Below are 55743 nucleotides of genomic sequence, written 5' to 3'. Positions count from 1 at the left end.
CGGAGCGCATTACCATCGTTCAACCAGCCGTCAGGGGATAAGCCGTCACTGGGCAACGGCCTGGGGGTCGGAACCGGAAGCGGCGGCGGACGCCGCCTGCAGGCTTTCCTGCAGCAAGGCCAGTTCCTTGCGGATTTTCTCGTTGAAGCCGTGCTGGACCAGGTCCACCGCCACGCAGATGGCGTTGGCGAAGCCCAGCCCGTCGGTGCCGCCGTGGCTTTTCACGCACACGCCTTGCAGACCCAGGAACATCGCGCCGTTGTACCGGCGGGGATCCATGCGCTGGCGCAGCTTGTTGAAGGCGGTGCGGGCCAGCAGATAGCCCAGCTTGGCCAGCAGGGAGGATTGGAAGGTACGGCGCAGGAATTCGCCGAACAGCTTGCCGGTGCCCTCGGCCGTCTTCAGGGCGACGTTGCCGGTGAACCCATCGGTCACGACCACGTCCACCGTGCCGGCGGCGATGTCGGTGCCTTCCACGAAGCCGTGGAAGTTGCGGGCCAGCGGCGTGGCGCGCAGGGCGGAGGCGGCGGTGCGAATGGCCTCATGGCCCTTCTGCTCCTCCGATCCCACATTAAGCAGGCCGATGGTGGGTTCCAGCAGGCCCAGCACCGTCTGGGCGAACACGGTGCCCAGCACCGCGAACTGCACCAGGTTGTCGGCGTCGCATTCCAGGTTGGCGCCCAGATCCAGCATCACGCAGTCGCCCCGCATGGTGGGCAGCATGGACGCGATGGCCGGCCGGTCGATCCCCGGCAGAGTCTTCAGCACGAACTTGGCCATGGCCATCAGCGCGCCGGTGTTGCCGGCGGAAACGACGCTGGCCGCCTCCCCCGACGCCACGGCGTCGATCGCCAGGCGCATGCTGGAGCCGCGCCCAGAACGAAGGGCCACGGACGGTTTCGCGTCCATGGCCACAACGTCAGCTGTATGGCGAACCTGGGAGATCGCCTTCAGTGCCGGCCGGGCGTCAAGCAGCGCGTTGATGCGCTGCTCGTCACCAACGAACAGGAAGTCGACATTCGGGCAGCGTTCGCGCGCGATATCCGCGCCGTCCACCACCATGTCCGGGGCATGATCGCCGCCCATCGCATCCAGGGCGATTCGCAGGCGTGTGCTCACCGGACGGCGACCTCCTCAAGCACCGTGCGAACCGGATCAGGCGGCAGCGGTAGCAGTATCGACGACGACCTCACGGCCGTCGTAGTGGCCGCAGGAGCCACAGACGTGATGCGGGCGGGTCAGCTCACCGCAGTTGCTGCACTCGTGGTGCGCACCGGCGCTGATGGCGTGGTGCGAACGGCGCATGTTGCGGCGAGACTGGGAGGTCTTTTTCTTAGGAACGGCCATGATCGTCTACTCTCTACTCGATTAAGACGACCACTCATGTGCCGTCTTGCTAACCATCGTCAGGCCCCATGCTTTAGCGAAACCGTCATCCTTTTCCCACCCCCAATTTACTGGGGACGGGCTTGCGGAAAACGATATGGGGTCAAACGACAACGAACCCGGCCCAACCCTGGACCGGATCAAACAGGGCGCTTTAAGTACTCGAAATCCCCGGCAAGGGCAAGCGCCAAAGACCAAATTAAGTCTTGGGCCGCAGCTTCGCAAGGGCGGCAAAGGGATTCGGCTTCTCCTCACCGGCGTCCCGGGCCGGAGCCGCCGCGTCGTCGGCTGGCGACTCCACTTCATCCGCACCTTCCATATCCGGGGGCGGTTCATTGGGCGCGTCGGGGAATTCGCCCTCGCCTTCCCAATCCTCCACATGCACGAAGCGCTCGGCATCCGCCTTGCGGGGATAGGGGTCGAGGGCCAGCGACAGGTGCTGGGCGACCAGCTCGCCGATGTCGATGCGGCCGTTCTCGATGGGCTCGGGCGGGTCGGCCTCATCGTCCAGGCCCAAGTTATCCAGCTCGTCCTCGTCCTTGGGCACCAGATGGGCCGGGGCGAACAGGGCCTGGAAGGTGTCGCGCACATGGGCCGGCAGCGGCTCAAGCGTCACCACGCAGCTCTGCACCACCTCGGCCTCCAACTCGCCGGTGACACGCACCATCTGGCCGCCCCGGATACGGCGCAGGCGCACCAGAGCCGTCAGGCTGTCCAGCGTCACGAGATCCAGGCGCTTGGCCAGCGCGGCGCGCTCCGCCGGGGTGGCCGTGATCTTCTCCACGCTCTCGCGGGCGGACACCTTGTCGGCGATAACGGGTCGGGAAAATTCAGGGGCCATGTCGGCCATGACGCGCAACTCCACACTCTTAAGAAGTCAAAACACGGGCGCGGGGGCGAAGGTGGGCCCGCGCGCCAGCAGGTCGGCCGCCGGCAGGGCGCCCAACCGGTCGGCACAGGTTCGGACATATGCCGCCACGGCCGCCACCTCCGGCCCGTCCGGCAGGGTGGAGCCGAAGAGGTTGCGGTCCAGCGCCGCTTCCAGCTTCCCCGCCCCGCCCTTCAAGCCCGATTCGTAGGCGTCGGCCCGGCCATAGAAGTGCGTGCCCAGATCCTTGACCTTCTTGCCCACCACCATCTCGCTGGCGCCCAGCTCCCGCAGGCTGAAGTCCAGGTCGGTGAACATATGATCGAACAGGGCCTGGTTGAGGGCCGCCAGATCCGGCCCCTCGGCCGCCAGCCGGCGCATCACCAGCCAAGCGTGCAAGGCCACCACCTCGAACCGGCCCTCCACCGTGTCGGGCACCCCCCGGGCGTGGCCCGCCGCCGCCGTATAGAATTCCGGCCGGCGCGCCTGGTCGACGATGCCGGCATAGAGACGCAACACGGCCGCCTGGTGGCGGTTGCGGCTGAACAGGGACTTCAGCAAGGCGATCACGGCGCGGAACCCGGCTTTCGTTGACAGGACAAAGCGGCTGGTGCGATTGTCACCGGCCAGATGGGGGGTGGTCGTCCACCGGTCAAGCGTGACGAGGGACGTCACGCCGGACGGGGATGGCCTGGAACCCGGGCCGGTTGGTCCTCAATCTCCGGATTATCGCATCCCCCGCGACGGACGGGCGGTGCCTCAATCGTGGAACGGGGCCGACCCGCGATCAACGTTCTTGGGATTAACGTCTTAGACCATGCCGAACAAGACCCTTAAGTTGCTGTCTCCCGCCGGCCTGATTGGCGTGGGCCTGCTCGGGATCGGGCTGACGGCCTGCACCCCCACGGTGAACAACCGCGGCAATCTGGTGGAAGACCGCCGCTTGGCCGACGTCCATCCGGGGACCAGCACCAAGGAAGATGTGCAGAAGGCGCTGGGGTCGCCCAGCACCACCAGCACGCTGGACGCCAACGTCTGGTACTACATCGGCGCCATCACCGAGAACGAAGCCTTCTTCGATCCCGATGTCGTGCAGCAGCGGGTGTTGCAGGTCAGCTTCAACGACCAGGGTGTGGTCAGCACCGTCGGTGACGTCGACCTGGCCCAGCAGCAGGACATCAGCCCCGAGGACCGCGAGACCCCGACGGCCGGCCACGAGGTCACCTTCCTGGAGCAGTTGATGGGCAACCTCAACCGCGAGAAGAAGAAGGATGACAAGAAGAAGAAGGGTGGCGGCTAAAGCGCCCCCCGATATGGAATAAGGAAAACCCCGGAGCGTTCGCCCCGGGGTTTTTGTTTGGGACTCGAATGGTGCGCGTCAGCCGTGGGCCAGGATGGCCAGCAGCAGCAGCGCCACGATGTTGGTGATCTTGATCATGGGGTTCACGGCGGGGCCGGCCGTGTCCTTGTAGGGGTCGCCCACGGTGTCGCCGGTCACCGCCGCCTTGTGCGCGTCCGAGCCCTTGCCGCCATGGTGGCCCTCCTCGATGTACTTCTTGGCGTTGTCCCAGGCACCGCCGCCCGACGTCATGGAAATGGCGACGAACAGCCCGGTGACGATGACGCCCAGCAGCATGGCGCCCACCGCCGAGAACGCCGCCCCTTTGCCGGCGATGGCGTTGATGATGAAGTACAGCACCACCGGCGCCAGCACCGGCAGCAGCGAGGGGATGATCATCTCCTTGATGGCGGCGCGGGTCAGCAGGTCCACCGCCTGGCCGTAATCGGGCTTGGACGTGCCGGCCATGATGCCGGTGTTCTCGCGGAACTGGCGCCGCACCTCCTCCACCACCGAGCCGGCGGCGCGGCCCACCGCCGTCATGCCCATGGCGCCGAACAGGAAGGGCAGCAGCCCGCCCAGAATCAGGCCCACGACGACGAAGGGGTTGTCCAATCCGAAGTCCAGCTTCCCCGACAGGTCGGCGAAGTAGGGATAGTCGGTGGGATTGGCCATGAAATAATGCAGGTCTTCATTATAGGCGGCGAACAGCACCAGGGCGCCCAGGCCGGCGGAACCGATGGCGTAGCCCTTGGTCACCGCCTTGGTGGTGTTGCCCACGGCGTCCAGCGCGTCGGTGGTCACCCGCACGTCGCCGGGCAGGTCCGCCATCTCCGCGATGCCGCCGCCGTTGTCGGTGACGGGGCCATAGGCGTCCAGCGCCACGATCATGCCGGCGAGCGCCAGCATGCTGGTGACGGCAATGGCGATGCCCATCAGGCCGGCCATCAGGTGCGTCACCAGGATGGCGGCGCAGATGACGATGGCCGGCAGGGCCGTCGACTCCATGGAAATGGCTAGGCCCTGGATGACGTTGGTGCCGTGGCCGGTGGTGGAGCTCTGCGCCACCGACTTCACCGGGCGGTAGTTGGTGCCGGTGTAGTATTCGGTGATCCAGACGATCAGCGCCGTGACAATCAAGCCCACCACGGCGCAGCAGTACAGCGTCTGGCCGGTGAATTCCTTGCCGTTGACGGAGAAGGCGGTCTGCAGATGGTCGGGCAGCACCCAGTAGGTGACGGCCCAGATGCCGGCCAGCGACAGGACGCCGGTGGCGATCAGGCCTTTGTACAGCGCCCCCATGATGTTGCCGCTGGCGCCCAGCCGCACGAAGTAGGTGCCGATGATGGAGGTGATGATGCAGACGCCGCCGATGGCCAGCGGGTACAGCATCAAGGGCGCCAGCAGGTCGGTTCCGGCGAAGAAGATGGAGGCCAGCACCATGGTCGCCACCGTGGTGACAGCATAGGTCTCGAACAGGTCGGCCGCCATGCCGGCGCAGTCGCCCACGTTGTCGCCCACGTTATCGGCGATGACGGCGGGGTTGCGGGGATCATCCTCGGGGATGCCCGCCTCGACCTTGCCCACCAGGTCGGCGCCCACATCCGCCCCCTTGGTGAAGATGCCGCCGCCCAGGCGCGCGAAGATGGAGATGAGCGAGGCGCCGAAGCCCAGCGCCACCAGGGCGTCGATCAGCGGCCGCCCCGTGATCCCCAGTTGGGAAAGCAGTCCGAAATAGCCGGAGACGCCCAGGAGCGCCAGGCCCGCCACCAGCATGCCGGTGACGGCACCGGAGCGGAAGGCGATGGACAGGCCCGCCGCCAGGCCATGGCGCGACGCCTCCGCCGTACGCACATTGGCGCGGACGGAAACGTTCATGCCGATGTAGCCCGCCGCCGCCGACAGCACGGCGCCCAGGACGAAGCCCAGGGCCACGTACCATTTCAGGGTGACGTACAGCAGGATGGCGATGACGATGCCGACCACGGCGATGGTGCGGTATTGCCGGTTGAGATACGCCCCCGCCCCCTCCTGGATGGCCGCGGCGATTTCCAGCATGCGGGCGTTGCCCGGGCTGGCGGAAAGAACGGACCTGGCGGTGAAAAGACCATAGAGCACGGCCAAGGCGCCGCACCCCCACACGAAGGGAAGCACTCCTGTCATGTCGTTTCCTTTTCCCAGACTGGTTTCCCAGAGCCGGCGCCGCCCCAATTCTGAACGCTGGGTGTCGGTCGCCGTTTCAGCCTGAAAAAAGTGACATGGAAACAGGGCTTAAGCAATCGCCCCCGCAAGGTGGCGTCTAAAGGGTCAGAAAGTAAAACCGAGTGTCGACCGCCATGCGTGGAAAGGATGGAGGTAACTCGTCGGGGGTAATCTGGGAAAAACCACATTTCTCATAAAAGCGATGGGCCGCCAGGAACTTAGCGGTTGTGCCCAAATACACGGCCCGCAGCGCCCGATCCCTGGCATGTGCCAGCAAAGTCGCCAGCAGGCCGGCGGCCAGCCGGTGTGGCGCCCCCCGGTGACTGGCCGCCACGAACATCTTGCGCAAGGCGGCCGCGCCGTCGCCGATGTCCTTCAGCGCGATGGTGCCGACGATGCAGTTCCCCTCCACCGCCACCCAGAATTCCCCGGCATCCTGCCGGTAAAAGCCTGGAATATCGCGAAGATCCGGTTGTTCGGCATAGGTGATGGGAATGTCGAACTCTTCCCGCTGGATGGGGACGATGAGTTCGGCGATGCCCGACTCGTCACCGGGACGATAGGGGCGGATGACCACGTCCGCCATCGTCAGTAGGCCGGGTGCTGGTTGACGGCCTGGATCAGCACGTCATCGACCACGCCCTCGCCCATCACCTTGGGTGTGGCCTCGATCAGCCAGCGGCGCACCGCCACCACGTCGATGACCTGCCCGGCCTTGATCTGCTGCTGGCCCAACTTGCCGTACAGTGTCTCGATGTAGGCGTTCTGCAGGATGTAGCGCCGTTCCTTGACCTTGTCCTTGGCCTCGTCGCTGGCCACCTGGATCTGCACCTGCAGCAGCAGGTTCTGCTCGATCTGCTTGTCGCCCATGACGGGCAGGACGAAGGGGCCGATGTCCACGAACTGCGGCGGGCCCACGGGCTTCTTCTTTTCCTCCTCCACCTTGGGCTGACCGTCCTTGTGGACCAGGAAGATGTAGCCGCCCACGCCGGCGCCGATCAGGGCCAGCAGCGCCACCACCAGGAAAAGGATTTTCTTCATCGACAAGAATCCAGGGGACAAGAATCGAGCGGGATAAGCATTCAGAAAAAGGAACGCGACGGGGCGGAGTGCCACCCTCGGGCGCCATCCTGACGCCAGGGCGTTAAAAAACCGTGCCCAGCCAAGGGCAAGGCTCCCCAAAAAGGGCTCCCTCATTTGGCACAATAGACCAGGATCAGAAGTGCTGCCAGCCGGCGGCGCGGGGGGTGATGTCCCGGCCCATGGCGTCCACCAGCCGGGCGGGACCGGTGCCGTCGGTGAAGCCGCCGCCGGCCGCCAGGGGACGTAGGCTGCCGATCTCGGTGATGGTCAGCTTGGCCTTCGCCGCGGCGGCCATGACGGCGGCGCGCTTGGCCGGCGGGACGGTGAACACCACCTCGTAATCCTCGCCGCCCGTGGCCAGGTCGGTGATGGTGCACGCATGCCCGGACAGCATGCGGCGGGCGGGTGGCGACAGGGGAATGCGCCCGGCCTCCACCACCGCCACCAGGCCGCTTTCGCGGACGATGTGCCCCAGATCGGCCAGCAGGCCGTCCGACACGTCGGCTGACGCGGTGGCGCCGGCGCGCAGCACCGGCCCCACGCCCAGGCGCGGCCGGGGGCGATAGAAGCGGTCCAGCAGGAACTGGCGGTCATCCTCGGGCACGGGCCCCTTGCGCTGGCGGACCAGGGCCAGGCCCAGCGTGGCGTCGCCGATGGTGCCGGTGACGAAGACCAGGTCACCCGGCCCGGCGCCGACGCGGCGAACGGCCGTGCCGGCGTCGATCAGGCCCAGCGCGCTGATGGCCAAGGTGATGGGCCCGTCGGTGACGGTGCTGTCCCCGCCCAGCAGGTGGATGCCGAATTCCGCCTGGTCGGCCGCCAGGCCACCGGCGAATCCAGCCAGCCAATCCTCCGGCAGGGTGCGCGGCAGGCTGGTGACCAGGCTGTAGGCCAAGGGCTCCGCCCCCTTGGCCGCCAGGTCGGACAGGTTGGTGCGCAGCAGCTTGCTGGCCACCAGGCCGGGCGCGTCGTCGGGGAAGAAATGGACGCCGGCCACCATGGCGTCGGTGGTGACCACCAGTTCCTTGCCCGGCGGCACGGTGACATAGGCAGCGTCGTCGCGCAGGCCCTGCGCCCCGGGAAAGCCCTGGGCCAACGGACGGAAGTAGCGGGCGATGCGGTCGAATTCCCCCAGCGGCTGGTCGGCGGCCTTGTCCGGCTTGGCGACGGCGGCGAGCGCCGGCGTGCAGGGATCGGTACCCGTGTCCACCATCCGCTGGGTCAACCTCTCACGGTTGGGGCAGGCGTCAGCCCTGGGCGCCCTCAGTGCCGCTGGCGCGGGACGCCAGCTCATCCGGGCGGACGATACGGGCGACCTTGTCCAGAACGCCGTTGATCATGCCGGGTTCCCGGCCGGCGAAGAAGCCGTGGGCCACGTCGATGTAATCGTTGATGACGATGCGGGCGGCGGTGTCGCCGCCGGCCAGCAGTTCCCACGCGCCGGCGCGCAGGATGGCGCGCAGCAGTAGTTCCAGCCGGTCCAGGTGCTGGCGGTCCAGCGCCTGGCTGAGCACCGGGTCGATCTCATGCTGGCGCGAGGTGGCGCCGCGCACGATGGCGGCGAACAGTTCCCCATCCGCCGAGACGTAGCGGTCGCCGTCCAGTTCCTGGCCCAGGCGGAAATTGGCGTACTCGGTGATGATCACCTCGGGCGAGCTTTCCGTCAGCTCGATCTGGTACAGCGCCTGTACGGCGTTCAGACGGGCGGCGCTGCGCCGTGCCTTGGCGGAACCGGCCCGCTTGGGCGTGGGAAGCTTCACTTCCGGCGTGGGCGTGGGGGTGGTGACCTTTTTGCGGGGAGCCATGATGTCGGGAACGCTTTTCGCCAGGAAGGAAGGGGAATCGGAAAGTAGGGAAAGATGCGGCAGCCGGGCCCGCCGGCCAACCGAAAAATCATCCGGCATAGCCGGCCTGCCCGTAAAGCGGCCAATACTACAATTAAAACTAACGGCATTCATGCCGTTGTAGGACGCGACCGCATCCGCCGCAGCGAGCACCGCAGGGCGCAGCGAGGATAGCCAAGGCCGCGGAGGCGGCCGCCCGGCGCCTGAGGAAATCGCGCATCAGCGCGCATTCAATCTGAACTGCCGCTTCAGCTCGATCATGTCGAGGCAGGCGCGGGCCGCCTCCCCGCCCCGGTTCTTCTGCGCCACCGACGCGCGGGCCCAGGCCTGTTCCCGGTTCTCCACCGTCAACACGCCGTAGCCCAGCGCCAGGGTATGGCGCAGCACCAGCTCATTCAGGCCCCGGGCGCATTCGGCGGCCACGGTGTCATACTGCGTGGTCTCGCCCCGGATGAGGCAGCCCAGCGCCACATAGCCGTCGAAGCGGCGGCGGCCGGAGTAGAAGTCCATGGACTTCACGGCGTACTGCAGGGCCGCCGGCAGCTCGAACGTTCCCGGCACCTGGAAATGCTCATACGTGGCACCGGCCCGGCTGATCTCGGCCACGGCCCCGCGCACCAATTCTTCGCCGATGTCCTCATAGAACCGGGCCTCGACGATCATGATGTGGGGGGCTTCGGCCAAGCGGCGGCTCCTTTAGGCGACCGGCGGGCGCGGCGGGATGGCACGCTGGCTGAGGATGGTCAGGCCGTAGCCCTCGACCCCCACCAGGGTCTTGGGATTGTTGGTCAGCAGGTGCAGTTCCTTGACCCCCAGATCCAGCAGGATCTGCGCACCCACACCATAGTCACGCAGTTGACCGCCGTCGGGCGCGCCGGCACCGTCCAGCGCCCGCAGCCGGTCCAGCAGCGAGAAGGGCTGCGCGTCGCGGATGACGACGATGACGCCCCGGCCCTCACGCGCCACGGTGGACATGGCGATGTCCAGGTCGCCGGCGCCCTGGCGCCGCACATCGCCCAGCAGGTCGTGCACCACCTCCAGCGCGTGCATGCGGGCCAGCACCGGCCGGCCGTCAGCGACGTCGCCCATGACCAGGGCCAGATGCTCCGCCCCGGTGATGCGGTTCTTGTAGACATGCACGGTGAAGTGGCCGCCGTGGCGGCTTTCGATGGCGGTGGTGTAGGTGCGCTCCACCAGCGTTTCGGTGCGGCGACGATAGGCGATCAAGTCGGCGATGGTGCCGATCTTCAGGCCGTGTTCGGCGGCGAAGGGCAGCAGGTCCGGCAGGCGGGCCATGGTGCCGTCGTCCTTCATGATCTCGCAGATCACGCCGGCCGGCAGCTTGCCCGCCAGGCGGGCGAAGTCCACCGCCGCTTCCGTATGGCCGGCACGGACCAGCACGCCGCCATCGCGCGCCACCAGCGGGAAGATGTGGCCGGGGCTGGCGATGTCCTGCGGGCCGCTGTTGGGGTCGATGGCCACGGCGATGGTGCGGGCGCGGTCGGGGGCGGAAATACCGGTGGTGACCCCTTCCCGCGCCTCGATCGACACGGTGAAGGCCGTCTGATGGCGCGAGGCGTTGTCCCGCGACATCAGCGGCAGGTTCAGCCGGTTGATCTGGGCCGTGTCCATGGACAGGCAGATCAGGCCGCGGCCGTGGCGGGCCATGAAGTTCACGGCGGCCGCGTCGCAGCATTCCGCCGGGATGACCAGGTCGCCCTCGTTCTCTCGATCCTCGTCATCCACCAGGATGAACATGCGGCCGGCACGGGCCTCCTCGATCAATTCCTCAGGGGTGGACAGGGCCACGGAGACCGGCGTGTTGCTCATCATTTCGTTTCCGCGAGACGGGCGACGTAGCGCGCCAGCATGTCGACTTCCAGATTGATCACCCCGCCAGCCTTCAGGTGCTGGAAGGTGGTCTTTTCCTGGGTGTGGGGGATGATGTTGATGCCGAAGCGCGTGCCCTCGACCGAGTTCACGGTCAGCGACACGCCATCCAGGGCGACGGAGCCCTTGGCGGCGATGAAGCGCGCCAGGTGCGGCGGCGCGTCGAACCACCAGCGCTGGCTGTCGCCGTCCGGCTGCACGTCGACGATGTCGATCACGCCGTCGACATGGCCGTAGACCAGGTGGCCGCCCAACTCATCGCCCAGGCGCAAGGACCGCTCCAGGTTCACGGGCGTGCCGGCCTGCCAGGTGCCGGTGGTGGTCTTGGAATGGGTTTCGGCGGACACGTCCACCTTGAACCAGCCGCGGCCGCCCCCTGGGCCGCCGTCCTGGCCTTTCTCGACCACGGTGAGGCAGACGCCGTTGCAGGCGATGGAGGCGCCGATGGCGACCGTGTCCAGGTCGAACCCGGTGGCGATGGTGAAACGGGTATCGCCACGCCGTTCAACAGCGGTGACCTGCCCGACATCCGTGATGAGTCCAGTAAACATGGGCGACAAACTAGGCCCGGCCGCCCCGGCTGGCGAGTGGAAAATGGCGGCGTTTCTTGCGCAAAACCGCAAACCGGTCACCCGATGCGGCGATAGCTCTCGGCCTTGTCATCACCAGCGGGACGCACGTCCACCAGCGTGAAGCGCGGGGCCGCGTTCAGCCGCTCCAGCCCGAAGCCATGGGCCGCCGCCAGGCCATCGCCGCCGATGACCTTGGCGGCGCGATACCATTCCAGGCGGTCCACCAAGTCATCCTTGAAGAGGGAGGCGGCCAACTGCGCCCCGCCCTCCACCAGCACCCGGGTCAGGCCTCGCGTGCCCAGGGCCGCCAGCACGTCGGCCAGCGGCATGACGCCATCGGCGTCGGCCGGGATCTCGATGACGTCCACCCCGCAATCCTGATAGGCACGGCGGCGGGTGGCATCGCCGCCGGCCAGGGTCGCCACCCACACCGGCACGCGGCGGGCGTCGCACACCAGGCGGCTGGTCAGCGGCAAGCGCAGGCGCCTGTCCACCACGATGCGGATGGGGGATCGGTCCTCCAGCCCCGGCAGGCGGCAGGTCAGCTCCGGATCATCGGCCAGGGCCGTGCCGATGCCCACCATGATGGCGTCGTGGGTGCTGCGCAGGCCATGCCCCCAGGAGCGGGCGACGGGTCCCGTGATCCACTGGCTTTCATGCGCCTTGGTGGCGATGCGGCCGTCCAGCGTGGTGGCCAGCTTCAGGGTCACCATGGGCCGGCCCTCGGTGACGCGGCGCAGGAAGCCCTCCGTCACCAGCCGCGCCTCATCCTCCAGCAGGCCCAATTCCACGGTGATGCCGGCGTCGCGCAGGCGGGTGATGCCCCGGCCGGAGACGCGCGGATCGGGATCGCCGATGGCGACGACGACGCGCTTGATGCCGGCCGCCACCAGCGCGTCGGCGCAGGGCGGCGTCTTGCCGACATGGCTGCAGGGTTCCAGGGTGACGTAAGCGGTGGCCCCTTCCGCCGCGTTGCCGGCCTGGGCCAGGGCCACGGTCTCGGCATGCGGGCGCCCGCCGGGCTGGGTCCAGCCCCGACCCACCACGCGGCCGTCCTTGACGATGACGCAGCCCACCGCCGGGTTGGGCCAGCAGCGCCCCAAGCCGCGCGAGGCGAGCGACAGGGCCGCGCGCATGTGCGCGACGTCGTCAGCGGTAAAGTGGGTGTGGGTCATGCGGCCTCTCCTCAGTCCCGTAGGATGGGCCGGCAGGCGGGGCCTATTCAAGCCCCGCCTGTTATCGCCGTGAAGCCGTCAGACTTCAGGGTCAGTCTTAAGATGACCGACGAACTCATTGAAATCGGCCACTTCGCGGAAATCTTTGTAGACCGACGCATAGCGGATGTAGGCAATCTGGTCCAACTGGGCCAGCGTATCCATCACCATGCTGCCGATCTGCTTGGAAGGGATTTCCGTCTCACCGGACGATTCCAGCTGGCGAACGATGGAGTTCACCACCCGGTCGATGCGGTCGGCGTCCACCGGCCGTTTGCGCAAGGCGACCCGCATCGACCGCAAGACCTTCTCGCGGTCGAAGGGTTCGCGCTGCCCGGTCGCCTTCACCACGGTCAGCTCACGCAGCTGCACGCGCTCGAACGTCGTGAACCGCGCGCCGCAGGAGGGGCAGAAGCGGCGGCGGCGGATGGCGGAGTTATCCTCGGTGGGCCGAGAATCCTTCACCTGGGTGTCGTCGTTACCACAAAACGGGCAGCGCATTACTCCTGGTCCCCCTCCGTGTAAGGCCGTTCAACCAGCCCTGTTTCAGTAAATCGGGAAACGGCGGCAGAGCGCCTGAACCTTTTCCCGCACCCGCGCCTCGGCGGCCGAGTTGTCGCCGTTGGACTTGGCCAGCGCGTCCAGCACCTCGATGATCATCTCGCCGACCTGGCGGAATTCCTCGGTGCCGAAGCCGCGCGTGGTGGCGGCCGGGGTGCCCAGGCGGACGCCGGAGGTCACCATCGGCTTCTCCGGGTCGAAGGGCACGCCGTTCTTGTTGCAGGTCATGCCGGCGTGTTCCAGGCTGACCTCGGCGTCGCGGCCCGTCAGCTTCTTGGGACGCAGGTCGACCAGCACGATGTGGCTGTCGGTGCCGCCGGAGACGATGTCCAAGCCCCCCTTGATCAGCACGTCGGCCAGCACCTGGGCGTTGGCCTTCACCTGGGCGGCGTATTCCTTGAACTCGGGCTTCAGCGCCTCGCCAAAGGCCACGGCCTTGGCGGAGATGACGTGCATCAGCGGGCCGCCCTGCAGGCCGGGGAACACCGCCGAGTTGATCTTCTTGCCCAGGTCCAGGTCGTTGGACAGGATCATGCCGCCACGCGGGCCGCGCAGCGTCTTGTGCGTGGTGGTGGTGACGATGTGGGCGTGCGGCAGCGGGCTGGGATAGACGCCGGCGGCGATCAGGCCCGCGTAATGGGCCATGTCCACCATCAGGTAGGCGCCGATCTCGTCCGCGATGGCGCGGAAGCGGGCGAAGTCGATCTCACGCGGGTAGGCGGAGGCGCCGGCGATGATCAGCTTGGGCTTGTGCTCGCGGGCCTTGGCCTCCATCGCCTCGTAATCGATGCGGTGGTCTTCCGGGCGCACGCCATAGCTGACGACGTTGAACCACTTGCCGGACTGGTTGGCGGCGGACCCGTGGGTCAGGTGGCCGCCATGCGTCAGATCCATGCCCATGAAGGTGTCGCCCGGCTTCAGCAGGGCCATGAACACCGCCTGGTTGGCCTGGGCGCCGGAATGCGGCTGCACGTTGGCGTAGGCGCAGTTGAACAGGGCCTTGGCGCGGTCGATGGCCAGCTGCTCGGCCACGTCGACATACTCGCAGCCGCCGTAGTAGCGCTTGGACGGGTAGCCTTCGGCGTACTTGTTGGTCAGGACGGAGCCCTGGGCCTCGAGCACGGCGCGGGAGACGATGTTCTCCGACGCGATCAGCTCGATCTGATCCTGCTGGCGGCGCAGCTCGTCACCAATGACGCGGGCCAGTTCGGGATCGGCCGCCGCGAGCGTGTCGCTGAAGAAACCGGCGCTTTGAGTAAAAGCCATTCTGACAACCCTCTATGATGCGGATCCACGTCGTCTGGACCCGCGCCGGGGCGCCGGTCCCGGAAAGCGCCTCAGCCCAGCATGGCAACGCGCCGGGCGTGACGTCCCCCTTCATACGGCGTGGACAGGAAAGCCAAGGTGCAATCGCGCGCCACCTCCAGCCCGACGATGCGGGCGCCCAGCACCAGGACGTTGGCGTCGTTGTGCTGGCGGCAGAGGCGGGCGGTGGTGATGTCGTGGCACAGGGCCGCGCGGACATGGCGGTGCCGGTTGGCGGCGATGCTGATGCCGATGCCGGTGCCGCAGATCAACACACCCGCCTCGGCCCGGCCGTCAGCCAGGGCGGCCGCCACGGCATCGGCGTAATTGGGGTAGTCGACGCTGGCGGGGCCATCGGTGCCCAGGTCCAGGACGGTCACGCCCTGCTCTTCCAGCAGCGCCTTCAGTGCGGCCTTCAGCTCGGTGCCGGCGTGATCGGAAGCGATGGCGAACGTCTTGGCGGTCATGAGGCCCAACCCATTTCGTGAACGCGCGAACCGGGGGCGCGCCCGCATGGCCCGCCCCTCCGGCGCCGCCCCCGGGCCCGGGCGCCCGCGAATGGTGCGGCGCCACAAGAAGTGGGGGCTAAAAACCGTGTGGACACTACCAGATGCGCCCCGTCGGCACCAGTTCCGGGATCCGCTGGCGGCGCAGCCAGGATATGCCCGCCACGCCGATCTAAACCCGGCGCCGCGGCTGAACGCGGCGAAGCGCCGGGCCCGTACGCGCTGGTGGTTGTGGCGATCACCCAACAACGTCGAGTAGAACTGCCCGCGTCCTCAATAGCACCCCAATGCAGCAACTCAACGGTGAAGCCCGCAATCCGTCTAAAATTGTCCACATGTGATGGACATCACAATCAATGGGATCCGGCCCAACTATCCCCATTCAAGTCAACACGGCTAAACACTTGATGAAGGGCATGAAGACCAGCCCTACGTCGATAGGACAAGCCGAATTAACATTGACATAACATTATGACTGTGCGAGGTGTACACACACTTCGTTCCAATGTGTCAAGGCAGTTGAAATGATTGAACAACAGGACGGCGACCTGCGCGCGTCTCAACTTCTCCAGATGACGTCGGAAATCGTCTCTGCCTATGTTGGCAAAAATGCCCTGCCGGCCCAGCAGATTCCCGAGATCATCAGCACGGTCTACAGCTCTCTGGCCGGCCTCGACACGCCGCAGGTCGAAGCTCAGCCGGAGCCGCAGCGTCCCGCTGTGCCCGTGCGCAAGTCGGTCACCCCCGAATACATCGTCTGCTTGGAAGACGGCAAGAAGCTGAAGATGCTGAAGCGGCATCTGCGCTCGACCTATAACATGACCCCCGACGAATACCGCGCCAAGTGGGGCCTGCCGGCCGACTACCCCATGGTCGCCCCGAACTACGCCGCCCAGCGGTCGGAATTCGCGAAGAAGATCGGCCTGGGCAAGGCCCCGGCGGACCAGCCGCGCCGCCGCGCGTCCTGAGCCATCGAGTTACGGCCCAGCCCTTCCGGGGCCGGGCCAGCCCAAATGAAAACCGCCGCCCGATGAGGAGCGGCGGTTTTTCATTTATGGCTCAGGACAAAGACTTGGACAAAGACTTGGCTGGTGGTTCAGGCCAGTATCCCGCGCGGCTTGTTACGCCTTTTCGCCAGAACGTATCGCAGCTTGGCCACCACGACACGGCGCAAATGTTCCTGCGGCAGGTTGGCCGGCCCCTGAATCGAAACCTCGACGCCCGTGTTGGCGTCGATGGCGGTCGCCTTCACGATCTGACCGATCCGATGGTATTCGACATAGACTTCGTCGTTCCCGGCCATCATCCGGCACCCTGCTTGGAATAAACGCCGACGTTCAGGCGGCGGAACTGGCAGGATAGTTGGTGTAGTCCAGGGCAGAAGTCCAGAACCGCTCCAGCTTGCGCATCAATTCATTGGCCTTGTTCAGCTCATCCGCCGACAGGCCAGCCTCACCCAGCGCACCCACCTGGCGTTCGAACAGGGTGTTGATCTTGTCGCGCAGCGCGATGCCCTTTTCGGACAGGCGGACGCGCACGGACCGGCGGTCATGGGCCGACCGCTCCTGCGTCAGATAGCCGTTCTCATGCATCTTCTTGACGTTGTAGGAGACGTTCGACCCCAGGTAGTAGCCCCGCGCGGTCAACTCCCCCACCGTCAGTTCATCCTCACCGATATTATAGAGAATCAAGCTCTGGACGTTGTTGATGTCCTGCACACCTTGCCGGTCCAGTTCGACCTTCAGCACTTCCAGAAAGTGCCGATGCAGCCTTTCGATCAACAGGATGCTGTCGTAGTAAGGTTGCTTCAAAGCCCTCTCCTTCATACTGAACCGACGACATAGAGTGTTCGCCGGCAAGTAAACCGGCACGAACCATTTGGGATACGTAGATTCCATTGGACGGACAAGACTTTAACGCATCGTCCCCGGGTAATCGACCCGATAATGTAAGAAATGCTCAGAATCTGGCGGTTAAGGCGATGCTTCCCTACCCCTAAAGGGTAGGTCCGCTATCCGTTTATCCGGCATATCTCTTCCGGAGGGATAGCCGGGCCGATTCCCACCCGGACTACCGCTCCGGCGTACATCAATCGGTGAAGGTGAGATCCCCAGACGGCACCGGCTGGAAGTGCCGCGCCACCTCAGACTCGGATACCTCGGCCAGGGTCGCGGGCCGCCATTTCGGCTGGCGGTCCTTGTCCACCAGCTGCGCTCGAATTCCTTCGTAAAAGTCATGGCCGGCCATCACCGCCTGGGTCATACGGTATTCCATGACCAGCACGTCCTCGATCTCCAGCGCCACGCCTCGGCGCAGCTGGCTCAATGTCACCTTCAGGCTGGTGGGCGACATCTGCGACAGGGTCTTCACCGTGGCCGCCGCCCAGGAATCGTCGAAGCCCTGCGTTTCATCGCACAGGCAGGCCAGGATATCTTCCACGGTTTCGGCGTTGAAGCTGCGGTCGATCGAGGGCGTGTGGGCGGCCAGCGGCGCCTCGCCGGGGAAGGCGGCGTGGCGGGCCAGCACGGTATCGACGGTGGCGTGCGCCTGCGCGCCATAACTCACCGCCGCCAGTTCTTCCAGCAGCGCGCCCAGCTGGGCGGAGGGGACGTGGTGGGTGGCGATTCCGGCATAGGCGGCGTCGGCGGCGCCCAGGCGGGCGCCGGTCAACGCCAAGTAGGTGCCCAGCTCCCCCGGCAGGCGGGACAGGAAGTAGCCGCCGCCCACATCGGGGAACAGGCCGATGCCCGTCTCCGGCATGGCCAGCAGGGTCTTCTCCGTCGTCACCCGGTGACTGCCGTGCACCGACAGGCCCACGCCGCCGCCCATGGTAATGCCGTCCAGCAATGCGATGTAGGGCTTGGGGTAGCGTTTGATGCGGCGGTTCAGCCGGTATTCCTCACGGAAGAAGTCGCGGGCGATGGCGCCGTCCCCCTCCCCGGCCTGCCGGGCCTTGCCGCTGTCCCACACGGCGCGCACGTCGCCGCCGGCGCAGAAGGCGCGATCCCCGGCCCCCTGGATGACCACCGCCTTGATGGCCGGGTCCCGGGCCCAGGCGGCCAGCTGCGGATCGATGATGCGGATCATGTCCAAGGTCAGCGCGTTCAGCGCCTTGGGCCGGTTCAGCAGCACATGGCCGACGGCGCCGCGCACAGTGCAAATGACGTGGGGCTCCGCCGCACCCAGGTCCACGGTCTCGTTCATTCCCTCATCCCCTGAAGTTTGCCGAGGCCCCTCGGGGCCTTCGGATTTATCTGTGGGGCGGCGGCCAGGAGGCCCGCCCGTTGCCGGTGATCATTTGCCGGAGATCATAAGGAGCGGCACCGGGCAATGCCAGCCCAGCGGCCATCGCCGCCCCCGGCTCCTTCCCTGGCCCCGCCCCCGGCAGGGCAGCGTTGACCTGGGCGGGCGGCCCGCCCCCGTCCGCGCGCTTGAGGGGCGGGGATCCCAGGCGTAGCATTCCCGGCACCGGTTCCTTACCCAACGTCATTCCCAAACGTCTCAAGGACTTGGAGACCTTCCCATGGTTGATCATGCCTCCCTGCCCCGCCGTTTCGGCGGCGACCCCCGCCAGCGTCCGCGCCGCAACCGCGTCGATGCCTGGACGCGCCGGCTGGTGGCGGAAACCCGGCTGTCGGTCGACGACCTGATCTGGCCGGTCTTCGTGGTGGACGGTGAGAACCAGCGGGAGCCCGTGGCCTCCATGCCGGGGGTGGAGCGGCTCAGCATCGACCTGCTGGTGCCGGCCGTGGCCGAAGCGCGCGATCTGGGCATCCCCTGCGTGGCCCTGTTCCCCTGCCTGCCGGCGGACCAGAAGGATCCCATGGGCAGCGAGGCGACCAACCCCGACAACCTGATGTGCCGCGCGCTCCGCGCCATCAAGCGCGAGGTGCCGGATATCGGCACCCTGGGCGACGTGGCACTGGACCCCTATACCAGCCACGGCCACGACGGCATCGTTACCGACGGCCGCATCCTGAACGATGAGACGGTGGCCGTGCTGGTGCAGCAGTCGCTGGTGCAGGCGGCGGCGGGGTGCGACATCATCGCCCCGTCCGACATGATGGACGGGCGCGTCGGCGCCATCCGCGATGCGCTGGACGAGAGCGGGCATGAGCTGACCCGCATATGCGCCTATGCCGCCAAGTACGCCTCCGCCTTCTACGGCCCCTTCCGCGACGCGGTGAAGACCGGTGGCCTGCTGAAGGGCGACAAGCGCACCTACCAGATGGACTCGGCCAACACCAACGAGGCCCTGCGCGAGGTGCAGCTGGACCTGGAGGAAGGTGCCGATATGGTCATGGTGAAGCCGGGCCTGCCCTACCTGGACATCGTCCACCGGGTGAAGGCGGAGTTCGGCGTGCCCACCTTCGCCTACCAGGTCAGCGGCGAGTTTGCCATGATGAAGGCGGCCGCCCGGAACGGCTGGATGGATTACGAGAAGTCACTGCTGGAAACGCTGCTGGCCTTCCGGCGCGCCGGCGCCGACGCCATCCTGACCTATGGCGCCATCGACGCCGCCCGGCTGCTGCGGGCCGGCCACTGACCGGGCACGGCGCGGACCGGACGCGCATCCGGTCCGCGCCGCCCTTTCCGTCATTCGGGATCGTGGCAGACGGCTTCGATATTGTGGCCGTCGGGATCCAGCACGAAGGCCCCGTAGTAATTGGGATGGTAGTGCGGGCGCAGGCCCGGCGCGCCGTTATCCCGCCCGCCGGCAGCGAGGGCCGCGGCATGGAAGGCGTTGACCGTCTTGCGATCCGCCGCGGCGAAGCAGACGTGCAGGGCGCCACCCTGTAGGCGCCGCCCCGTGCCGATCCAGAAATAGGGCTTGCCGTCGCTGCCGTAGCCGGCATGGTCGCCCGCGCCCGTCATCTCCGCGGTGATGTTCATGAGGCGGGTGATGCCCAACGGGGCCAGGGCGTGATCGTAGAAGGCGGAGGAGGTCGCGAAGTCGGCGACCGAGAAGCCAATGTGATCCAGCACAGGAATGACCCTCCCATATGTTTATTATCGCGGCCCCATCATGCCAGCGTTTCCAGAAAACGCACCAGGCATCGATCGAGCCATTCACCACCTAAAATAGCGCCCTGCTCCCTGCGCGCGGCATGAAATCCGACATGCCCCCCTTTGGTCACGATCAGGGGCACCAGCGCCGGATGGGCCGCCCAGTCGAAGGCCAGATAGGGCTCCGGCGCGATCCAGGGATCGTCCAGCGCGTGGATGACCAGGGTGGGACGGGTGATGGCGGGCAGGAACTGGAGCGCGCTGTTGACGCGATAATAATCCTCCGCGTCCCGCCAGCCGTTGGCCGGCGCCACATAGCCGTCGTCGAAGTCGTAGATGGTGCGGGCGCGGCGTACCGCCGCCTGGCGCTCCGCCTCGGCCGTTCCAGGCTCGGCCGGCGTGGCCAGCGTCTCCGCCTTCATCTGGCGCAACAGCCACAGGTGGTAGGGGCGGTTGCGGGCCTTCAGGAAGCGGCGGGAGGTGGCGGACAGATCGATGGGCGCCGACACGGCCACGCCGCCGCGCACCATGGGGGGCAGCGCCCCCACCTCTCCCATCAGCTTCAGCACCATGTTGCCGGCGAGGGAATAGCCCACCACCACCACACCCGCCGCCGCCAGGTCCGGCAGGGTCGTGGCAAGGTGCGCCAGCACGGCGCGGGCATCCTGCGTGCGGCCGGCGTGATAGCGCTGGCGCGTCCGGCCGACGAAGGGACCGGCGCCGCGCAGGTTCAGGCGCAGGACGGCATGGCCGCGCGCCAGCACCGCCCCGGCGGCGGCGCGGATGTAGGGGCTGTCCTCCGACCCCGCCAGGCCATGAATCAGCACCACCAGTGGACGAGCGGCCGCCGGCACCGCCGGGTGATGCAGCGTGCCGGCCAGGCTGTCGCCGCTGCCATCATCCATGGGGAAGATAAGCGCCTCACCCGCCGGCAGGGAATGCCGGGGCCGGCGCAGGGTGTTGCGCAGGGTCTGCAGATCCGGCCCCAGCCATGGCAAGCGGCTCCGGAAGGGCGGATAGCCCGGGGGCAAGGGCGGGAGAGGCACCCTAGCGCAGGAAGTCCCGCACGGCCGCCAGCTGCGCCGGATCCATCAGCGCCGGGGCGTGGCCGGCGTCCGCCACCTCGAACAGCGTGGCCTTGGGTCCCCGCTCCGTCATCGCCTGCGCGATCTCTGCCGTCAGCAGGTCGGATTGCAGGCCGCGGATGGCCAGGACGGGGCAGCGAATCATGCCCCACACCGGCCATAGATCGACATCGGTAATGGGCTGGGTCTGGAAGGCGCGGGCGATGCCGGTGTCATAGGCCAGGCCCAGCGTGCCGTCGGGCCGCGTCCAATAGCCGTGCTCGGCCAGGTGGCGCCACTGCGCGTCCGTCAGGTCGCCGAAGGGGGCGTAGACCAGGCTGAGGTAGCGCTGCACCTCCTCCACCGTACCGAACACCGGGTTGGTGCCGACATAGGTGCCGATGCGTTCCAGCGCCGCCTTGGGCACCAGGGGGCCGACATCGTTCACCACCAGGCGGGTGATGGGGGTATCGCCCTGGGCCGCCAGGATCATGCCGATCAGACCGCCCATGGAGGTGCCGACCCAGTCCACGCTCTCCACATCCAAGCGCGCGATCAGCGCCGCCATGTCGGCCAGGTACTGCGGGTAGCCGTAGAGGTCGGGATTGGCCAGCGTGCCGCTCTTGCCGCGGCCCACCACATCGGGACAGACCACGCGGGCGCCCAGGCTGTCCGCCAGGTCCGCCGCCAGCACGTCGAAGTCGCGGCCGTTGCGGGTGAGGCCATGGCAGCAAACGATGGTGCGTCCGGGGAGCCCACCCTCTGGCATCCACTGCGTGTAGGCCAAGCGGTGGAAGCCCAGGGCGGAGAAACCCCGAAGGGTATGTTCGGTCATGGTCGCCATGGTCAAAGCGATACCATGGGCCCCGGCCCGGGGAAAGCCCGCCCTTGGCCAGCATCGGCGCCATGACCATATGCCGCCCGCGACCAATCGTTCCGGGTATGCCTGGGAGGGGTGTTCATCGCGGCCGGGCCATTTAGGATCTGTCGCGCCGCCCCCGCCCCCGGTTACACTGGTCGCCCACGGAAGGCATGGGGGATACCGGCTTGGCCAGCGCGGGGGGCGATGAGAAGGCGCCCATCATCATCAAGAAGGTGAACAAGGGCGGCGACGGGCACCACGGCGGCGCCTGGAAGGTGGCGTACGCCGACTTCGTCACCGCCATGATGGCCTTCTTCCTGCTGCTGTGGCTGCTGAGCGTGACAACGGCGGAGCAGAAGCTGGGCCTGGCCGACTATTTCAGCCCCGCCACCCCGTCCAAGCAGGAAAGCGGCGCCGGCGGCGTGCTGGGCGGCAAGACCATCACGGTCAACGGCGCGGCCATGAACAACAGCTCCCCCACCTCGGTGGCGGTGCCGCTGCCCTCCCGCCCCCAGGCCTCCAACGCCTTCCAGTCGGTGGAGGACGCCACGGACGAGGCCCAAGGCAAGCCCGACGGCAAGGATGAGAAGACCAGCGGCACCACCGACAGCAACGGCGGGCGCAGCGACGGCAGCAAGTCGGGCGACGGCCGGCTGGACATGGACCAGAACGGCGACGGCAAGGTGGACGAGCAGGAGCTGAAGCAGGCCCTGGCCCAGCACGAGGACCAGCAGTTCAAGGAAATCGAGAAAGAGGTCCGCCAGGCCATCCAGCAGGTGCCGGAACTGAAGGCCCTGCAGCAGAACGTCATCATGCAGCGCACCCCGGAAGGGGAGCGGCTGAACCTGGTGGACCAGGACGGCTACTCCATGTTCCCGTCCGGCAGCGCCAAGATGAACACGCAGACGGCCCAGCTCTTGTCGCTGGTGGCGCAGGCGGTGGCCAAGCTGCCCAACAAGGTGTCCATCACCGGCCACACCGACAACACGCCCTTCGCCAACAACGCCAGCGGCAACTACGGCAATTGGGAACTGTCGTCGGACCGCGCCAATGCCAGCCGACGCGCCCTGGCCGCCGCGGGCGTGGCCGAGGATCGCATCGCCTCCGTCGTGGGGCTGGCCGACCGCGACCCGCTCTTCCCCGAGGATCCCAAGTCGCCGCGCAACCGGCGCATCAGCATCACCGTGCTGCGCGAACATCCCCTGACGGAAACGGCCACGCCACGGGGCGCGGCCACCACGCCCACAGGCATCCCCACCACCCCGGCCGGCCAGCCCGTGCCGCCCCCGCCACCCTCGGTCACCAGCCGGCCGGAAGGCGGCGGGCGCTGAAGAACACGATTACCCCCAAAGGGAATGCCTCTGGTATGGCCCTACATCTCCCGGTAAAGTTCATCCAGTCTCCGACATCGGGTATCGTTCTGGCCGGCATGGTTCTTGAGTAGGCCTAAGTATTCGCTCGCTTGCTCCCGGGGCGGTGTCCCAGGGGCCCTGACCGTTCAAGAAAGGCGCGGATGTCCGTCATCCCCCCCCATTCCCGGCCGTTGCAGCAATTCTACCGCTCCGGCCCCATGCCCTGCCCCTATCTACCCGGGCGCATGGAGCGCAAGCTGTTCACCCGCCTGGTGGGGCAGCAGGCCAGCGGGGTCAATTCCGCCCTGTCCCGCGCGGGCTTCCGCCGCAGCCACGACATCGTCTACCGGCCCGTCTGCAGCGGCTGTGCCGCCTGTGTGCCCGTGCGCATCCCCGTTGCCACCTTCAGCCCCAACAAGACCATGCGCAAGGTCATGCGCGCCAATGCCGACCTGGTGGCGGGCGTACAGCCGGCCAGCGCCACGGCGGAACAGTTCCAGGTCTTCGCCAGCTATCAGGCCGCGCGCCACAGCGACAGCGACATGAGCCGCATGGGCATGACCGACTACGCCGCCATGATCGAGGAAGGCCAGGTCGACAGCCGGCTGTACACCCTGCGCGACGGCGGCGGCACCCTGATGGGGGCGATCCTGACCGACCGGCTGGATGACGGCTTTTCGGCCGTCTACAGCTTCTACAACCCCGACATGCCGGAACGCAGCCTGGGCACCCACCTGATCCTGACCCTGGTGGACCAAGCCCGCCGCGAGGGCCTGCCCCACGTCTATCTCGGCTATTGGATCGAGGGCAGCCGCAAGATGGATTACAAGCGGCGCTTCCAGCCGCTGGAGGCCCTGGGCCGGGACGGCTGGCTGCCGTTGGAGCCGGCGCCCTGACGCCGGCTTTCTGCCGTCACGCGCCGTCACATTTCCAAAATTCATTGCATAATGCAAAGAGCCTCTTTCATTGAGCAAGAGATGCCCGCCCGCGCACGAGTCGGCGCCGTCAAACGGCCGCTGAATTAACGGCATGTATATTGCTACGTTGCGATATGCCTGACAGCGGTACCCATAGGGGGTGTCGCGCCAGGATCTTGAGAAAAGGGTGCCTGCGTTCCATGCGTGCGGTCAGCGGTTTCATCCGCCCTGCGTTCCTGGCCTTGGTTCTGGCGTTGCCGGCGATGAAGCCGGCGATGGCGCTGAACATCGCCGTGAAGGGGGTGGTGGAGTCCAACTGTTTCGTGTCCGTTTCCACCGATGACACCAGCCTGTCGACGGACGGCGGCAGCGTCACGCTGGGCGACCTGGGCGAGCACTGCAACGAGTCCGCGGGCTACACCGTGGTGCTGTCGTCCAACAACGGCGGCGCCCTGGTCGATGCCAGCGGCAATAAAATCCCCTATACCATCTCCTACGATCAGGTGAACGGCAGCCCCCTGAACGAGCCGCAGGTGATCAACCGCCTGGATCCGCAGACGGAACTGCGCACCGGTAGCATCCTGCTGAGCCTGCCGCGCCAGACGGTGCGCCGGGGCGGCTTCTTCAGCGACACCCTCACCATCACGGTTCGCGCCCGTTAAGGCTGGCCAGGCCGCCGCCATTCCACCAGCCGGGGCAGCACCAGCAGGCCGACCCAGTCCGTGGCCAAATGCACGGCGATGGGAACCAGAAGGTTGCCCGCCGCCAGGTAGACCAGGGACAGGAACATCCCCGCGATCGTCGTGGCCGCGCCCCCGCGCCATCCGAGATACAGGTGCGCCAAGCCGAACACCAGGGCCGAGGCGGCCATGCCCAAGGGCGCGTCCCCCACAGCCAGGGTGATCAGCACGACTTTAAGGCGGCGAAGGCGCAGGCGTGCCACGGTGTCCCGACTGCCACCAGCGCCAGCGACACGAAAAGCAGGAAGACGGCCATGCGCAACCCCGGGTTCCACCGCCGGCCGCCCCTGGCCAGCGGATCGGTAACGCAAGTCCGGCCCGGGACGGATGTTCCAGCCCCCTCAGCCGATGGTCGTGGTCGCTTGGGGGTTGTGTCCGCGCCCGCTTTGCCGCACAGTGTCGGCAAAATGGTACCGTTAACATAAAAATGTTAACGCTAACGGGAGGGACATCCATGCGGGCAGTCTGGTTCGCCGCCGCCTTGGCTATTCAGCCATGGCTTATCCAATCATGCCTTGCCGCCACGCCGCCGGCCGTCGCCGGCTCGCCGAAAACGCCCGGGGGGGGACTGACCGTCAGCCCGAACGAGACCTTGGAAATGCAGGGCCTCAGCGTCATCGTCGACCAGATGCACTTCCATCCGGTGTTCCGCGACGAAAAGAACGCCGGCATCCAGATCGTGCTGCATGGTGAGCGCATCGCCACCGATGGCGCCGTGCGCCTGAATCCCACGCCGGAACAGTGGGACCCCGTCCCCGCCTTCGTGAAGCGCGAGCGCGGCCCCGGCCCCGACCAGCTGACGGTGTACAGCAACTTCCCCGAACAGGGCTTCAGCTATCGCCTGGTCATCACGCCGGAGGGCACGGGCTTCCGCGTGGCGGTGAACATGGATCAGCCGCTGCCGGCGGAGTATGTCGGCAAGGCCGCCTTCAGCCTGGACTTCCTGCCCACCAGCTATTTCGGCAAGACCTATGTGCTGGGTGCCAGTTCGGGCCTGTTCCCACGCAACCCCGCCGGCCCCATGGCCAAGGACGGCTCGGGCGACCCGCTGCCCCTGGCCTCCGGCGGCTCTTCCATCGTGCTGGCGCCGGAGGATCCGCTGACGCGGGTGGCCATCACGTCCGACACGTCGCCCCTGGCCCTCTACGACGCCCGCAACCGGGCGCAGAACGGCTGGTTCGTCGTGCGCGCCCTGATCCCGGCGGGCAAGACCACGGACGCCATCGTCTGGCATGTCCATCCCAACGTCATCAAGAACTGGGTGCGCGATCCCGTCGTCGCCTTCAACCAGGCGGGCTACACGCCCGACCGGGCCAAGGTCGCGACCGTCGAACTCGACCCGCACATGAAGGCGCCCAAGGACATCCAGCTGGTGCGCATCGGCGCCGACGGCAGCCAGGCCGTGGCGCTGAAGGGCACCATCAAGCCCTGGGGCAAGTGGCTGCGCTACGACTACGCCACCTTCGACTTCTCCTCGGTGCGCACGCCCGGCATCTACGCCATCTCCTACGCCGGGCACCTGTTCAATCCCTTCCGCATCGCCCCCGATGCCTACGACCACATCTGGCAGCCGTCGCTGGACACCTATCTGGCGGAGCAGATGGACCACATCGCGGTACGCGAGCAGTATCGCGCCTGGCAGGGCCTGTCCCATATCGACGACGCCCGGCAGGCCGCCCCCAACATCCACCATTTCGACGGGTACAAGATGGGGCCGCACCTGGACTCCCCCTTCAAACCGGGTGAGCACATTCCCGGCCTGAATGTGGGCGGGTGGCAGGATGCCGGCGACTATGACATCCAGACCTCCGACAACGCCTGGGTGGTGCGCGACCTGGTGCGGGCGCGGGAGCTGTTCGGCATGGACTGGGACGAGGACACCATCGACGAGGCCGCGCGCCAGGTGGAGATCCGCAAGCCCGACGGCATCCCTGACGTGCTGCAACAGATTCGCCACGGCACTCTGCAGCTGCTGGCGCAGTACAAGGTCTTCGGCCATGCCATTGTCGGCATCATCGAGCCGACCTTGAAGGAGTACACCCACCTGGGCGACGCCGGGTCGCAGACCGACCGCCTGATCTATGATCCCAAGCTGGGTCCCAACGAGAGCAACGGCACCTATTCCGGTGTGCCCGACGACCGCTGGGCCTTCACCTCCGACGTGCCGGCGGACGATTACCATGTGGCCGGTGCCCTGGCCGCCGCCTCACGCGTGCTGGGGGAGATCGATCCCGACCTGGCCGCCCAGGCGCTGGCCGCCGCCAAGGTGATGTGGGCCAACCAGCAGGATCCCAGCGACCGCATGGACCGGCCGGAACGGGGTGACTGGAACCCCGCCGACCTGATCGACATGGCCGCCTTCTCCGCTACGGTGGACCTGGTGATCACCACCAAGGGCGCCGATCCGCTGTACACCAACAAGCTGAAGTCCCTGCTGCCCACCATCAAGCAGCGCTTCGCCTTCCTGGGCGGCATGGCGACGCTGGCCCTGCCCTACATGGATGCCGACTACCGCGCGCAGCTGACCCAGGCGGTGACGGAGGCCAAGGCCGCCATCGACGCCGAGGCCGCCAAAACGCCCTTCGGCGTGCCCGTGGCCATGGGCACCTGGGCCGGTTCGGGCCAGGTGGCCGGTTTCGGCACCAACATGTACCTGCTGCACAAGGCCTTCCCCGGCATCATCGGCACCCAGTACACCCTGGACGCCCTGGACTATGTGCTGGGCCGTCATCCGGCGACCAACCTGTCCCTGGTCTCCACCGTGGGCACGGAGTCCAAGATGATCGCCTACACCCACAACCGCGCGGACTATTCCACCGTGCCGGGCGCCATGGTGCCGGGCGTGCTGGTCATCAAGCCGGACTTCCCGGAGCAGAAGGTGGCCTGGCCCTTCCTGTGGTTCGAAAACGAATCCACCGTGGCCACCACCACCTCCTACATCCTGGCGGCCAACGCCGGGATCATGGTGACCAAGGGGCAGTAAAACCTTATCGCCCCGCCCAAAATGAAAACGCCGGAGTGGTCGCCACTCCGGCGTTTTTCCTTGGGTCCTGACCGGATGGATCAGAAGCGGTTGTTACGCGGGAAGCCATTAGGTGGCAGCTTGCCCTGGGTGCCGCGCGCGCCGCGCCAGGGCGACAGGTCGGTCTCCACCCGGGTGCGGTCCCCAGCACCGCCCATCTTCCACGACAGGCCCTTGGCGCTTTCGAACACGCAGATGTCGGACAGGCTGGCGTCCTTGTACTTCTGCAGGGCGACACCCTTGCCGCGCACCATGACGGGCAGTTCCTCCAGCGCGAAGACCAGCAGTTTGCGGTTGTTGCCGATGACGGCGATGGTGTCGCCCTCCACCGGCACACAGGCCAGCGCCGTGGTGCCGTCGCCCACGTTCAGCACCTGCTTGCCGGCGCGGGTCTGCGCCACCACCTCATCCGCATCCACCTGGAAGCCGCGGCCGTCGCTGGACGCCACCAGCAGGCGCTTGCCCGGGCGGTAGGGCAGCACGGTGACGATGTCAGCGTCGCCCAAATCCACCATCAGGCGCACCGGCTCGCCAAAGCCGCGGCCGCGCGGCAGGCGATCGACGCCAATGGTGTGGAACTTGCCGGTGCTGGAGAACACCAGCAGCTTGTCCGTCGTCTCGGCATGCAGGACGAAGCGCTCGGCATCGCCCTCCTTGTACTTGGCCTCCGCCGTCTCGGTGGGCGGCAGGTGGCCCTTCACGGCACGGATCCAGCCCTTCTCCGACAGGAAGACGGTGACCGACTCACGCTCGATCATGGCCTCCACCGGCACCACCACGTCGGTGGGGGCGTCGCCCACGGCGGTGCGGCGGGCACCCAGCTCGGTCGCCTGGCCAAAGCGCTTCTTGGTGGCGGCGACCTCGGCGGCGATGGCCGTCCAGCGCTTGCCGTCGTCGTCCAGCAGGGACAACAGTTCCGACCTCTCGGCGGTCAGGCCCTCATGCTCCCGGCGAAGCTCCATCTCTTCCAGCTTGCGCAAGGAACGCAGGCGCATGTTCAGGATGGCTTCGGCCTGGACATCGGTCAGGCCGAAGGCGCGCATCAGCTCGGCCTTGGGCTCATCCTCCTCGCGGATGATGCGGATGACCTCGTCCAGGTTCAGGTAGGCGATGAGATAGCCGCCCAGCACCTCCAGCCTATGGTCGATCTTGGCCAGGCGGTGGCGGGACCGCCGCACCAGGACCACGTTGCGGTGGTCCAGATAGGCGCGCAGCACCTCGTGCAGGGTCATGACGCGCGGCACCTGGTCGGCGTCCAGCACGTTCATGTTCAGCGGAATTCTCACTTCCAGGTCGGTGTTGCGGAACAGCTGTTCCATCAGCACCGCCGGGTCGACGTTGCGGCTCTTGGGCACCAGCACCAGCCGCACATCCTCCGCCGACTCGTCGCGCACATCCTCCAGCAGGGGCAGCTTACGCTCCATGAGGAGTTCGGCGATCTTCTCCACCAGGCGGGACTTCTGCACCTGGTAAGGGATCTGGGTGACGACGATCTGCCAGGTGCCCTGGGCCAGCTTTTCGCTTTCCCACTTGGCGCGCAGGCGGAAGCCGCCGCGGCCGGTGCGGTACGCCTCGCGCACGGCATCGCGGCTTTCCACCAGCACGCCGCCGGTGGGGAAGTCGGGGCCGGGCATCAGGGTGACCAGCTCATCCACCGTCACCGGCCGGCGGCGGTCTTCCGGCACCAGCAGTTCCCGGTCGATGATCAGGCTGAGGGCGTCGCAGATCTCGCCGGCGTTGTGCGGCGGGATGCTGGTGGCCATGCCCACGGCGATGCCGGCCGAGCCGTTGGCCAGCAGGTTGGGGAAGGCCGAGGGCAGCACCACCGGCTCCTCGCCGTCGCCGTCGTAGGTAGCGCGGAGGTCGACCGCGTCTTCGTCGATGCCATCCAGCAGGGCCTTGGCCACCTCGGTCAGGCGGGCCTCGGTGTATCGCATGGCGGCGGCGTTATCGCCGTCGATATTGCCGAAATTGCCCTGTCCCTGGACTAGGGGATAGCGGGAGGCGAAGTCCTGGGCCAGGCGCACCAGCGCGTCATAGACCGAGGCGTCGCCATGGGGATGGAACTTGCCGATGACGTCACCCACCACACGAGCCGACTTCTTGGGCGGGGTGGAGGGTTCCAGCTTCAGCTGGCTCATGGCGTAGAGGATGCGGCGATGCACCGGCTTCAGCCCGTCACGCACATCAGGCAGCGACCGCGACACGATGGTCGACAGGGCGTAGGACAGGTAACGCTCGCCCAGCGCGTCGGCCAGGGGCTTGTCAAGGATCTCGGTGGCATCGGTCATGATGGGCGGACACTACCAGATATGGTGGGCCAATTGCCAGCCGTGGTGCAGCCTGTGGGAAACTTAGGTTTCCTGCGGTTCCGCCCCGTCGATCCCGGGGACCGGAAGACCGTTCGCGCGCAAGTAACGCTCCACCAGGCGCTGGCGGGCCGGCGGCACCTCGGCATGGCGCTGGGCGAAGACATGCCGTTCCAGAAAATAGCCGGTCAGGCGCAGGCCGGCCGCCACATCTTCCTCCCCCCCGCCCTGGAAGCCCAGGCCGATGAGGAAGCCCGGCAGGGGCAGCAGCTTGTCGCGGTAGGGCTCCCCCGCCGAGGCCGACACGGCGCGGCCGGTGCGGGGGCTGACGTAGGCCAGCTGGTCGTTCGGGTTGCCCACGGGCTGGCCGGTGCTGGCGCACTGCGTCAGGTCCAGGCCGAAGCCCGCCTCCTCCAGCAGCCCCACCTCCCACCGCACGTAGACGGCCGGCCAGATGTCGAGGTCCAGGGCGGCGAACAGGGCCAGGGTGGCGTCATAAAGGCCGGGGTGGGCCTCCCGCTCCGCCAGCATGGCGTCCATCAAGGCGGTGGCCGCCACGATGGCGGCCAGGCGCAAGGGATCGTCCAGATAGAGACCGGTGGCGGAGCGCACGGGTTCCACCGTCCAGGTGCCCAGCTGGTCTGCGGTGCGGGCGCGCCAGCGGGCGGTGACCTGGGCCCCCGGCTCCAGCGCGCCGCGATAGCGTGACGACTGCCCGCCGTGCAGCACGCCGGCGTGGCGGCCATGCTCCCGCGTCAGCATGACCACCAGCGCGGCGGTGTCGCCGAACGGCCGGGCAGAAAGCACGATGGCGTCGTCAGTCCATTCCATGGAAGCCTTCTAGCAGATTGCGCCCCGGACGGTGTATGCCAATGCTCTCGCGCCGCCGTTTAGGCCAACGGTGTCACTCCTGAGTTTTTTAGTATACCCTGCATTAATAACCCTTGAACCGAGCGCCCGCGTGCACAGCCCATCTACTGGCAATCATTGGATTATGGGGGCTGGTTCACCGCGCGGACTGGTCATGGCGCGTGTCACGCCGCCGGTGTTGACATGAATACCGGCAAGCCCGCCCGCCTGAAGGGTCCCTCCCCCGCCGCCGTACCGGTCTTGAGCGACGATGAGCGCCTGACGCTGGAGCGGTACAGCCTGGCGGCGGCGGCCAGCAATGAGGGGCTGTACGACTGGGATCTGCGCACCGATCGGGTCTATTACGGTGAGACCTGGAAGGCGCTGCTGGGCTATGCCGAGGATGAGATCGGCAGCTCGCCCGACGAATGGCTGAACCGGGTGGACCCGGATGACCTCATCTGGCTGCAGGCCACCCTGGACGCCCAGGCCAGCGCCGGCGGCAAGCCCTTCCAGATCGAATACCGCATCACCCACCGCAACGGCCATGTGCTGTGGATGATGTGCCGCGGCATCGTCGTGCTGGACGACGATGGGGAACCGACCCGCATCGTCGGCGCCCAGCGCGACATCACCGACCGCAAGAACGCCGAGGAACAGCTGCGCCTGAGCGAGGAGCGCTATGCCCTGGCCGCCCAGGGCGCCAACGACGGGCTGTGGGATTGGCACGTGGCCACGGACCAGCTCTACTGCTCCCCCCGCTGGACGGCCATGCTGGGCATCGGCGGCGGGGCGCGCACCAGCACCATGGAGGACTGGTACGCCCAGATCGATGGCGAGGACCGCCCCCGCCTGCGCGCGGCGGTGGATACCCACCTGGCCGGCGGCAGCGCGCATCTGGAGGAAGAGGTGCGCACCCGCCACGCCGGCGGGGCGGAGTTGTGGGTGCTGATCCGTGGCGTGGCCATCCGCGATGAGGAGGGCGAGGCCATCCGCATGGCCGGCTCCATGACCGACATCACGGCGCGCAAGCGGGCGGAACAGCAGCTGCTGTTCGATGCCTTCCACGACGGCCTGACCCGCCTGCCCAACCGCATGCTGCTGCTGGACCGCATCGGCCAGGCGCTGGGCCGCCGGCGCCGGCCGGAAGAGGCGCAGTTCGCCGTCATGATCTTCGACATCGACCACTTCAAGACGGTGAACGACAGCCTGGGCCCCCTGGTGGGGGATGAGGTGCTGTGCGCCGTGGGCCAGCGGCTGGACGGCGCGCGGCGCAGTGGCGACACCGTGGCCCGCCTGTCGGCCGACGAGTACGGCGTGCTGATGGACGGCGTGCTGGACGTGAAGGCGGCGGTGGACGCGGCGGAGCGCCTGGCGTCAGCGGTGGCGGAGCCCCTGACCCTCTCCAACGGGCAGGAGGTGGTGATGAACGTCACCGCCGGCATCGCCCTGTCCGGGTCCGGCTATGCCTCGGCGGGTGACATGCTGCGCGACGCCGGCTTGGCGATGTTCCGCGCCAAGACCAGCGGCCGCAACCGGGTGGAGATGTTCGACGACGCGCTGCGCGAACGCGCGCTGACCCGCCTGCGCCTGGAATCGGACCTGCGCCACGCCGTCGAGGGCCGGCAGTTCCGCCTGTTCTACCAGCCCATCGTGCGCCTGGCGGACGGCACGGTGGCGGGGTTCGAGGCGCTGATGCGCTGGTTCCATCCCGAGCGCGGTATGATCCCGCCCAGCGACTTCGTCCACCTGGCGGAGGAAACGGGCCTGATCCTGAAGATGGGCCGCTGGGCCCTGGTGGAGGCCACGCGCCAGCTGGCGGAATGGCAGGGCCGCTTCAGCCCCGACCTGTTCATGAGCGTCAACGTCTCCGGCCGCCAGCTCATGGAGGACGACCTGGTGGCGGCGGTGACGGAGACGCTGGACACCCACCGCATCACCCCCGGCACCCTGAAGCTGGAGATCACCGAAAGCCTGCTGCTGGACGACCCCGGCCGCTGCCTGGCCATCATGGAGGCCTTAAAGCGCAAGGACGTGAAGCTGTCGCTGGATGATTTCGGCACCGGCTTCTCCTCGCTCAGCTACCTGCACCGCTATCCCATCGGCACCCTGAAGATCGACCGCAGCTTCGTGCGCGCTGCTGGCGAAAGCGACCGCCGCAGCGCCATCGCCCGCATCATCACCCTGCTGGCCCAGGCCCTGGACCTGGAGGTCATCGCCGAGGGCATCGAGAAGGAGGCCGAGGCCGACTTCCTGCGCGGCCTGCACTGCCAGTTCGGCCAAGGCTTCCACTTCGCCCCGCCCCTGCCCAAGGAGGCCGTGGAAGACCTGATGGACGCGCGCCGCCGCAGCCATGAGGTGCTGGAGGGGCTGTCGGCGCTGCGGGGGCTGCCGCCCAAGGGGCGGTGAGCTCGGATCAGCTTGCGTGGTGGTAGCGCCTATTGCTGCTTCCGCCGGTCTAGTGCCTGCTTCATCCGCGCAGCAATATCCATCGACGGGTGTAGGACATTGAGAATTTCCAGACGGTCACGCGCCTCTTGGAAGCGATAGATGATCAAATGCCTGCCAACGCCATAAACCAGGAATGGCCCGGGAACATCGGAACAGCGGCGTCCCAGTTGTGGGTTGCGCGCCAGTTTCTCAAACGCCAGGAATAGCGCTCGAATATAGGATTCCGCTTGGGCATCACCCCATTCGTGGGCGGTGTAGTCTTCGATTTCGGCTAGATCCAATCCGGCTTCATGGGAAAGGACATAGCTCTGCTTCGTCATCAGGATGACTGGCCTTGCCGGCGGGCACGGCCTTCCGCAAGCAAACTTTCGACAGATACGTCCGAGAGGTCATCTTCGTCCAGCTGCTGTGCACTCAAGACCAGGTAGTCTCCCAATAGCTTACGGGTCTGCTCCGCCTGGCGCTTTTGATCTTCGCGGATTAAATGTCTGATGTATTCGCTCGCGCTGTACTGGCCTTCTGCCGCTTGTTTTTCGACATACGCCCGCATTGCCTCTGGCATGGAAACGTTCAGGGTGCTCATCTCAAGGCCGCCTTCCAGATCTAACTACGCCGATGATATGGGAAGGCCAAAGTTTGTCAAACTTTGGCGCCGATCGAGTCGTTTGTCCCGGCTCCTGTCTATCTTCCCCCGTCCGCGCATCGTGCCGCAGCCGACCTGACAGCCCGGCGCAGTGTCGGGCCACCCCGGCGGCGCTATTTCTAGAGGCGCCGCCGCATGTCCCGGTAGGCCGCGGCGATCAGCCCCGTAAGCGCCGCGGTGTCATGCGCCTCGCCCCAGCGCAGCTTCACATGGCGCATGCGCTTGCCGGTGCCCTGCAGCAGGCCGGCGGGGTCGTCCAGGTCGGCGCCGTGGAAAAAGCCTACGCTGGCATGCGCGGTGTAGGCGCCGACATAGGCGAAGGCCGCCTCACCCACGCATGCCGTGGGCTGGCGGTCGTGGATCAATTCCCGCACATCGTCACCGCAGCGCCGCAATTCCTCGAACCACGGCTGGATCATCAGGCGCAGGGGATCGCCCTGGGCGAACCAGGCGTCGATCTCGGGATCGCGCCGCACGGCGCCCGGCAGGAGGAAAAGAGCGTCCATGGGCGCAGTTTGGCAGGCCGGCTGGAAATGTCGAGGCGGTCACGCCGGCGGCCTCCTATCCCTACGCCATTCGGCACGCCGTCCTGATCCGCATCTACAAGGTCGTGTGAGCGGCGCCGCCCAAATCCTCCAGGATGGGGCAGTCGGGGCGGTCGTCGCCGGCGCAGCAATGGGCCAGGTGGCGCAGCGTGTCGGCCATGGCCTGCATCTCGCGGATGCGGGTGTCCAGGTCGGCCAGGTGGCGCTGGGCGATGGCTTTGACCTCACGGCTGGGACGGTCGCGGTCGCGCCACAAGGACAGCAGCTGCGCGATCTCCGCCATGTCGAAGCCCAGGCCCCGCGCCCGCCTGATGAAGCGCAGCTCATTGATCTCGCGGGCGTCGTATTCGCGGTAGTTGCCCTCCGACCGGCCGGAGGGGCGCACCAGGCCGACCTCGTCGTAATAGCGGATCATCTTGACGCTGACGCCGGATGCCTTGGAGGCCTGGCCTATGTTCATGACGCGTGGTCCCCTTTGAAGGTCGCCAGGGCGGTGCTCATGGCCGCCACCACGGGCACCCAATCCCCCAGCGTCGCCTGGCGGAACAGGCGCATGCTGGGGTACCAGGGCGTATCCGCCCGTTGGTCCATCCAGCGCCAGTCCGCGTCGGTGATCACCATGGTCCATACCGGGCGGCCCAGGGCGCCCGCGACATGGGCCGGCCCGGTGTCCGGGGTGATCACCAGATCCAGCAGGGTCATGATGGCGGCGGTGTCCGCCCAGTCGCGCACCTCCGGCGTCAGGTCCAGCAGGTTGGGCGGCGGCGTCAGCCCATCGACGGCGCCCCTGCCCTCCGGCCGCTGCAGGCCGATGAAGGTCACGTCGGGATGTGCCTCCAGCAGGGGCAGCAGCGCCCACAGGCCCGGTGAGCGCCAGGCGTCGACGGGGAATTGGGGATTGCCGGCCCACAGCAGGCCCACCCGGCGGCCGGGCACGTCCGCCAGGCGCGCCCGCCACGCCGCCACCCGCTCCGGCGCCGCCCCCAGATAGGGGCCGTCCCACGGGATGGTATCCACAGTCAGGCCCAGGGCCTCCGGCAGATCCATCATGGCGATCTGATAATCGGGTGCCAGCGGCAAGGGCTGGCCGCGCAGCACCACGTCCCCCGGCCGCTGGCCGGGCCATAGCGCGGGTGGCCAGAGCGCCGAGAGCGCGTGCGGGGATTCGAACAGCAGCCGCCCCACCCGGGCCGCCGCCTGGGGCAGCAGGCGCAGCATGCTGATGGTGTCGCCGGCGCCCTGCTCGTCCCAAACCACCAGGCTCTTGCCGGGAAGGGCGCGGCCGTCCCACTCAGGCACGCCCTGGTGGCGCCGCGGCAGGGGCGTCAAATGCCAGCGCCGGCGATAAAGAGGGAAGCCAGCGCGGTAATCGCCCAGGCGCAGGTGGCAGCACGCCATGCTCATGGCCACCTCCGGATCATCCGGGGTCAGGGTCAGGTGCCGGGCGCCGACCTTCAGCGCGTCGGCCGTATACCCCTGGTAGCGCAGCGCGCGGGCCAGGATGCCGTAGGGCTCAGGCCGGGTGGGGTGGGCGGCGATCAGGCCGCGCGCCGCCTCGGCCGCCGCCGCCATCTCCCCCATCGCCGCATGCAGTTCCGCCCGGCTGGCGGCCGCCTCGAACAGGCCGGGCCGCAACCGCAGGGCATGGTCCAGCAGGCGGGCGGCCTCGGCCTCATGACCGCCCCGCTGGCGCAGCAGATCCCCCAGATTGACCAGCGCCACCACCTCATCCGGCGCCACCGCCAGGACGGCACGGAAGGCGGCCTCCGCCTCCTCCTTCCTGTCCAGCCGCAGCAGGCAGCGGCCCAGGCCCAGCTGGGCCTCGGCCAGCTGGTAGGGCAAGCGGGTCAGCAGCCGGTAGGTGTCGGCGGCCTCCTCCACCCGGCCCAGTTCCTCCAGGATCTGGGCGCAGGCCAGGTGCGCCGGGCCATGGCGCGGCGCCAAGGCCACGATCTGACCATAGGTGGCCAGGGCGGCCATCCGGTCGCCCCGCTGGCGCTGGGCCTGGGCCAGATTGGCGCGATAGTCGACATTGGCCCCGTCCAGCGCGATGGCCTGGGCGATCAGGTTCTCACCCCCCGCGGCGCGGCCGGTCTGGACGAACAGCACGCCTTGCAGGTGCAAGGCGTCGGCACAGTCCGGCATGGCGCGCAGGATCTGGCCGTACAGGTCTTCCGCCTGATCCAGGCGGCCGGACTGGTGATGGTCCAGGGCCACGGCCAAGACCTCTCCCACGGTGGGCATGCGTCGCTTTCCTACGTCATCCAGAGGCTGAAACCATCCCGGGACCGTACACCACAAGACCGGTCCCGCGCACGGGTGCCCATCAGGAGCCGGGCGACCGGAAGCGGCGCAGGCGCAAGGCGTTGGTCAGCACGCTGACGCTGGACAGGGCCATGGCCCCGGCCGCCACCATGGGCGACAGCAGCCAGCCGGTGACGGGGTAGAGCAGGCCGGCGGCCAGGGGGATCAGCACCACGTTGTAGCCGAAGGCCCAGGCCAGGTTCTGGCGGATGTTGCCCAGGACGGCGCGGCTGAGGGCGATGGCCGTGGCCACCCCGCGCAGGTCGCCCCGCACCAGCACCACGTCCGCCGCCTCGATGGCGATGTCGGTGCCGGCGCCCATGGCCAGGCCGACGTCCGCCGTGGCCAGGGCCGGGGCGTCGTTCACGCCATCGCCGGCGAAGGCGACGCGGCCGTGGCGCCGCTGCAATTCCTTCACCGCCGCCACCTTGCCCTCCGGCAGCACCTCCGCCGCCACCTCATCGATACCCAGCGCCTTGGCCACGGCTTCCGCCGTGCGGCGGTTGTCGCCGGTGACCATGATGACCGTCAGACCGGCGCCGTGCAGCGTGCGCACCACCTCGGCCGCCTCGGGCTTCACCGGGTCGGCCACGGCCAGGATGGCGGCCAGCCGGCCGTCGATGGCGGCGTAGAGCGGGCTCTTGCCCTCCCCGCCCAGCCGACCGGCGGCGTCCGCCACCGGCGCCACGCCGATGCCCAGGCGGGTCATGTAGCGGTCGGCGCCCACGGCCACCACGCGGCCCTCGACCGTGGCTTGCGCGCCGAAGCCGGGGTCCGCGCGGAAGCCATCCGCCGCCGGCAGGGTGAGGCCGCGCGCCCGGGCCCCGTCCACGATGGCCTGGGCGATGGGATGCTCGGACCGCCCCTCGACCGCCGCCACCAGGCGCAGCACCTCGTCCTCGGCAAAGCCCTCCACCGCCGCCAGGTCGGTCAGCGTCGGTTGCCCCAGGGTCAGGGTGCCGGTCTTGTCGAAGGCCACGGCGCGCACGTCGCGCAGGCCCTGCAACGCGTCGCCCTGGCGGAACAGGATGCCCAGCTCCGCCGCCTTGCCCGTGCCCACCATGATGGAGGTGGGCGTGGCCAGGCCCATGGCGCAGGGGCAGGCGATGATCAGCACCGCCACGGCATTGACCAGGGCGTAGCTGAGCTGCGGCCCCGGCCCGAAGAAGTACCAGGCGGTGAAGGTCAGCAGGGCGGCCGCCATGACCGCCGGCACGAACCAGGCCGTCACCTGGTCCACCGCCGCCTGGATGGGCAGCTTGGCGCCCTGCGCCGTCTCCACCATGCGCACGATCTGGGACAGCAGGGTGGCCGCCCCCACCTTCTCCGCCCGGAAGCGGAAGGACCCTGCCTTATTGACCGTGCCGCCCACGACGGACGTGCCGGGCCCCTTCTCCACCGGCAGCGGCTCCCCGGTGATCATGCTTTCATCGACAAAGGACGACCCGTCCAGCACGGTGCCGTCCACCGGCACGCGCTCACCGGGGCGCACCAGGACGATGTCGCCCACCACCACGCCCGCGATGGGCAGTTCCAGGGTCTGGCCGTCCCGCTCCACCCGCGCCGTCTTGGCCTGCAGGGTCAGCAGGCGCTTGATGGCCTCGCTGGTGCGCCCTTTGGCCCGCGCCTCGAACAGGCGTCCCACCAGGATCAGGGTGACGATGACGGCCGCCGCCTCGAAATAGACGTTGTCGGTGCCGGCCGGCAAAACCTGCGGTGCCACCGTGGCCACCGTGGAATAGAGGAAGGCAGCACCCGCCCCCAGCACCACCAGGGAATTCATGTCGGGGGTGGCACGCACCAGGTTGGGCACGCCCTTGGCGAAGAAGCGGCCGCCAGGCACGGCCAGGACGAAGGCCGCCAGCACCAGGCTGACCCAGCGCCAGGGCTGCTCCCCCACCGCGCCCACCAGCCAATGGTGGACGCCTGGAATGAAGTGCCGCGCCATCTCCACCGCGAACAGGGGCACGGTGGCGATGGCGGCAAGCGCCACGGCCCGCTTCAGGGCATCGATCTCCGCCACCCGCGCCGCCCGCTCCCGGTCCGTTTGCGCGGCCGCATCCTCCTGAACCAGGGGCTTGGCCTCATAGCCGATCCTGGTGGCCGCAACCGCCACGGCCGCGACATCGGTGCCATCGACCAGCACCACGTTGGCCCGCTCCGTCGCCAGGTTCACGGTGGCCTCGACCACGCCCGGCGCCGCGCGCAGCACCTTCTCCACCCGCGCCACACAGCCGGCGCAGGTCATGCCCTGGATGGCGAGTTCGACGGTATGCGTGCCGGCGTCGTACCCAGCCTTGACGATGGCCTCGACTACGTCAGGCAGGCGCCCGCCGTCGGCCAGTTCCACATGGGCGCGTTCCGCCGCCAGGTTCACGGTGGCGGCGGCCACCCCCGGCACGGCGGCGATCGCCTTCTCCACCCGGCGCACGCAGCCGGCACAGGTCATCCCGCCGATGGGGATGTCAACGGTGCCGGGGGCGGCGGGCGGGACAGCGGCGATATGGGACATTTCAGTCTCCTCGACGAGATGTCCCATATAGATAGACCCTCCCATCATGGGAGGGTCAAGGCATAATCGATCTAGGCAGATTCATTAGAAACAGCCATGTAGGCTTCATGGACTCCTCTAATACACTTCAGTGCATACCCAATAATGGCTTCCTGATCAGGGATCGTTATTATATCGACAGGAATACCCCAATAATCATTATAATAATGTAGGATAATATCCTGGCGACCTCCCGCAGAAATCCAGTTATCTTTCGCTTTATTGGTAAGTAAATTAATATTTTTGCCGAGTGGTATGTTTAACCATAATGGAGACCATCCGTGTTGGGCCCATGCAACCGGATCAAATCCGAACCATCCCGCCCATGGAACTCCATCAAAATACCAACCGACAAAAGGCATTTCATCATACGTTCGAACTTTCTTCAGGCCGAAATGCTCCATTGATTTCTGAAATATCAAATCACTTAACCTCAATATCTGAGCAAATTCCTTTGCCAGAGATTTGTCAATTAACGTATTTGCCCTAATTTCCTCGAACTCAACGAGTTCCATGTCATTGCAATGACTACGTAATTGCTCCACATCATTAGCTATATCAGCATTATCTACCCGACCGATTTCACTCAGAAGAGTGTCCCAATTTATTATAGCCACCCCTGACGTAGATTCATCAGCCTTTCGTAGAATAATTAGCCCCGCTATGCTCCCAGTCTGGATAGAAGAGAGAATTCCTAATTTTTCCTTAATCAGGTCGATCATAACCCGCATACGCGCCCTAGGAACAACATATAAAAGCACACCACCAGCAGCTACTTTTTTACTATACTCTGTAATTTGATTCTCACGTAAGGGCGCGCTTGGGAATTTTGCTTCTAAAACCAATGCTAATTCCTCTGCGCTAGTCTTAGCCACCACGTCAATGCGGCCGACACCTTTAACACAATATTCACTTCTAAATACGGCGTGAGAGAATTTCTTATCAAGACCAACTTCCTGCAATATATTTATGAACCGAGTACGAACGCTCTGATGAGCCTCTAATATTATGCGCAGACTTTCTGTTGCGAGCGCTTCACCACCTTGGCGGAACCCCGGCGCCAGCCTACTTAAAAGTCCTCTATGCCTCCCCATCGCCCCCTCCCTCTAATTAACTAGTAGTAGTAATTTTATATTATAAAACAACTAAAATAGAAATACCATATCGCCCTCCAATGCACATAAAAAAAAACCCGTCGAGATAGCTTCATCTCAACGGGTTCGGCAAAGACACTACCTAGCTCGTCACGCGTTGAAGTCCAGCCCCCACTGGCTGTAGCTGTCGGGCTTCTCGGCCCAGTCCTCGCGCACCTTCACGAACAGCATGACGTGCACGCGGCGGTCCAGGATTTCCTCAAGTTCCACGCGGGCGGCGGCGCCGATGGACTTGATCTTGCTGCCGCCCTTGCCCAGCACGATGGCCTTCTGGTTGGGGCGCTGGACGTAGACGATCTGGGAAATCTTGACGGAGCCGTCCTCGAACTCCTCCCACGCCTCGGTCTCCACCGCCACGGCGTAGGGCAGTTCCTGGTGCAGCTGCAGGAACAGCTTTTCCCGCGTGATCTCGGCGGCCAGCAGGCGCTGCGGCATGTCGGACAGCTGGTCCTCCGGGAACAGCCAGGGGCCTTCCGGCAGGCGGGCGGCCAGCTTGTCCAGGAAGTCCTTCAGGCCGTCGCCAGTCAGGGCGGAAATCATGAAGATGTCGGTGAACACACCCGTCTCGTTGAAGCGCGCCGCCAGTTCCAGCAGCCGCTCATAGGGGATCAGGTCGATCTTGTTCAGGATCAGGATGGCCTGGCGCTTGCTGTCCTTCAGGCGCTGGATGATGCCGTTGGTGTCGTCATCCACGCGGCGCGAGGCGTCGACCAGCACGGCCACCAGGTCCGCCTCCTCCGCCCCCGACCAGGCGGCGGCCACCATGGCGCGCTCCAGCCGCTTCTTGGGCGTGAAGATGCCGGGCAGGTCGACGAACAGGATTTGGGCGCGGTCGTGCATGCCGATGCCCAGCACGCGGGAACGGGTGGTCTGCACCTTGGGGCTGACGATGGACACCTTGCTGCCCACCGCCGCGTTCAGCAGCGTGGACTTGCCGGCGTTGGGCGCGCCAACCAGGGCAACGAAGCCGCAGCGCATGGGCGCGAGCGGCGTGCCGTCGCCCTCTTCCTCGTCATCCTCATAATCGTCTTCATCGTCCAGGTACTCGTCCTCACCCTCGGGCGCCTCCTGCGCCTCGTGCTCGGGGCCCGTGGCACCGGCCACCGTGTCCTCATCGGGGGGAAGGCCGTCCTGGCCGTGTTCGACGTCGCTCATCACTCACATCCTCAAAGGGAACGGCGGGCCCGGACACCCTTTGGCATCCGCCCGCCGCCGCATGCGCGGCTTCATGACACAGACCGCGCGCCGGCACCAGCGGCGGCGCGGCATCCAAGGATTGCGCTGGGGACCGGCGCACAGCACCGCCTCAGAAATTTAACAAGGGCTTAGGGGATGCCCGGGCTATAGCTCGACCGTGCCGGCTTCGGCCGGCTCACGGTCCCAGTCTACCAGGAGCCCGCTTCGATGTCCCTGCCGCACCGTTTGGCGCCCCGTTGGCTGCCCCTGGCCGCCGCGCTCGCCTCCGCTGTCATTCTCCCTGCCCAGGCCCGCGACCTGGATATCGAGGCGCACCGCGGCGGCCGCGCCCTGTGGCCGGAGAACACGCTGCAATCCTTCGCCCACGCCCTGTCGCTGGGCGTGATCACCTTGGAGATGGACATGAACATCACCAAGGACGGCACCGTCATCATCTCGCATGAGCGGCACCTGAACCCCGACCTGGCCAAGGGGCCGGACGGCGCCTACGTCACCGCCCCCACCCCGGCCTTCTTCAGCCTGACGCTGGAGCAGATCAAGAAGTACGACGTGGGCCAGCTGCGCCCCGGCAGCGCCTATGGCAGCCACTTCCCCGACCAGCGCCCCATTCCCGGCACGCCCATCCCTACCCTGAAGGAGGTCATCGACCTGGTGAAGCGGTCGGGCAACAAGACCGTTAAGATGAACATCGAAACCAAGATCGACCCCAGCCATCCCGAGGACAGCCCCACGCCGGAGGTCTTCGTGGACAAAGTGCTGGCCGTGCTGAAGGCCGAGAAGTTCGAGGACCGGGTGATGATCCAGTCCTTCGACTGGCGCACCCTGCAGGTGGTGCAGCAAAAGGCCCCCGCCATCCCCACCGTCTACCTGACGGAGCAGGACCCGCGCGAGCCCTCGGTTAGCCTGACCGCCAAGCTGCCCTGGACCGCCGGCTTCGACCCCGTGGACCATGGCGGCAGCGTGCCCGAGGCGGTGAAGGCCGCCGGCGGCAAGGTCTGGTCGCCGCTCTACACCGACATCGACGCCGCCCTGGTGGCGGAGGCGCACGGCCTGGGCCTGACCGTCATCCCCTGGACGGTGAACAAGCCGGAGGACATGGCCAAGCTGATCGACATGGGCGTGGATGGCATCATCTCCGACCAGCCGGTGCTGCTGCGCGAGGCAGCCGCCGCCAAGGGCATCGCCCTGCCCAAGGCCTTCCCCGTCGAGGCCGTGCCGGGCCAGAAGCATTAGGGTTCCCTCAAACGGCGGGCGCGGGCATCCGCCCGCTTGTCCTTGATTTCCAGTCCGCTGCCGCTCCCCAGAAATCTCTGGGGCCTGCGGTCGCCGGCCTGGACCACTCAGAGACCGCGACGAAACGCCCCGGCCGGGTTCGCCCGCCGGGGCGTTTTCTTTTCAGGCCCCCTCTTGTCGGCTTCATATCGTTCGCTATATCGTACGATATGTTTTCCGATCACACGACATCCCATCCCCTTTACCTGGCCATGGGCGGGCGCGGCGGGTGGCATCATTGGAAGCACGGGGGCGGTTTCGGCGGGGGCGGCGGCTTCTGGGGCGGTGGCGGGGGCGGCATGCCCGGCAGCCGCAAGCTGTCGTCCGCCGACCTGGAACTGCTGCTTCTGGCGCTGCTGGAGCGCAAGCCGGCCCATGGTTATGAGCTGATCCGCGCCGTGGAGGAACAGTCCGGCGGCTTCTACACCCCCAGCCCCGGCGTCATATACCCGGCGCTGACCTTCCTGGCGGAGATCGGGTACGCGGCGGCGGAGCCGGAAGGCAACCGCAAGCTCTACCGCATCACCGACAGCGGACGCGCCCACCTGGAAGGCCACCGCGGCACGGCCGTCGCCATCCTGGAGGGCCTGCGCCGCATCGGCGGCCGCATGGATCAGGTGCGCGAGGCCTTCGCCGGCGTCACTGACGCCGATCCCGAAGCGTCCGAGGACCTGCACCAGGCCCGCCATGCCCTGAAATCCGCCCTTTACGGCAAGCGCGGCTGCGATGCCGCCGAGGCCCGCCGGCTGGCCGCCATCCTGCGGCGCGCCACGGCGGAGATCCTGGCGCCCTCCCCCTCCAAGGACGGCGGGCCAACCGTCCCCGCCCCTCAACCCGACAGACCTGACCTAGGTGACCGAATGACCGACACCCCCCGCCATCAGATCGGCCGCATGCGCTTCGACACTCGGCGGCGCACCTTGACCGTGACCGGCGTGACCCACCTGACGCCCAAAATGCTGCGCATCGTCCTGACCTCGCCCGAGTTGGCGGACTTCGACAGCCGCGGCGCCGATGACCATATCAAGCTGTTCTTCCCCGGCCCGGATGGGCAGGCGCTGATGCGCGACTACACCCCCCGCGCCTTCAGCCAGGCGGACCGCACCCTGACCCTGGACTTCGCCTTGCATGACGCCGGGCCGGCCACGGCCTGGGCCCTGGGCGCCAAGGTGGGCGACACGCTGGAGATCGGCGGCCCGCGCGGTTCCATGATCGTGCCGGACGATTTCGACTGGTACCTGCTGGTCGCCGACGAGACGGGCCTGCCCGCCATCGGCCGCCGGCTGGAGGAGCTGCGCCCGGGCGTACCGGTCCACACCGTGGTGGCCGTCGACAGCGCAGCGGAGATTCAGGCTATCGAGACCAAGGCGCGCTGGACCGCCCACTGGGTCACCCGCGACAGCCAGGGCACGGACGACGCCGCGACCCTGCGCCGGGCGGTCGAGGGTATCCAATTGCCGCCAGGCGACGGCTATGTCTGGATCGCCGCCGAGGCCACCGTGGCCAAGGCCCTGCGCGCCTATGTGCTGGAGGAACGCAAGCACCCGGCGCAATGGATGCGGGCGTCCGGCTATTGGCTGCGTGGCGCGGCTGGCGCGCACGAGAACCTGTAAGACAGCCCGTCAGAAGCCGGTGACCGCGTTTTCCGCCGGCAACTGACCGTGGCGCGGCTGCGGTGCCTGGCTTGGTGTCCAGGCGCCGCCCGCATCGGCCGCCGCCGTATCGGCCACCACCCCCAGCAGGGTGAAGGCGTCGAAGACGAACGGCAGGCCGTCGCTGGCGGCGATATGCCCACCATCGCCCACCTGGAAATGCAGGTGCGGGGCGTCGGACTGACCGGAATTGCCCAGCCGGCCCAGCACCTCGCCCTTGTGCACGGCCTGGCCCGGCCGCACGGGGATGCTGCCCGGGATGAGATGGGCATAGAAGGCGTACGCCCCCCCTTTCATACGCAGGACCACCTGGTTGCCGGCAATGGTGTCCAGCGTGACCTTCTGCGCCGGCGGCCGGCCGGGCACGTTATCCGGAAACCCGTCGCGCACGCTCTCGATGACGCCGTCGGCCACGGCCAGCACCGCCTGGCCATAGCCGGGCCAGGACTCGTTGCGCGCCTGGTCTCCGCCGAACTCCCGCCCGTCCCCGGTCAGCCTCATGAAGTCGATGGCGTAGCGCTCCGGCACCCGCGCCTGCCCGTCCACCACCATCACGGTGGTCCGGTGTATGGAGGTGGCGGACAGGCCGTTGAAGGCCACCCACCCCGTGCCGGCGACGGGGGCGGAGACGACGACGGGCGTCGCCCGGTCCAGCGGGACGGCGACCGCCGTGTTCAGCGTGGTGTCGGGCAAGTCAGGCTTGAACGGCGCGATGGTGAGCGCCAGCCGCAGATCCGCCACCTCGGCATCATCGCCAAGATGCACGTCGAACAGGGCGGCGGCGTAGGTATTGCCCTGTATGATCGTCACCGGCGGCTGGCCGTCACCGGACGGCCGGCCGGGCCGCGACAGCAGAGCCGTCAGGGCCGCGCCCTCGAATCGCGCCAGGGCGGCCGGTTGTGCCACCGTGCCCAACCGCACGGTCGCCAACGTCATGGGCACGGGGGAAAAGTTGCTGATCAGCGCCTCGAACACCAGATGGCGGCCGTCCGTGGCCGGCACCACGCTGGCCGGGCGCAAGATCCGGATGTCCAAGGGGGTGATGGAATGGGCATCCGGCTCCGCCCTGGCACCGGCATTGGCGCCGAAGGCGGCGGCCAGAACTCCGCTGGCGACAAGGACCTGGGCGAGACGGCAGCGAAGCATGGCGGCCCCTGACGGTATGGAATATCCGCAGGATGCCGCACAACGCGTCGCCGTCAACCGCCTGTCGTCAATCGCCCGCGGTCAATCGTCCACCGTCAAACGCCCGGGGGCTCAGCCCAACCGCTTCAGCATCTCCAGCGCGGCGGCCTTCTCGGCGGCCCGCTTGGACGGGCCGCTGGCGGCCTCGCTGCCCTTGCCCTGCACGGCCACGCGCACGGTGAACACGGGCTCATGGTCCAGGCCGGTGCGACCGACCTGCTCATAGACCGGCAGGGGCAGGCCCCGGGCCAGGGCCCATTCCTGCAGGGCGGTCTTGGGTTCCACCGGCGGCAGTTCGGCGGCGTCGATGCGGCCGGCCCAATGCTTGCGGATGAAGGCGCCGGCCACGTCCAGCCCGCCGTCCAGGTACAGGGCGCCAATCACCGCCTCGCAGGCGTCCGCCAGGATGGCGGGCTTGGTGCGCCCGCCCGCGTCCGCCTCGCCTGGGGCCAGGCGCAGGTAGCGGCCCAGATCCAGGCTTTCGGCCACACCCGCCAGGGCTTCGGCCCGCACCAGCGCCGTGTGGCGCTTGGCCAGGCCGCCCTCGTTCTCCTCGGGGAAGCGTTCCAGCAGCCACTGGGCGATCACCAAGCCCAGCACGCGGTCACCCAGGAACTCCAGCCGCTCATAATGCCCGGTGGTGGCGCGGGGGCCGCGACCGATGCCGGCCACGCTGGGATGGGTCACCGCCTCCAGCAGGTGGCGGGCCTCGGTGAAGGTGTGTCCCAGGGCCTCGGCCAGGGTGGCGATGTCGGCGCCGCCGGTGTCCAGCGGGCCAGCGGACGTGGCCATGGCGTCAGTGCGCCTTGCTGAAGATCTGGCCGAAGCGGATGGACGTCGGCCACTTCCAGAATTCCCAGAAGTGCACGCCCTCTTCCAGCGAGAAGAACTTGAACTGGGCCTTGCCCACCACGTTCTCCAGCGGGACGTAGCCGACGACGTTCAGGACGCGGCTGTCCTGGCTGTTGTCGCGGTTGTCGCCCATGCAGAAGATATGGCCCTCGGGCACGGTGTAGACGGGCGTGTTGTCCAGCCCGCCGTCGTCGCCCATAATCTCGATGATGGTGTGCTTCACGCCGTTAGGCAGAGTCTCGATGTAGCGCGGCACGGCGCTCTGGCGGCCGAACGGCGTCTCCATGGTGTAATCCTCGACCCGCTCACGCTTCACCGGCTCGCCATTGATGTGCAGGATGCCGTCGATCATCTGGATGCGGTCGCCGGGCAGGCCGATCACGCGCTTGATGTAGTCCTGGCTGGTGTCCGTGGGCAGGCGGAAGACCACCACGTCCCCCCGCTCCGGCACGCTGCCGAAGATGCGGCCGTGAAACAGCGGCAGGCCCAGCGGCAGCGAGAAGCGGCTGTAGCCGTAGCTGAACTTGGACACGAAGACGTAATCGCCGATGAGCAGCGTCGGGATCATGGAGCCCGAGGGGATGTTGAACGGCTCGAACGCCACGGTCCGCACGCCCAGCGCGATGATCAGGGCGTAGATGACCGTCCGCACCACATCGCCCCAGCTTTCCGCCTGGGGCTGGGGGGCCGCGCGGCTGACGCGATCATTCTGCTGGCTCATGGAACGAAACAACCTCGTGAGAGTGGGTGGCACCGATCTAGCGGGCCTACCGGGATTTTCAAGCAATACCATTGGCGGCGCCACCAGCCGGGGCTGGCGTCGCCGTGATGATGACGAAGGCCTCCGCCATGGGCGGCTCATCCGTCAGCGTCAGATGAATCTGCGCCACCATGCCCGGCGGCGTCATCGCCCGCAACCTCTCCAGGGCGCCGCCGGTGAGACATAGTGTCGGCTGGCCGCTGGGCAGGTTGATGACGCCCATGTCCTTGTGGAACACGCCCTCGCGGAAACCCGTTCCCAGCGCCTTGGAACAGGCCTCCTTGGCGGCATAGCGCTTGGCGTAGCTGGCGGCGCGGCCGTTGGATTTTGCGCGCCGGTCGGACTTCGCCTGCTCCACGTCGGTGAAGACCCGCTCGACGAAGCGCTGGCCGAACCGCGCCAGGGTCTTCTCGATACGGGTGATGTCGATCAGGTCGTTGCCGATGCCCAGGATGACGCTGCCGGGCTGAAAAGCGCCGAAGGACATTATGACGCCGCAGTGCCGGTGGAATGGGCCCCGGCGGGACGGGCCTGGTCCATCAGCGCCCGCATCTGGCGGATGGCGGCCTCCAGCCCGACAAACACCGCCTCGCCCACCAGGAAGTGGCCGATGTTCAGCTCCCGCACCTGCGGCAGCGCCGCGACCGGCACCACGTTGTCGAAGCGCAGGCCGTGGCCGGCATGGCATTCCAGGCCGATCTGGCCCGCATGGGCGGCGGCCTCGGTCAGGCGCGCCAATTCGGCCTCAAGCTCGGCGGCATTCTCGGCATCGGCGTAGCGGCCGGTGTGCAGTTCCACCACCGGGGCGCCGATGCGCCTGGCCGCGTCCAGCTGCGCCCGGTCGGGTGCTATGAACAGTGACACGCGCACGCCGGCGTCGTTCAGGCGGCCGACGATGGGGGCCAGGTGGTCATAGCCGCCCACCACGTCCAGCCCGCCCTCGGTCGTCCGCTCCTGCCTGCGCTCCGGCACCAGGCAGGCGGCGTGCGGGCGGTGGCGCAGCGCGATGGCCAGCATCTCCTCCGTCGCCGCCATCTCCAGGTTCAGGGGCAGCGAGATTTCCGACATCAGGCGGTCGATGTCGCTGTCGCGGATATGGCGGCGGTCTTCGCGCAGATGGGCGGTGATGCCGTCGGCACCGGCGTCGGCGGCCAGGTGGGCGGCGCGCAACACGTCGGGATGGACGCCGCCACGGGCGTTGCGGATGGTGGCCACGTGGTCGATGTTGACGCCCAGGCGCAAGCGCTGGCTCTGGGTTTCAGACGTCATGTCAATCTCCGGCCGGCTTGGGCTCATGGCCCAGAACCGGGTGATGATGGCTGGCGGCGATGCGGTGGTGCTTGTAGCGCGCGATCAGGGGGCGCAGCACCAGGAAAACCAGGGGCCAGGTCAGGGCGGCGGACAGGAAGCCGCCGACGGTCATGGGTGCCACCACCTGCCAGGCGCTGTGGCGCAGCACGCTCCACGACAGCTCCATGGGGCCGTGGCCGGGGTGCATGTGCAGGACGAAGCAGCCCAGACGGTAAGTCGCCAGCCAGATGAAGGGCCAGGTCACCGGGTTGCCGAACAGCGTGCCCAGCAGCGAGGCCGCGATGGAACCGCGCAGCAGCCAGGCCAGACCGATGGACAGGGGGAAGTGCACCCCCATGAAGGGCGTCATGGCCATGGCGACACCACTGGCGAAGCCGGCGGAGATGCCATAGGGCGTGCCGGGCACGCGACCAATGCGGTGCATCCAATAGCGACCGGCGCGGCGCCAGCCCATGCGGGGCCACAAGGTCTGCTTCACAGCTTTGGCGAACGGCCTTTTTTCACGACGGCGGAACATAAGCCTGCTGCCCCTGGGTAAGTCTCTGGGCGATGGGTGTCGGCCCCCCGACAAACTTGCACTGTTCTAGACCTGGGCACGCCGCCACGCCAGCGCCGTATGACCTTCGTCTAGGCCGATCGTGCCGCACGCCCCGCGGATCGACCGGTTCCTCCCCTATGCCAATCTTTAGCACGACATCCGGGGCACCGCGTCAGCGGCCCCGCGCCCGGTCAACGGAATTGATGACCGGCGTGGCCCGCAGCGCGGCGATGATATTGGTCAGATGTTTCACGTCATGCACGTCGATATCGATCAACATCTCGAAAAAGTCGGTCGTGCGGTGGGTGATCTTCAGGTTGGTGATGTTGCCGCCGTTCTTGCCGATCACCGTGGACACGGTGCCCAGGCTACCCGGCTCGTTCGCCACCACCACGGTGATGCGGCCCACCTTCTCATCCGCGCCGTCGGCCTCGTTGTCCCAGGAGACGTCGATCCATCGTTCCGGGCTGTCGTGGAAGCTTTCCAGCGTCTCGCAGTCGATGGTGTGGATGGTGACGCCCTTGCCGGTGGTGACGATGCCGACGATGCGGTCACCCGGCAGGGGGTGGCAGCAGCGGGCGTAGTGCACGGCCATGCCCGGGATCAGGCCCTTGATGGGCAGCGGGCTGTCCTTCCCCTTGGGCTTGCTGGTCTTGCCGCGGGTCAGCTGGATGATCTTCTCGTCCGGCGTGACCTGCTGCACCACCTTGTGGCCGGGGAAGACGGCGTTGAACACGTCGCGGGCGCCGGCCAGGCCGGCACCGATGGCGGCGATCAGGTCATCGGCGGACTGGTACTGGAAGATCTTGAGGACGCCTTCCAGGGCCTTGTCGGAATAGTCGTAGCCTTCCTGCCGGAAGATCTTCTGCACCATGGCCCGGCCCAGCTCGATATGCTGGGCGCGCTGTTGGGTGCGGATGTAGCGGCGGATGCGGGCGCGGGCCTTGCCCGTGACGACGAAGTTTTCCCAGTCGGGCGACGGCGTCTGCGCCTTGCTGGTGACGACCTCGACCTGGTCGCCGTTCTGCAGCTGGCTGCGCAGCGGCTGAATGCGGCCGTTGATCTTGGCGCCGACGCAGGTGTCGCCGATCTGGCTGTGCACGGCGTAGGCGAAATCCACCGGCGTGGCGCCGCGCGGCAGGGCGATCAGGTCGCCCTTGGGCGTGAAGCAGAACACCTGGTCCTGGAACAGCTCCAGCTTGGTGTGCTCCAGGAACTCTTCCGGCCGGACCGCATGCTCCAGGATGTCCAGCAGCTCGCGCAGCCAGCGGTATTGCCGTCCCTCGGTCTTGGGCTGGCTGCTGCCGTCCGACTTGTAGGCCCAGTGGGCGGCGACACCCAGCTCGGAAACCTCGTGCATCTCGGCGGTGCGGATCTGCACCTCGATGCGCTGGCGCTCCGGCCCGATGACGGTGGTGTGCAGCGAGCGATAACCGTTGGGCTTGGGCGTGGAGACGTAGTCCTTGAAGCGCCCCGGCACCACCGGATAGCGGGCGTGGATGACGCCCAGCGCCTGGTAGCACTGCTCGATGGATTCGACGGTGATGCGGAAGGCCATGACGTCGGACAGCTGCTCGAACGTCACGTTCTTGCGCTGCATCTTGCGCCAGATGGAATAGGGCGCCTTGCGCCGGCCCGACACGGTGGCCTGGGGCAGGCCGTTCTCGTGCAGGGTGTCCACCAGCTCATGGATGATGCGGTCGACGCGGCCCGCACCCTGCTCTTCCAAATCCTGCAGGCGCTTGGTGATGCTGTCGTAGGCGTCCGGGTTCAGTTCCTTGAACGACAGCTCTTCCAGCTGATCCTTCCAGCGCTGGATGCCGATGCGCTCCGCCAGCGGCGCGTAGATCTCCAGCGTCTCGCGGGCGATGCGCTTGCGCTTCTCCGGCTTGGACAGGTAGTGCAGCGTCTGCATGTTGTGCAGACGGTCGGCCAGCTTCACCAGCAGGACGCGGATGTCTTCCGACATCGCCAGCACCAGCTTGCGGAAGTTCTCCGCCTGCTTGGACTGGTCGCTTTCCAGGTTCTGCAGCTCGATGCGCGACAGCTTGGTGACGCCGTCCACCAGCCGCGCGATCTCCGGCCCGAACAGGCGCTGCACCTCGTCCAAGGTGGTCAGCGTGTCCTCGACCGTGTCGTGCAGCAGGGCCGTGATGATGGAAGCGCCGTCCAGCTTCAGCTGGGTCAGCAGCCCGGCCACCTCCAACGGGTGGGAAAAGTAGGGGTCGCCCGACGCGCGCTTCTGCGACCCGTGCGCCTTCATGGAGAAGACGTAGGCGCGATTGAGCTTGTCCTCGTCCGCGTTGGGATCGTAGGAGCGGACGCGCTCAACCAGTTCATACTGGCGCATCATGGATGCCCTGCCCGGCCCCAGGCCTGTTGCACACGGGGAACCGCAGCGAGCGCGGCGTGGCCGTTCAGGGCGTTATCCATGAAAAAATAGCCAAGGGGGACGGGTCGCTTACCCACGGCCTGCCCCACCACCGGCTCAGAGGCCCTCGTCGTCGCCGAGGTCGTCACCCTGCGCCGTGTCCTCGGCGACATCCTCAGCGCCCAGATCGTCATCTTCACCGGCGGCGCCCTGCACGGCCCAGGCCTGCTCACCGGCCATCAGCTCGATGATCTCTTCCTCAGGCTCGTCCTGCTCCTGGACGCGCTGATGCCCCTTGATCAGGGAGTTCTTCAGGCTGTCCAGCACCACCGTCTCATCCGCGATCTCGCGCAGGGCGACGACCGGGTTTTTGTCATTGTCGCGATCGACCGACAGCGGCGCGCCGGCCGCCACGTCCCGCGCCCGCTGGGCCGCCATCATCACCAGTTCGAACCGGTTCGGAACCTTCAGGACGCAATCTTCAACGGTAACGCGGGCCATACCTTGCTCACTCCAACAACGAAACGGGTGCCGGGAATAGGGGCACTGAACACCATCCCATAGTTATAAGGGCCTGTTTTCACGGTTGCAAGGAAGGCGACACCCGATCCGCCGCATTCCTGCGTTTCGGTCGTGAAGAACGGCCGGGGACAAGGGTCTGATGCCCCGCCCTCCTCCTAGTCATCGATGCGCTCCGTCACCTGGCCGGGCGGCAAGCCCGCCACCAGGCTGGCCACGTCCATCCCTGTCACCGGATGCCGCCACCCCGGTGCCAGGTCGCGCAGCGGCAGCAGCACGAAGGCGCGCTGGTGCAGGCGGGGATGGGGCAGCACCGGCGCCTCCGCCCGGACGTGGTCATGGTAGGCTAAGAGATCCAGGTCCAGCCCCCGCGCCTCGTTCACCTGCCGCCGCACCCGGCCGAACGCGGTCTCCACCCGGTGCAGGACGGCCAGCAGCGCCGGGGCGTCCAGGTCCGTTTCCACCCGCACCACGCCATTGACGTACCAGGGCTGATCGGACATGGGCACCGGGGCGCTGCGGTACCATGGCGACACCGCCACCACCGTCACCCCTTCGCCAGCCAGCGCCCGCACCGCCGCGGCCACGACATCGCGTGAGCCGCCGACGCCGGGAACCGACAGGTTCGACCCCACGCCCACCAGAATCATTCACCGTACCCCTACTGCGCGCACCGTGCGGGTGGACGTCGCATCTACCCTTAAGGCCTAAATACCGTGCCTGCCCTTGGCCACGACATCCCCAAAAGGCAGATGCGGCTTTAAATACGCTGGCTGCGACCATATCTCGCTTGAACGCGTTAACCCATTCACTTTATGTAGGCGCTTGTCAGCGCGCTATAAAGACGGCACGCTACTGATAATTGAACCCGCTGCATTACTCTCCCAAATAATATTCAAAGGAATATAAAATGTTGCATTATCCCGAGGAACGCCTCGCCCTCTTCATTGATGGGGCCAATTTATTCGCCGCCGCGCGCGCACTAAATTTCGATATCGATTATAAGCGTTTGTTGAATTTCTGCGGGAAGCGTGGACGCCTGATTCGCGCCTTCTATTATACCGCGCTGGTTGAAGACCAGGAATATTCGCCGATTCGGCCGCTGGTCGACTGGCTGGACTATAACGGCTATACCATGGTCACGAAGCCGACCAAGGAATACACCGACGCATCCGGTCGCCGAAAGATCAAGGGCAACATGGACATCGAACTGGCCATCGATGTCATGGAGATGGCGCAGCATTTGGACCACATCATGCTGTTTTCCGGCGACGGCGACTTCCGTCGTCTGGTGGAGGCGGTGCAGCGCAAGGGCGTGCGCGTCTCGGTGATCAGCACCGTGCGCTCCACCCCGCCCATGATCGCCGACGAATTGCGCCGCCAGGCCGACAACTTCATCGAGCTGATGGATCTGGCGCCCGACATTGCCCGCGCCCACGCCCCCCGCCCGCCGGTAGAGCACGCGCAGCTTATCGACACCACGCCGGTGGAATGATATCCGGCGCCCACACGACACGTAACGGGCGCCCTTATCCCATGACACAGAACCCGACGCCGCCGGGGCATGACTGCCCCTTATGTCCCCGGTTGGTGGATTATCGCCTGCGCAACCGCGCGGCCTTCCCTGATAAATTCAACGGGCCGGTGCCGTCCTTCGGCGGCCTGGACGCCCGCCTGCTGGTGGTGGGCCTGGCCCCCGGCCTGCGCGGTGCCAACTTCAGCGGCCGTCCCTTCACCGGCGACTATGCCGGCGACCTGCTGTACGCCACCCTGCTGAAGTTCGGCTTCGCCACGGGCCAGTATCTGGAGCGGCCGGATGACGGCCTGACCCTGGTCGACGCGCGCATCACCAACGCCGTCCGCTGCGTGCCGCCCGAGAACAAGCCTACGCCGGAAGAATCGCACACCTGCCGCCCCTTCCTGGTGGCGGAACTGGAAGCGATGATCAGGCTCAAGGCCGTGGTGGCCCTGGGCTCAGTCTCCCACACCAGCGTCATCCGCACCTTCGGCCTGCGGCAGGCGGCCCACCCCTTCGGCCACGGCGCCCGGCACGACCTGGGCGGCGGGGTGACGCTGTTCGACAGCTATCACTGCTCCCGCTACAACACCAACACCGGCCGCCTGACCGACACCATGTTCGAGGACGTGTTCAAGGCCGTGCGCCAGTACCTGGGCACCTAAAGCGAAAGGCCGGAGTAAAGACCCCGGCCTTTTTTTATGTTCCGTATTAGCCCTTGGCCCGCATCAGGCGCGCCTTGTCGCGCTGCCAATCGCGTTCCTTCTCCGCCTCGCGCTTGTCGCCCTTCTTCTTGCCCTTGGCCACGCCGATCTCGACCTTGGCGTAGCCGCGATCATTGAAATAGATCGACAGGGGAATCAGGGTGACGCCGTCGCGACGGATGGAGGCGAACAGCTTGTCCATCTCGCGGCGGCGGACCAGCAGCTTGCGCGCCCGTTTGGGCTCATGCTGAAAGAAGCGGCCGGCCAACTGGTACTCCGGGAAATGGGCGTTGATCAGGTACAACTCCCCATCCCGCTCGCCGGCGTAGGACTCGGCGATGCTGACGCGGCCGGCGCGAAGCGACTTCACCTCCGTCCCGGTCAGCATGATGCCCGCCTCGATCGTTTCGGTAATGAAAAAATCGAAGCGGGCACGCCGATTTTGCGCGGCGTATTTATGTTCGTCGGCACGTGCCATGGCGGCTACCCGACCCTTTCCCTCAGCTCAGCAGGCCGGCGCCGACCAGGGCCGCGCGCACCAGCTCCTGAGTCGCCGGCGTGGTTTCCACCAGCGGCAGGCGCAGTTCCGGCCGGCATAGGCCCAGCAGGCTGGCGGCGTACTTCACCGGCGCCGGGCTGGTCTCCACAAACATGGCGTGGTGCAGCGGCATCAGCAGGTCGCGGATGCGGGCCATCTCCGCCAGATCGCCGCGCACCCAGGCGTTCTGCATCTCGGCGCACAGGCGCGGCGCCACGTTGGCCGTGACGGAGATGCAGCCGACGCCGCCCTGCGCCAGGAAGGCCGTGGCGGTGGCGTCCTCGCCCGACAGCTGGATGAAGTCGGCGCCCAGTTCCACCCGTGTGCGCAACGGCCGCACCAAATCAGCGGTGGCATCCTTCACGCCAACGATGTTAGGCAACGCCGCAAGGCGGGCCATGGTGGCGATCGACATGTCGATCACGCTGCGGCCGGGAATGTTATAAATGATGATGGGCAGGTCGGCCGCATCATGGATGGCTTTGAAATGCTGGTAGAGACCTTCTTGCGTCGGCTTGTTGTAGTAGGGCGTTACCACCAGGGCGGCGTCGGCGCCCACGGCCTTGGCGTGCTTGGTCAGGCTGATGGCCTCGGCCGTGGAGTTGCTGCCGGTGCCGGCGACCACGGGGACGCGGCGGTCCGCCACCTCGACGCACAGCTCGACCAGGCGGCGGTGCTCCTCATGGCTGAGCGTCGGCGACTCGCCGGTGGTGCCACAGGGGACCAGGCCATGCGTGCCCTCTTTCACCTGCCAGTCCACCAGGGCCTGAAAGGCGCGCTCGTCCACT

At 67.1% G+C, this 55743-nt stretch carries 57 protein-coding genes (2 of these 57 only partly in view); 12 read left to right on the top strand and 45 right to left on the bottom strand.

Features of this window, described 5'->3' with window-relative positions; genetic code table 11:
• From Y958_RS07235 to Y958_RS32760, 5 genes are all read right to left on the bottom strand, one after another.
• Positions 1-16 carry the start of a beta-ketoacyl-ACP synthase III gene (locus tag Y958_RS07235; protein ID WP_088871463.1) on the bottom strand. It extends 959 nt beyond the left edge of the window, so only the first 16 of its 975 coding nucleotides appear in the window; its start codon is at positions 14-16; its stop codon lies off the left edge, out of view.
• Positions 17-45: 29 nt separating this feature from the next.
• Entirely contained in the window at positions 46-1119 is a 1074-nt protein-coding gene (plsX, locus tag Y958_RS07230) for a phosphate acyltransferase PlsX (RefSeq protein WP_088871462.1), read from the bottom strand.
• Between the two features lie 36 nt (positions 1120-1155).
• Positions 1156-1347, bottom strand: a complete 192-nt coding sequence (gene rpmF / locus Y958_RS07225) for a 50S ribosomal protein L32 (protein WP_081486680.1) — start codon at positions 1345-1347, stop codon at positions 1156-1158.
• A 238-nt stretch (positions 1348-1585) separates the two neighbouring features.
• Positions 1586-2236 carry a YceD family protein gene (locus Y958_RS07220; RefSeq protein WP_088872542.1) on the bottom strand — a complete coding sequence of 217 codons (651 nt, stop codon included), beginning with the start codon at positions 2234-2236 and terminating at the stop codon, positions 1586-1588.
• Positions 2237-2263: 27 nt separating this feature from the next.
• Positions 2264-2929 carry a ubiquinol-cytochrome C chaperone family protein gene (locus tag Y958_RS32760; protein WP_088871461.1) on the bottom strand — a complete coding sequence of 222 codons (666 nt, stop codon included), beginning with the start codon at positions 2927-2929 and terminating at the stop codon, positions 2264-2266.
• Between the two features lie 142 nt (positions 2930-3071).
• Between Y958_RS32760 and Y958_RS07210 the strand changes: the two genes are divergently transcribed.
• Positions 3072-3554 carry an outer membrane protein assembly factor BamE gene (locus tag Y958_RS07210; protein WP_040847061.1) on the top strand — a complete coding sequence of 161 codons (483 nt, stop codon included), beginning with the start codon at positions 3072-3074 and terminating at the stop codon, positions 3552-3554.
• Between the two features lie 78 nt (positions 3555-3632).
• On the opposite strand, the gene Y958_RS07205 is transcribed toward Y958_RS07210, so the two are convergent.
• The 12 genes from Y958_RS07205 to rpiB form a co-directional block, all read right to left on the bottom strand.
• Positions 3633-5756, bottom strand: a complete 2124-nt coding sequence (locus Y958_RS07205) for a sodium-translocating pyrophosphatase (RefSeq protein WP_088871460.1) — start codon at positions 5754-5756, stop codon at positions 3633-3635.
• A gap of 136 nt (positions 5757-5892) precedes the next feature.
• Entirely contained in the window at positions 5893-6381 is a 489-nt protein-coding gene (locus Y958_RS07200; protein ID WP_088871459.1) for a GNAT family N-acetyltransferase, read from the bottom strand.
• 2 nt (positions 6382-6383) lie between these two features.
• The gene (locus tag Y958_RS07195) at positions 6384-6836 is read right to left on the bottom strand and encodes a flagellar basal body-associated FliL family protein (protein WP_088871458.1); all 453 of its coding nucleotides are present in this window, start codon (positions 6834-6836) and stop codon (positions 6384-6386) included.
• A 175-nt stretch (positions 6837-7011) separates the two neighbouring features.
• The gene (gene thiL, locus Y958_RS07190) at positions 7012-8091 is read right to left on the bottom strand and encodes a thiamine-phosphate kinase (RefSeq protein ID WP_088871457.1); all 1080 of its coding nucleotides are present in this window, start codon (positions 8089-8091) and stop codon (positions 7012-7014) included.
• Between the two features lie 34 nt (positions 8092-8125).
• On the bottom strand, positions 8126-8683 hold the full coding sequence (gene nusB, locus Y958_RS07185) for a transcription antitermination factor NusB (RefSeq protein ID WP_244909220.1): 558 nt from the start codon (positions 8681-8683) through the stop codon (positions 8126-8128).
• 258 nt (positions 8684-8941) lie between these two features.
• On the bottom strand, positions 8942-9406 hold the full coding sequence (gene ribH, locus Y958_RS07180; RefSeq protein ID WP_088871455.1) for a 6,7-dimethyl-8-ribityllumazine synthase: 465 nt from the start codon (positions 9404-9406) through the stop codon (positions 8942-8944).
• 12 nt (positions 9407-9418) lie between these two features.
• Positions 9419-10555, bottom strand: a complete 1137-nt coding sequence (gene ribB / locus Y958_RS07175; RefSeq protein ID WP_004273884.1) for a 3,4-dihydroxy-2-butanone-4-phosphate synthase — start codon at positions 10553-10555, stop codon at positions 9419-9421.
• A complete protein-coding gene (locus Y958_RS07170) occupies positions 10552-11163 on the bottom strand; it encodes a riboflavin synthase (protein WP_088871454.1) in 612 nt (203 codons plus the stop codon). Before Y958_RS07170 ends, ribB begins: the two co-directional genes overlap by 4 nt.
• Before the next feature lie 77 nt (positions 11164-11240).
• Positions 11241-12359: a bifunctional diaminohydroxyphosphoribosylaminopyrimidine deaminase/5-amino-6-(5-phosphoribosylamino)uracil reductase RibD gene (ribD, locus tag Y958_RS07165; protein ID WP_244909219.1), complete on the bottom strand. Its 1119-nt coding sequence runs from the start codon at positions 12357-12359 to the stop codon at positions 11241-11243.
• 78 nt (positions 12360-12437) lie between these two features.
• The gene (gene nrdR, locus Y958_RS07160; protein ID WP_088871453.1) at positions 12438-12899 is read right to left on the bottom strand and encodes a transcriptional regulator NrdR; all 462 of its coding nucleotides are present in this window, start codon (positions 12897-12899) and stop codon (positions 12438-12440) included.
• 45 nt (positions 12900-12944) lie between these two features.
• The gene (gene glyA, locus Y958_RS07155) at positions 12945-14225 is read right to left on the bottom strand and encodes a serine hydroxymethyltransferase (RefSeq protein ID WP_088871452.1); all 1281 of its coding nucleotides are present in this window, start codon (positions 14223-14225) and stop codon (positions 12945-12947) included.
• Between the two features lie 71 nt (positions 14226-14296).
• Positions 14297-14731 carry a ribose 5-phosphate isomerase B gene (gene rpiB, locus Y958_RS07150; RefSeq protein WP_088871451.1) on the bottom strand — a complete coding sequence of 145 codons (435 nt, stop codon included), beginning with the start codon at positions 14729-14731 and terminating at the stop codon, positions 14297-14299.
• Positions 14732-15294: 563 nt separating this feature from the next.
• Here rpiB and Y958_RS07145 point away from each other — a divergent pair.
• On the top strand, positions 15295-15738 hold the full coding sequence (locus Y958_RS07145; RefSeq protein WP_040845356.1) for a Ros/MucR family transcriptional regulator: 444 nt from the start codon (positions 15295-15297) through the stop codon (positions 15736-15738).
• 128 nt (positions 15739-15866) lie between these two features.
• On the opposite strand, the gene Y958_RS07140 is transcribed toward Y958_RS07145, so the two are convergent.
• From Y958_RS07140 to Y958_RS07130, 3 genes are all read right to left on the bottom strand, one after another.
• Entirely contained in the window at positions 15867-16076 is a 210-nt protein-coding gene (locus Y958_RS07140) for a DUF6898 family protein (protein WP_040845357.1), read from the bottom strand.
• A 31-nt stretch (positions 16077-16107) separates the two neighbouring features.
• On the bottom strand, positions 16108-16581 hold the full coding sequence (locus Y958_RS07135) for a MarR family winged helix-turn-helix transcriptional regulator (RefSeq protein WP_040845359.1): 474 nt from the start codon (positions 16579-16581) through the stop codon (positions 16108-16110).
• 277 nt (positions 16582-16858) lie between these two features.
• Positions 16859-17974 (bottom strand): enoyl-CoA hydratase/isomerase family protein, encoded by a 1116-nt coding sequence (locus Y958_RS07130; protein WP_088871450.1) that lies wholly within the window; start codon positions 17972-17974, stop codon positions 16859-16861.
• Between the two features lie 319 nt (positions 17975-18293).
• Between Y958_RS07130 and hemB the strand changes: the two genes are divergently transcribed.
• Complete coding sequence (gene hemB, locus Y958_RS07125) at positions 18294-19316, top strand: porphobilinogen synthase (protein ID WP_088871449.1); 1023 nt, start codon at positions 18294-18296, stop codon at positions 19314-19316.
• Positions 19317-19366: 50 nt separating this feature from the next.
• Here the strand turns inward: hemB and Y958_RS07120 are convergent, their stop codons facing one another.
• The 3 genes from Y958_RS07120 to Y958_RS07110 are packed head-to-tail and all read right to left on the bottom strand — an operon-like array spanning position 19367 to position 21685.
• Positions 19367-19756 (bottom strand): VOC family protein, encoded by a 390-nt coding sequence (locus Y958_RS07120; protein ID WP_088871448.1) that lies wholly within the window; start codon positions 19754-19756, stop codon positions 19367-19369.
• Positions 19757-19794: 38 nt separating this feature from the next.
• Positions 19795-20775 carry a YheT family hydrolase gene (locus Y958_RS07115; protein WP_244909218.1) on the bottom strand — a complete coding sequence of 327 codons (981 nt, stop codon included), beginning with the start codon at positions 20773-20775 and terminating at the stop codon, positions 19795-19797.
• Positions 20776-20824: 49 nt separating this feature from the next.
• Positions 20825-21685, bottom strand: coding sequence for an alpha/beta fold hydrolase (locus Y958_RS07110; RefSeq protein ID WP_088872539.1), 861 nt, complete (start codon positions 21683-21685; stop codon positions 20825-20827).
• A 188-nt stretch (positions 21686-21873) separates the two neighbouring features.
• Here Y958_RS07110 and Y958_RS07105 point away from each other — a divergent pair, with 188 nt between their 5' ends.
• The 3 genes from Y958_RS07105 to Y958_RS07095 all read left to right on the top strand — a co-directional run bounded on the left by Y958_RS07105 (position 21874) and on the right by Y958_RS07095 (position 24634).
• Positions 21874-23034 carry a flagellar motor protein MotB gene (locus Y958_RS07105; protein WP_211098468.1) on the top strand — a complete coding sequence of 387 codons (1161 nt, stop codon included), beginning with the start codon at positions 21874-21876 and terminating at the stop codon, positions 23032-23034.
• Between the two features lie 182 nt (positions 23035-23216).
• On the top strand, positions 23217-23951 hold the full coding sequence (locus tag Y958_RS07100) for an arginyltransferase (RefSeq protein ID WP_088871447.1): 735 nt from the start codon (positions 23217-23219) through the stop codon (positions 23949-23951).
• Positions 23952-24172: 221 nt separating this feature from the next.
• Complete coding sequence (locus tag Y958_RS07095; protein ID WP_088871446.1) at positions 24173-24634, top strand: hypothetical protein; 462 nt, start codon at positions 24173-24175, stop codon at positions 24632-24634.
• Here the strand turns inward: Y958_RS07095 and Y958_RS07090 are convergent.
• Entirely contained in the window at positions 24631-24915 is a 285-nt protein-coding gene (locus Y958_RS07090; protein WP_145727822.1) for a CPBP family intramembrane glutamic endopeptidase, read from the bottom strand. The two genes, Y958_RS07095 and Y958_RS07090, sit on opposite strands and share 4 nt — an antisense overlap.
• Before the next feature lie 395 nt (positions 24916-25310).
• Here Y958_RS07090 and Y958_RS07085 point away from each other — a divergent pair, with 395 nt between their 5' ends.
• On the top strand, positions 25311-27695 hold the full coding sequence (locus tag Y958_RS07085) for a glycoside hydrolase family 9 protein (RefSeq protein WP_244909216.1): 2385 nt from the start codon (positions 25311-25313) through the stop codon (positions 27693-27695).
• Positions 27696-27775: 80 nt separating this feature from the next.
• On the opposite strand, the gene parC is transcribed toward Y958_RS07085, so the two are convergent.
• Together parC and recO are read right to left on the bottom strand one after the other, a co-directional pair.
• Positions 27776-30025, bottom strand: a complete 2250-nt coding sequence (gene parC, locus Y958_RS07080) for a DNA topoisomerase IV subunit A (protein WP_088871443.1) — start codon at positions 30023-30025, stop codon at positions 27776-27778.
• A gap of 63 nt (positions 30026-30088) precedes the next feature.
• Positions 30089-30874 (bottom strand): DNA repair protein RecO, encoded by a 786-nt coding sequence (gene recO, locus Y958_RS07075; RefSeq protein ID WP_088871442.1) that lies wholly within the window; start codon positions 30872-30874, stop codon positions 30089-30091.
• 222 nt (positions 30875-31096) lie between these two features.
• Here recO and Y958_RS07070 point away from each other — a divergent pair, with 222 nt between their 5' ends.
• Positions 31097-33301, top strand: coding sequence for a putative bifunctional diguanylate cyclase/phosphodiesterase (locus tag Y958_RS07070; RefSeq protein ID WP_244909215.1), 2205 nt, complete (start codon positions 31097-31099; stop codon positions 33299-33301).
• Positions 33302-33330: 29 nt separating this feature from the next.
• Here Y958_RS07070 and Y958_RS07065 read toward each other — a convergent pair whose 3' ends face one another.
• The 8 genes from Y958_RS07065 to era form a co-directional block, all read right to left on the bottom strand.
• Positions 33331-33663: a type II toxin-antitoxin system RelE/ParE family toxin gene (locus tag Y958_RS07065; RefSeq protein ID WP_088871440.1), complete on the bottom strand. Its 333-nt coding sequence runs from the start codon at positions 33661-33663 to the stop codon at positions 33331-33333.
• Positions 33663-33926 carry a ribbon-helix-helix domain-containing protein gene (locus Y958_RS07060; protein WP_040850485.1) on the bottom strand — a complete coding sequence of 88 codons (264 nt, stop codon included), beginning with the start codon at positions 33924-33926 and terminating at the stop codon, positions 33663-33665. The genes Y958_RS07065 and Y958_RS07060 overlap by 1 nt, the downstream gene beginning before the upstream one ends.
• A 179-nt stretch (positions 33927-34105) precedes the next feature.
• Positions 34106-34492, bottom strand: a complete 387-nt coding sequence (locus tag Y958_RS07055) for a DUF1801 domain-containing protein (protein WP_088871439.1) — start codon at positions 34490-34492, stop codon at positions 34106-34108.
• Between the two features lie 94 nt (positions 34493-34586).
• Positions 34587-34991, bottom strand: coding sequence for a Cu(I)-responsive transcriptional regulator (cueR, locus tag Y958_RS07050; RefSeq protein WP_088871438.1), 405 nt, complete (start codon positions 34989-34991; stop codon positions 34587-34589).
• Entirely contained in the window at positions 34988-36775 is a 1788-nt protein-coding gene (locus tag Y958_RS32755) for a tetratricopeptide repeat protein (RefSeq protein WP_088871437.1), read from the bottom strand. Before Y958_RS32755 ends, cueR begins: the two co-directional genes overlap by 4 nt.
• Before the next feature lie 82 nt (positions 36776-36857).
• Positions 36858-39347 carry a heavy metal translocating P-type ATPase gene (locus Y958_RS07040; protein ID WP_088871436.1) on the bottom strand — a complete coding sequence of 830 codons (2490 nt, stop codon included), beginning with the start codon at positions 39345-39347 and terminating at the stop codon, positions 36858-36860.
• A 71-nt stretch (positions 39348-39418) separates the two neighbouring features.
• The gene (locus tag Y958_RS31265; RefSeq protein ID WP_145727821.1) at positions 39419-40480 is read right to left on the bottom strand and encodes a hypothetical protein; all 1062 of its coding nucleotides are present in this window, start codon (positions 40478-40480) and stop codon (positions 39419-39421) included.
• A gap of 150 nt (positions 40481-40630) precedes the next feature.
• Positions 40631-41518, bottom strand: a complete 888-nt coding sequence (era, locus tag Y958_RS07035) for a GTPase Era (protein WP_244909422.1) — start codon at positions 41516-41518, stop codon at positions 40631-40633.
• A gap of 426 nt (positions 41519-41944) precedes the next feature.
• Between era and Y958_RS07030 the strand changes: the two genes are divergently transcribed.
• Entirely contained in the window at positions 41945-42970 is a 1026-nt protein-coding gene (locus Y958_RS07030) for a glycerophosphodiester phosphodiesterase (protein WP_088871434.1), read from the top strand.
• A 338-nt stretch (positions 42971-43308) separates the two neighbouring features.
• Positions 43309-44622: an SIP domain-containing protein gene (locus Y958_RS32300; protein WP_244909214.1), complete on the top strand. Its 1314-nt coding sequence runs from the start codon at positions 43309-43311 to the stop codon at positions 44620-44622.
• A 9-nt stretch (positions 44623-44631) separates the two neighbouring features.
• Here Y958_RS32300 and Y958_RS07015 read toward each other — a convergent pair whose 3' ends face one another.
• From Y958_RS07015 to folK, 9 genes are all read right to left on the bottom strand, one after another.
• Complete coding sequence (locus Y958_RS07015; protein ID WP_088871433.1) at positions 44632-45807, bottom strand: M23 family metallopeptidase; 1176 nt, start codon at positions 45805-45807, stop codon at positions 44632-44634.
• Positions 45808-45918: 111 nt separating this feature from the next.
• Positions 45919-46638 carry a ribonuclease III gene (rnc, locus tag Y958_RS07010; RefSeq protein ID WP_088871432.1) on the bottom strand — a complete coding sequence of 240 codons (720 nt, stop codon included), beginning with the start codon at positions 46636-46638 and terminating at the stop codon, positions 45919-45921.
• Positions 46639-46642: 4 nt separating this feature from the next.
• On the bottom strand, positions 46643-47419 hold the full coding sequence (gene lepB / locus Y958_RS07005) for a signal peptidase I (RefSeq protein WP_040845561.1): 777 nt from the start codon (positions 47417-47419) through the stop codon (positions 46643-46645).
• Between the two features lie 58 nt (positions 47420-47477).
• Entirely contained in the window at positions 47478-47945 is a 468-nt protein-coding gene (gene acpS, locus Y958_RS07000) for a holo-ACP synthase (protein WP_088871431.1), read from the bottom strand.
• Positions 47945-48727, bottom strand: a complete 783-nt coding sequence (locus tag Y958_RS06995) for a pyridoxine 5'-phosphate synthase (protein WP_088871430.1) — start codon at positions 48725-48727, stop codon at positions 47945-47947. The genes acpS and Y958_RS06995 overlap by 1 nt, the downstream gene beginning before the upstream one ends.
• A gap of 1 nt (position 48728) precedes the next feature.
• Complete coding sequence (locus tag Y958_RS06990) at positions 48729-49286, bottom strand: DUF2062 domain-containing protein (protein WP_004272615.1); 558 nt, start codon at positions 49284-49286, stop codon at positions 48729-48731.
• A gap of 193 nt (positions 49287-49479) precedes the next feature.
• Positions 49480-51660, bottom strand: coding sequence for a RelA/SpoT family protein (locus Y958_RS06985; protein WP_088871429.1), 2181 nt, complete (start codon positions 51658-51660; stop codon positions 49480-49482).
• 135 nt (positions 51661-51795) lie between these two features.
• Positions 51796-52179: a DNA-directed RNA polymerase subunit omega gene (gene rpoZ, locus Y958_RS06980; protein ID WP_088871428.1), complete on the bottom strand. Its 384-nt coding sequence runs from the start codon at positions 52177-52179 to the stop codon at positions 51796-51798.
• Positions 52180-52355: 176 nt separating this feature from the next.
• Positions 52356-52847, bottom strand: coding sequence for a 2-amino-4-hydroxy-6-hydroxymethyldihydropteridine diphosphokinase (gene folK, locus Y958_RS06975; protein ID WP_186291100.1), 492 nt, complete (start codon positions 52845-52847; stop codon positions 52356-52358).
• A 260-nt stretch (positions 52848-53107) separates the two neighbouring features.
• On the opposite strand from folK, the gene Y958_RS06970 reads away from it, so the two are divergent.
• Positions 53108-53692, top strand: a complete 585-nt coding sequence (locus Y958_RS06970; protein ID WP_088871427.1) for a LabA-like NYN domain-containing protein — start codon at positions 53108-53110, stop codon at positions 53690-53692.
• Positions 53693-53733: 41 nt separating this feature from the next.
• Entirely contained in the window at positions 53734-54378 is a 645-nt protein-coding gene (locus Y958_RS06965) for a uracil-DNA glycosylase (RefSeq protein WP_186291099.1), read from the top strand.
• A gap of 46 nt (positions 54379-54424) precedes the next feature.
• Here the strand turns inward: Y958_RS06965 and smpB are convergent, their stop codons facing one another.
• Positions 54425-54895 carry an SsrA-binding protein SmpB gene (gene smpB, locus Y958_RS06960; RefSeq protein WP_004272619.1) on the bottom strand — a complete coding sequence of 157 codons (471 nt, stop codon included), beginning with the start codon at positions 54893-54895 and terminating at the stop codon, positions 54425-54427.
• A gap of 22 nt (positions 54896-54917) precedes the next feature.
• Positions 54918-55743, bottom strand: the 3' portion of a protein-coding gene (gene dapA / locus Y958_RS06955) for a 4-hydroxy-tetrahydrodipicolinate synthase (RefSeq protein WP_004272620.1). Its footprint extends 68 nt past the window's final position; only the last 826 of its 894 coding nucleotides appear in the window; its start codon lies off the right edge, out of view; the stop codon is at positions 54918-54920.

The organism is Nitrospirillum viridazoti CBAmc, from assembly GCF_000730165.1.
GTDB lineage: Bacteria > Pseudomonadota > Alphaproteobacteria > Azospirillales > Azospirillaceae > Nitrospirillum > Nitrospirillum viridazoti.
This window is presented reverse-complemented; position numbering and strand designations above follow the sequence as displayed.

Coding starts and splice junctions, on each gene's coding strand:
- Y958_RS07200 (WP_088871459.1), bottom strand. CDS start 6,381: ATGGCGGACGTGGTCATCCGCCCCTATCGTCCCGGTGACGAGTCGGGC.
- recO (WP_088871442.1), bottom strand. CDS start 30,874: ATGGAATGGACTGACGACGCCATCGTGCTTTCTGCCCGGCCGTTCGGC.
- Y958_RS06985 (WP_088871429.1), bottom strand. CDS start 51,660: ATGATGCGCCAGTATGAACTGGTTGAGCGCGTCCGCTCCTACGATCCC.
- glyA (WP_088871452.1), bottom strand. CDS start 14,225: ATGGCTTTTACTCAAAGCGCCGGTTTCTTCAGCGACACGCTCGCGGCG.
- Y958_RS07040 (WP_088871436.1), bottom strand. CDS start 39,347: ATGTCCCATATCGCCGCTGTCCCGCCCGCCGCCCCCGGCACCGTTGAC.
- smpB (WP_004272619.1), bottom strand. CDS start 54,895: ATGGCACGTGCCGACGAACATAAATACGCCGCGCAAAATCGGCGTGCC.
- thiL (WP_088871457.1), bottom strand. CDS start 8,091: ATGGTGGACACGGGTACCGATCCCTGCACGCCGGCGCTCGCCGCCGTC.
- hemB (WP_088871449.1), top strand. CDS start 18,294: ATGGTTGATCATGCCTCCCTGCCCCGCCGTTTCGGCGGCGACCCCCGC.
- Y958_RS07105 (WP_211098468.1), top strand. CDS start 21,874: ATGGGGGATACCGGCTTGGCCAGCGCGGGGGGCGATGAGAAGGCGCCC.
- rpiB (WP_088871451.1), bottom strand. CDS start 14,731: ATGACCGCCAAGACGTTCGCCATCGCTTCCGATCACGCCGGCACCGAG.
- Y958_RS07220 (WP_088872542.1), bottom strand. CDS start 2,236: ATGGCCGACATGGCCCCTGAATTTTCCCGACCCGTTATCGCCGACAAG.
- Y958_RS07095 (WP_088871446.1), top strand. CDS start 24,173: ATGCGTGCGGTCAGCGGTTTCATCCGCCCTGCGTTCCTGGCCTTGGTT.
- Y958_RS31265 (WP_145727821.1), bottom strand. CDS start 40,480: ATGGGGAGGCATAGAGGACTTTTAAGTAGGCTGGCGCCGGGGTTCCGC.
- nrdR (WP_088871453.1), bottom strand. CDS start 12,899: ATGCGCTGCCCGTTTTGTGGTAACGACGACACCCAGGTGAAGGATTCT.
- Y958_RS32755 (WP_088871437.1), bottom strand. CDS start 36,775: ATGCCCACCGTGGGAGAGGTCTTGGCCGTGGCCCTGGACCATCACCAG.
- Y958_RS07070 (WP_244909215.1), top strand. CDS start 31,097: ATGAATACCGGCAAGCCCGCCCGCCTGAAGGGTCCCTCCCCCGCCGCC.
- parC (WP_088871443.1), bottom strand. CDS start 30,025: ATGACCGATGCCACCGAGATCCTTGACAAGCCCCTGGCCGACGCGCTG.
- nusB (WP_244909220.1), bottom strand. CDS start 8,683: ATGGCTCCCCGCAAAAAGGTCACCACCCCCACGCCCACGCCGGAAGTG.
- Y958_RS07055 (WP_088871439.1), bottom strand. CDS start 34,492: ATGGACGCTCTTTTCCTCCTGCCGGGCGCCGTGCGGCGCGATCCCGAG.
- Y958_RS06990 (WP_004272615.1), bottom strand. CDS start 49,286: ATGTTCCGCCGTCGTGAAAAAAGGCCGTTCGCCAAAGCTGTGAAGCAG.
- Y958_RS07110 (WP_088872539.1), bottom strand. CDS start 21,685: ATGGCGACCATGACCGAACATACCCTTCGGGGTTTCTCCGCCCTGGGC.
- Y958_RS06970 (WP_088871427.1), top strand. CDS start 53,108: ATGTTGCATTATCCCGAGGAACGCCTCGCCCTCTTCATTGATGGGGCC.
- Y958_RS07195 (WP_088871458.1), bottom strand. CDS start 6,836: ATGAAGAAAATCCTTTTCCTGGTGGTGGCGCTGCTGGCCCTGATCGGC.
- folK (WP_186291100.1), bottom strand. CDS start 52,847: ATGATTCTGGTGGGCGTGGGGTCGAACCTGTCGGTTCCCGGCGTCGGC.
- Y958_RS07210 (WP_040847061.1), top strand. CDS start 3,072: ATGCCGAACAAGACCCTTAAGTTGCTGTCTCCCGCCGGCCTGATTGGC.
- rpmF (WP_081486680.1), bottom strand. CDS start 1,347: ATGGCCGTTCCTAAGAAAAAGACCTCCCAGTCTCGCCGCAACATGCGC.
- Y958_RS07140 (WP_040845357.1), bottom strand. CDS start 16,076: ATGATGGCCGGGAACGACGAAGTCTATGTCGAATACCATCGGATCGGT.
- era (WP_244909422.1), bottom strand. CDS start 41,518: ATGCGCTGCGGCTTCGTTGCCCTGGTTGGCGCGCCCAACGCCGGCAAG.
- Y958_RS07030 (WP_088871434.1), top strand. CDS start 41,945: ATGTCCCTGCCGCACCGTTTGGCGCCCCGTTGGCTGCCCCTGGCCGCC.
- ribB (WP_004273884.1), bottom strand. CDS start 10,555: ATGATGAGCAACACGCCGGTCTCCGTGGCCCTGTCCACCCCTGAGGAA.
- rpoZ (WP_088871428.1), bottom strand. CDS start 52,179: ATGGCCCGCGTTACCGTTGAAGATTGCGTCCTGAAGGTTCCGAACCGG.
- acpS (WP_088871431.1), bottom strand. CDS start 47,945: ATGTCCTTCGGCGCTTTTCAGCCCGGCAGCGTCATCCTGGGCATCGGC.
- Y958_RS07170 (WP_088871454.1), bottom strand. CDS start 11,163: ATGTTTACTGGACTCATCACGGATGTCGGGCAGGTCACCGCTGTTGAA.
- Y958_RS06995 (WP_088871430.1), bottom strand. CDS start 48,727: ATGACGTCTGAAACCCAGAGCCAGCGCTTGCGCCTGGGCGTCAACATC.
- cueR (WP_088871438.1), bottom strand. CDS start 34,991: ATGAACATAGGCCAGGCCTCCAAGGCATCCGGCGTCAGCGTCAAGATG.
- ribD (WP_244909219.1), bottom strand. CDS start 12,359: ATGACCCACACCCACTTTACCGCTGACGACGTCGCGCACATGCGCGCG.
- Y958_RS07065 (WP_088871440.1), bottom strand. CDS start 33,663: ATGACGAAGCAGAGCTATGTCCTTTCCCATGAAGCCGGATTGGATCTA.
- Y958_RS06965 (WP_186291099.1), top strand. CDS start 53,734: ATGACACAGAACCCGACGCCGCCGGGGCATGACTGCCCCTTATGTCCC.
- Y958_RS32300 (WP_244909214.1), top strand. CDS start 43,309: ATGCCCGGCAGCCGCAAGCTGTCGTCCGCCGACCTGGAACTGCTGCTT.
- Y958_RS07100 (WP_088871447.1), top strand. CDS start 23,217: ATGTCCGTCATCCCCCCCCATTCCCGGCCGTTGCAGCAATTCTACCGC.
- Y958_RS07130 (WP_088871450.1), bottom strand. CDS start 17,974: ATGAACGAGACCGTGGACCTGGGTGCGGCGGAGCCCCACGTCATTTGC.
- Y958_RS07145 (WP_040845356.1), top strand. CDS start 15,295: ATGATTGAACAACAGGACGGCGACCTGCGCGCGTCTCAACTTCTCCAG.
- Y958_RS07085 (WP_244909216.1), top strand. CDS start 25,311: ATGCAGGGCCTCAGCGTCATCGTCGACCAGATGCACTTCCATCCGGTG.
- Y958_RS07015 (WP_088871433.1), bottom strand. CDS start 45,807: ATGCTTCGCTGCCGTCTCGCCCAGGTCCTTGTCGCCAGCGGAGTTCTG.
- Y958_RS07205 (WP_088871460.1), bottom strand. CDS start 5,756: ATGACAGGAGTGCTTCCCTTCGTGTGGGGGTGCGGCGCCTTGGCCGTG.
- rnc (WP_088871432.1), bottom strand. CDS start 46,638: ATGGCCACGTCCGCTGGCCCGCTGGACACCGGCGGCGCCGACATCGCC.
- lepB (WP_040845561.1), bottom strand. CDS start 47,419: ATGAGCCAGCAGAATGATCGCGTCAGCCGCGCGGCCCCCCAGCCCCAG.
- Y958_RS07060 (WP_040850485.1), bottom strand. CDS start 33,926: ATGAGCACCCTGAACGTTTCCATGCCAGAGGCAATGCGGGCGTATGTC.